The sequence below is a fragment of the Vibrio sp. FF145 genome, assembly GCF_041439075.1.
GTDB classification, from domain to species: Bacteria; Pseudomonadota; Gammaproteobacteria; order Enterobacterales; family Vibrionaceae; genus Vibrio; species Vibrio tasmaniensis_A.
Genome location: NZ_JBGONH010000047.1, coordinates 1 through 40,628, shown reverse-complemented (window position 1 = coordinate 40,628; position 40,628 = coordinate 1). Strand labels below are relative to the sequence as shown.

The 40,628-nt window shown below is 43.4% G+C and carries 38 protein-coding genes and 1 riboswitch; of the genes, 20 read left to right on the top strand and 18 right to left on the bottom strand.

From position 1 onward, the window contains the following. A partial coding sequence (locus ACED42_RS16720) for a hypothetical protein (protein WP_371703425.1) occupies nucleotides 1-196 on the top strand: 196 nt, incomplete at its 5' end. Nucleotides 197-349: 153 nt separating this feature from the next. On the opposite strand, the gene ACED42_RS16715 is transcribed toward ACED42_RS16720, so the two are convergent. Then, entirely contained in the window at nucleotides 350-874 is a 525-nt protein-coding gene (locus ACED42_RS16715) for a DUF3087 family protein (protein WP_017103550.1), read from the bottom strand. A gap of 429 nt (nucleotides 875-1,303) precedes the next feature. Here ACED42_RS16715 and trmY point away from each other — a divergent pair, with 429 nt between their 5' ends. Beyond that, entirely contained in the window at nucleotides 1,304-1,903 is a 600-nt protein-coding gene (trmY, locus tag ACED42_RS16710; RefSeq protein WP_371703423.1) for a tRNA (pseudouridine(54)-N(1))-methyltransferase TrmY, read from the top strand. 139 nt (nucleotides 1,904-2,042) lie between these two features. On the opposite strand, the gene ACED42_RS16705 is transcribed toward trmY, so the two are convergent. The 4 genes from ACED42_RS16705 to ACED42_RS16690 all read right to left on the bottom strand — a co-directional run bounded on the left by ACED42_RS16705 (nucleotide 2,043) and on the right by ACED42_RS16690 (nucleotide 7,254). Then, nucleotides 2,043-3,116, bottom strand: coding sequence for an HlyD family secretion protein (locus ACED42_RS16705; protein ID WP_371703421.1), 1,074 nt, complete (start codon nucleotides 3,114-3,116; stop codon nucleotides 2,043-2,045). After that, nucleotides 3,083-4,399, bottom strand: coding sequence for a glycosyltransferase (locus ACED42_RS16700; protein ID WP_029223012.1), 1,317 nt, complete (start codon nucleotides 4,397-4,399; stop codon nucleotides 3,083-3,085). The genes ACED42_RS16705 and ACED42_RS16700 overlap by 34 nt, the downstream gene beginning before the upstream one ends. Then, complete coding sequence (locus ACED42_RS16695; protein ID WP_012601065.1) at nucleotides 4,386-5,741, bottom strand: hypothetical protein; 1,356 nt, start codon at nucleotides 5,739-5,741, stop codon at nucleotides 4,386-4,388. The genes ACED42_RS16700 and ACED42_RS16695 overlap by 14 nt, the downstream gene beginning before the upstream one ends. A gap of 412 nt (nucleotides 5,742-6,153) precedes the next feature. Then, entirely contained in the window at nucleotides 6,154-7,254 is a 1,101-nt protein-coding gene (locus ACED42_RS16690) for a permease (protein WP_135385436.1), read from the bottom strand. A 233-nt stretch (nucleotides 7,255-7,487) separates the two neighbouring features. Here ACED42_RS16690 and ACED42_RS16685 point away from each other — a divergent pair, with 233 nt between their 5' ends. Both ACED42_RS16685 and sigZ read left to right on the top strand, forming a co-directional pair. Further along, nucleotides 7,488-7,784, top strand: coding sequence for a helix-turn-helix transcriptional regulator (locus ACED42_RS16685; protein WP_004733042.1), 297 nt, complete (start codon nucleotides 7,488-7,490; stop codon nucleotides 7,782-7,784). Then, nucleotides 7,768-8,385 (top strand): RNA polymerase sigma factor SigZ, encoded by a 618-nt coding sequence (gene sigZ, locus ACED42_RS16680; protein ID WP_371703418.1) that lies wholly within the window; start codon nucleotides 7,768-7,770, stop codon nucleotides 8,383-8,385. The genes ACED42_RS16685 and sigZ overlap by 17 nt, the downstream gene beginning before the upstream one ends. 149 nt (nucleotides 8,386-8,534) lie before the next feature. Here sigZ and ACED42_RS16675 read toward each other — a convergent pair whose 3' ends face one another. Further along, entirely contained in the window at nucleotides 8,535-9,149 is a 615-nt protein-coding gene (locus tag ACED42_RS16675; protein WP_017065874.1) for a YitT family protein, read from the bottom strand. Nucleotides 9,150-9,788: 639 nt separating this feature from the next. Between ACED42_RS16675 and ACED42_RS16670 the strand changes: the two genes are divergently transcribed. The 3 genes from ACED42_RS16670 to ACED42_RS16660 all read left to right on the top strand — a co-directional run bounded on the left by ACED42_RS16670 (nucleotide 9,789) and on the right by ACED42_RS16660 (nucleotide 14,249). Beyond that, entirely contained in the window at nucleotides 9,789-10,994 is a 1,206-nt protein-coding gene (locus tag ACED42_RS16670; RefSeq protein ID WP_102250156.1) for an MFS transporter, read from the top strand. Between the two features lie 224 nt (nucleotides 10,995-11,218). Further along, entirely contained in the window at nucleotides 11,219-11,944 is a 726-nt protein-coding gene (locus tag ACED42_RS16665; RefSeq protein ID WP_009846277.1) for a sulfite exporter TauE/SafE family protein, read from the top strand. A 400-nt stretch (nucleotides 11,945-12,344) separates the two neighbouring features. Beyond that, a complete protein-coding gene (locus ACED42_RS16660; RefSeq protein ID WP_371703416.1) occupies nucleotides 12,345-14,249 on the top strand; it encodes a methyl-accepting chemotaxis protein in 1,905 nt (634 codons plus the stop codon). A 178-nt stretch (nucleotides 14,250-14,427) separates the two neighbouring features. On the opposite strand, the gene ACED42_RS16655 is transcribed toward ACED42_RS16660, so the two are convergent. Continuing rightward, on the bottom strand, nucleotides 14,428-15,174 hold the full coding sequence (locus ACED42_RS16655; RefSeq protein WP_371703415.1) for a phosphatase PAP2 family protein: 747 nt from the start codon (nucleotides 15,172-15,174) through the stop codon (nucleotides 14,428-14,430). Nucleotides 15,175-15,557: 383 nt separating this feature from the next. Continuing rightward, a riboswitch (FMN riboswitch) is annotated at nucleotides 15,558-15,708 on the top strand. 348 nt (nucleotides 15,709-16,056) lie between these two features. Here ACED42_RS16655 and ribB point away from each other — a divergent pair. From ribB to ACED42_RS16625, 6 genes are all read left to right on the top strand, one after another. Further along, nucleotides 16,057-16,713 carry a 3,4-dihydroxy-2-butanone-4-phosphate synthase gene (gene ribB, locus ACED42_RS16650; RefSeq protein ID WP_004733029.1) on the top strand — a complete coding sequence of 219 codons (657 nt, stop codon included), beginning with the start codon at nucleotides 16,057-16,059 and terminating at the stop codon, nucleotides 16,711-16,713. A gap of 352 nt (nucleotides 16,714-17,065) precedes the next feature. Beyond that, nucleotides 17,066-18,601, top strand: a complete 1,536-nt coding sequence (locus tag ACED42_RS16645) for an ABC transporter substrate-binding protein (protein ID WP_371703413.1) — start codon at nucleotides 17,066-17,068, stop codon at nucleotides 18,599-18,601. Then, nucleotides 18,594-19,607 carry an ABC transporter permease gene (locus ACED42_RS16640; protein WP_371703411.1) on the top strand — a complete coding sequence of 338 codons (1,014 nt, stop codon included), beginning with the start codon at nucleotides 18,594-18,596 and terminating at the stop codon, nucleotides 19,605-19,607. Before ACED42_RS16645 ends, ACED42_RS16640 begins: the two co-directional genes overlap by 8 nt. Continuing rightward, nucleotides 19,604-20,482 (top strand): ABC transporter permease, encoded by an 879-nt coding sequence (locus ACED42_RS16635; protein WP_371703409.1) that lies wholly within the window; start codon nucleotides 19,604-19,606, stop codon nucleotides 20,480-20,482. Before ACED42_RS16640 ends, ACED42_RS16635 begins: the two co-directional genes overlap by 4 nt. Further along, nucleotides 20,479-21,939 (top strand): ABC transporter ATP-binding protein, encoded by a 1,461-nt coding sequence (locus ACED42_RS16630; protein WP_371703407.1) that lies wholly within the window; start codon nucleotides 20,479-20,481, stop codon nucleotides 21,937-21,939. Before ACED42_RS16635 ends, ACED42_RS16630 begins: the two co-directional genes overlap by 4 nt. Nucleotides 21,940-22,341: 402 nt before the next feature. After that, nucleotides 22,342-23,205 carry a hypothetical protein gene (locus ACED42_RS16625; protein ID WP_371703405.1) on the top strand — a complete coding sequence of 288 codons (864 nt, stop codon included), beginning with the start codon at nucleotides 22,342-22,344 and terminating at the stop codon, nucleotides 23,203-23,205. 144 nt (nucleotides 23,206-23,349) lie between these two features. On the opposite strand, the gene ACED42_RS16620 is transcribed toward ACED42_RS16625, so the two are convergent. Continuing rightward, complete coding sequence (locus ACED42_RS16620; RefSeq protein ID WP_371703403.1) at nucleotides 23,350-24,246, bottom strand: LysR family transcriptional regulator; 897 nt, start codon at nucleotides 24,244-24,246, stop codon at nucleotides 23,350-23,352. Between the two features lie 162 nt (nucleotides 24,247-24,408). Here ACED42_RS16620 and ACED42_RS16615 point away from each other — a divergent pair, with 162 nt between their 5' ends. Then, the gene (locus tag ACED42_RS16615; protein ID WP_371703402.1) at nucleotides 24,409-25,047 is read left to right on the top strand and encodes an NAD(P)-dependent oxidoreductase; all 639 of its coding nucleotides are present in this window, start codon (nucleotides 24,409-24,411) and stop codon (nucleotides 25,045-25,047) included. Nucleotides 25,048-25,124: 77 nt separating this feature from the next. Here the strand turns inward: ACED42_RS16615 and ACED42_RS16610 are convergent, their stop codons facing one another. Next, complete coding sequence (locus ACED42_RS16610; protein WP_371703401.1) at nucleotides 25,125-25,778, bottom strand: cupin domain-containing protein; 654 nt, start codon at nucleotides 25,776-25,778, stop codon at nucleotides 25,125-25,127. Between the two features lie 134 nt (nucleotides 25,779-25,912). Further along, entirely contained in the window at nucleotides 25,913-26,680 is a 768-nt protein-coding gene (locus ACED42_RS16605; protein WP_009846265.1) for an SDR family NAD(P)-dependent oxidoreductase, read from the bottom strand. 105 nt (nucleotides 26,681-26,785) lie between these two features. Here ACED42_RS16605 and ACED42_RS16600 point away from each other — a divergent pair, with 105 nt between their 5' ends. Next, a complete protein-coding gene (locus ACED42_RS16600) occupies nucleotides 26,786-27,124 on the top strand; it encodes a helix-turn-helix domain-containing protein (RefSeq protein WP_004733017.1) in 339 nt (112 codons plus the stop codon). A gap of 47 nt (nucleotides 27,125-27,171) precedes the next feature. On the opposite strand, the gene ACED42_RS16595 is transcribed toward ACED42_RS16600, so the two are convergent. Then, nucleotides 27,172-28,077, bottom strand: a complete 906-nt coding sequence (locus tag ACED42_RS16595; protein WP_009846264.1) for a LysR family transcriptional regulator — start codon at nucleotides 28,075-28,077, stop codon at nucleotides 27,172-27,174. A 227-nt stretch (nucleotides 28,078-28,304) separates the two neighbouring features. Between ACED42_RS16595 and ACED42_RS16590 the strand changes: the two genes are divergently transcribed. Further along, nucleotides 28,305-29,024 carry an SDR family oxidoreductase gene (locus ACED42_RS16590; protein ID WP_009846263.1) on the top strand — a complete coding sequence of 240 codons (720 nt, stop codon included), beginning with the start codon at nucleotides 28,305-28,307 and terminating at the stop codon, nucleotides 29,022-29,024. 112 nt (nucleotides 29,025-29,136) lie between these two features. On the opposite strand, the gene ACED42_RS16585 is transcribed toward ACED42_RS16590, so the two are convergent. From ACED42_RS16585 to ompW, 3 genes are all read right to left on the bottom strand, one after another. After that, nucleotides 29,137-31,050, bottom strand: a complete 1,914-nt coding sequence (locus ACED42_RS16585) for a TRAP transporter permease (protein ID WP_371703398.1) — start codon at nucleotides 31,048-31,050, stop codon at nucleotides 29,137-29,139. A gap of 73 nt (nucleotides 31,051-31,123) precedes the next feature. Continuing rightward, nucleotides 31,124-32,056: a TAXI family TRAP transporter solute-binding subunit gene (locus ACED42_RS16580; RefSeq protein ID WP_017102057.1), complete on the bottom strand. Its 933-nt coding sequence runs from the start codon at nucleotides 32,054-32,056 to the stop codon at nucleotides 31,124-31,126. Nucleotides 32,057-32,268: 212 nt separating this feature from the next. After that, entirely contained in the window at nucleotides 32,269-32,916 is a 648-nt protein-coding gene (ompW, locus tag ACED42_RS16575; protein ID WP_009846262.1) for an outer membrane protein OmpW, read from the bottom strand. Between the two features lie 400 nt (nucleotides 32,917-33,316). Between ompW and glgC the strand changes: the two genes are divergently transcribed. From glgC to ACED42_RS16555, 4 genes are all read left to right on the top strand, one after another. Next, entirely contained in the window at nucleotides 33,317-34,537 is a 1,221-nt protein-coding gene (glgC, locus tag ACED42_RS16570) for a glucose-1-phosphate adenylyltransferase (protein ID WP_371703396.1), read from the top strand. Nucleotides 34,538-34,979: 442 nt separating this feature from the next. Continuing rightward, on the top strand, nucleotides 34,980-35,336 hold the full coding sequence (hpf, locus tag ACED42_RS16565) for a ribosome hibernation-promoting factor, HPF/YfiA family (RefSeq protein ID WP_009846260.1): 357 nt from the start codon (nucleotides 34,980-34,982) through the stop codon (nucleotides 35,334-35,336). Nucleotides 35,337-35,621: 285 nt separating this feature from the next. Further along, nucleotides 35,622-35,777, top strand: a complete 156-nt coding sequence (locus tag ACED42_RS16560) for a DUF3012 domain-containing protein (protein WP_004732998.1) — start codon at nucleotides 35,622-35,624, stop codon at nucleotides 35,775-35,777. Between the two features lie 96 nt (nucleotides 35,778-35,873). Continuing rightward, nucleotides 35,874-36,668 carry an HAD-IIB family hydrolase gene (locus ACED42_RS16555; RefSeq protein ID WP_371703394.1) on the top strand — a complete coding sequence of 265 codons (795 nt, stop codon included), beginning with the start codon at nucleotides 35,874-35,876 and terminating at the stop codon, nucleotides 36,666-36,668. Nucleotides 36,669-36,824: 156 nt separating this feature from the next. On the opposite strand, the gene phnE (ACED42_RS16550) is transcribed toward ACED42_RS16555, so the two are convergent. The 4 genes from phnE (ACED42_RS16550) to phnD form a co-directional block, all read right to left on the bottom strand. Beyond that, the gene (gene phnE / locus ACED42_RS16550; protein WP_371703393.1) at nucleotides 36,825-37,628 is read right to left on the bottom strand and encodes a phosphonate ABC transporter, permease protein PhnE; all 804 of its coding nucleotides are present in this window, start codon (nucleotides 37,626-37,628) and stop codon (nucleotides 36,825-36,827) included. After that, nucleotides 37,628-38,452, bottom strand: a complete 825-nt coding sequence (phnE, locus tag ACED42_RS16545) for a phosphonate ABC transporter, permease protein PhnE (RefSeq protein WP_371703391.1) — start codon at nucleotides 38,450-38,452, stop codon at nucleotides 37,628-37,630. Before phnE (ACED42_RS16545) ends, phnE (ACED42_RS16550) begins: the two co-directional genes overlap by 1 nt. Continuing rightward, entirely contained in the window at nucleotides 38,440-39,210 is a 771-nt protein-coding gene (gene phnC, locus ACED42_RS16540; RefSeq protein ID WP_371703389.1) for a phosphonate ABC transporter ATP-binding protein, read from the bottom strand. The genes phnE (ACED42_RS16545) and phnC overlap by 13 nt, the downstream gene beginning before the upstream one ends. A 128-nt stretch (nucleotides 39,211-39,338) precedes the next feature. Continuing rightward, nucleotides 39,339-40,379 carry a phosphate/phosphite/phosphonate ABC transporter substrate-binding protein gene (gene phnD, locus ACED42_RS16535; RefSeq protein WP_004732989.1) on the bottom strand — a complete coding sequence of 347 codons (1,041 nt, stop codon included), beginning with the start codon at nucleotides 40,377-40,379 and terminating at the stop codon, nucleotides 39,339-39,341. Nucleotides 40,380-40,628: the final 249 nt, after the last annotated feature.

The window sequence follows — 40,628 nt, the reverse complement described above, 5'->3', positions numbered from 1 at the left end:
TATTCATCAACGAGTGCCCACACAGATTGATAGGTTTAAATTGTTAAAGAGCTTTGCTTGTCGAAACTTTCTTTTTACAAAGAAACCCTTGAAAGCGGACGTGAATTTTAGCGATTTAATTTTAAGTGTCAAACACTTTTTAAAATTAATTCCTTTCGAACTTTCCGTCTTACTGATTACCGCTGAAGCCTTGTAGCGACTGCCGTGTCAGTGAGGCGGCATTATAGAGATCATCGAAAACATGGCAACCCCTTTTTTGATAAAAATTCAAAAAAATTGCTTAAGCGTCTACTTTTACGTCAAAACCCTCTTTCATAGGCCAAAGCTCATACAATCAAGAGCATATAACTTAGAATTTCGCGACTAGATCTTTCGAGAATGTCTCTATATCCAGTTCTATACTCCACTTTTCACTCAGCTCCACTATGTTATCTAGAGATTTCTGAACCGTTTTTATCGTCAATGTATTGTTATCTAGGTCGTATACCTGTTTTTGCGTAGTGTAATAGAAGTAAAGAATAGTTAATGCTTCTCGATCGCCTTGCTCAGCTTTTGGTTGAATACGCTTAAGCTTACGATAGATTTGATTGTGAATTTGTTTCAGGTTCCACACATAAAGCGCTTCTTTAAAGTAATCATGCCCTTTCACACGGCTCGCAATAAAGGCATTCAAGGCGACTGATAAAATCACCCCGAGTACATTCAAATGGAAATTACCCGTCGATTCCCCAGTAACGGAGCCAGCTGAACCAAAAAGTTCAATCAGAACGCTACCGAATACAATGGCAAACAAGGCGAGTGACCCAACCAATGAAACCAACAGTAGGTTCATCTTCTTTCTATATTCTTCTTTATTAATCTTCTGTAACTTCATCGACTACTTCCTTATGTAATACCAATCGTAGTAAATAACTGTTCACCCTAGCTGGTTAAAACGCTTAATAACTGCGTTAGAAATTTTGATTGTAGAATAACTACTTATCGAAACTCTTTGTCGAATAGAGCCGCCTTGTTCTCAAGCCTTTTCCCTGCGCTATTTATGATCACTTACTGTGATTGGTATAAGTCACCTAATAATTTGCGCATACTATCTATGTAAACCTTGGTTAGCTTCAACCTTTACCATCTTGTAATGTGGTCACTCTCTATTTAATACGTAGAGTTCTTGTGGTCAGTACTATACATAACTCCATTTGACTTCATTAATAGAAAAGAGTTACATACCGCCATAATTTTTAGTTATTCATCAATTCATGTTGATTAAGCCTATTTCGCTTTATCACATACTGACAAGGTACATCCCATGCGTTCATTTGTATTACGCGCTCGCGCAGCCCCTACAGAGAGCAAACTTATCTTAGAAGGTGTAGGGCAAGACGCTCATACTGAGATTCTGGCTCATACTCTGATGAACACGATCTTCGTTGCTCAATCTCATCGTGAGAATGTCACCGTGCACCTTGTGTTAGAAAGTACTAAAGACTTTTCACGTACCATTACATTCGATTCAAACGAGATCACTAACATTGGTGGCTTCCATGAGTCTGCATTGTTATCTGCGGTAGTAAGAGCGGTTGACGCTTCTCAAGGCATGACAAAAGAACAGGCACGTCAGGTTGAACCGGGCATCACTGTTCGTACTATGAGTTTTGAAAAGTTGGTTAAAGAACTGGCTGAAGACCACCAGCTGTACATGATGGATAAGAAAGGCGACTTTATCCGTGACGCAGAGATTGCGGAAAACCCATGTTTCCTTCTAACTGACCATATCCCTATGCCGAAGAAAAGCTACAACAGCTTGAAGCGTTTAGGGACAGAGAAAATCAGCTTAGGTCCAAACATGTTGTTTGCTTCTCAGTGTGTTGTGTTGATCAACAATGAACTGGATGTGCGTGGTTTTTGATATCCACAGCTCTCTCTACGATAGTTTTCTCTAAAACAGAAAGTCTCTCTAAAACAGCAGTTCGCTATAAAAAATAGCTAGCCCTAAAACCATAAATGGAGCGATACACGCTCCATTTATGGTCAAATTAGCGTGCTAATTAAAAACGCACTTCGACGGTCATCCCTTCAATCCAATATTCTCTAGGCAAATCAGCCGTAAAGTTCAATGCTACTTTGAGATATGCTGGCTGCCCTTCAAAAGGGCTTGCTAATTGAGTCGGCAACTTACTGACGATTTCTACCGAATCTGCAATCTCAGCCTCAAAAGTACTACCATTAGGAAACCTTACCTTGGTATGAGCTCCTATTATCGCATTCTCTAAATATTTAGGGTCTAAATACGCGACCACTTGCGGGATGGTAATCTTCGCTATCGTTACCAGTTCATCACCTTCAAACACTCTCTGTCCTTCAACGACATGGATATCGACAACGCGGCCTGCATAGGGAGACTTAATCGACAGCTCTTGTTCAACAACACGTTTAAGTGCTAGATCTTTCATTAAAGCACGTCGAGCCTGACTAACCGGACCCGCTAATTCTCTTTCTTGTTCAGCTAATTTCGCATTTTGATAATCAAGTTTTTGTCCATTAAGCTGATTATTAAGTGAGTTACTCATTCCCACTATACTTGCATAGTCCACATCGGATACCTGACCTTTTTTCCTATATTCTTCATATCGCGTTTGAATTTGCTGTACCGTGTTTAAATTACTGCGCGTTTCTTCAATGCCTTTCAAGTGCAGTAAGCCAATATCATCAGGAAACCTGATTTCTAAATCTAATAACTCAGCATGAAGAAATTCGATTTGCGCTTCCACTTCCATATTAGTCAACTGAATCGCTGTCTCTGATTTTAGGATTTGACTTCCATCGTCTACTGGAATTGGACCGACTACTCCTGCAACTTTAGAGGTTAAGGTTACAGGATGCGAGGTAATGATTGCCGGAGCAATAACCAGAAAATTTGTCTTTAAGAAAAAATACGCTACGAATAATAGAGGGCTAACCACTAAGCTTAAGATTAAATACCAACGAAAGCGGTAGCCTCCTCTTTTCGCTTGTCCGTAAGCAACTTTGACACCATCATCCGATTGAGGGTTATTCTTTTTATCAAGATGAAATTTCACTTTCATTGTTAAAACCTTTTGCCTTTTTTCAATACCCACCAAGGAGCCATACTGGATTCTTCATGACTTCTTCTAAATAACTCATTCACCATAGAGAACGCCGTAATCAACCGCATAAAGAACTGATAAAACGGATACAAGATTAGCCATTTTGCCATCTTAAGATCTTCTTTCGCTCTTTCGGAAACCAACCCAATATAGACAGTAAAAAACAACAACACTGTCGACAAATAGACGCAGTAGATAAGGATCAGAAGTGCAGCAACAAAATCGAAGGGGTAAGCCCAAAATATGTAAAACATGAATAGCGAAACTAGAATGGGCAGCAATACGTTTTGTAGAACGCCATAAACTAAAGTAAATATAAAGTTTCCCCAACCGAGTAATCTAGGGGTTAGACCTTCATTGTGTTTCCTTAAAAACAGAAATAATAAGTCTCCATCCCATCTTAGCCTTTGTTGTACCAACCCTTTCAGTGTATCGGGTACATCAGTATGGCCCACAGCTTTAGGTGTAAAAGCGAGTTTATTGTTTGGATGTCTTTTCTTGTACTGTTTGAGCCTCATCGTTAAGTCGAGATCTTCAGCAGTATGAGTATCCCACCCTCCAACTTGCTTCAAAGTGTTCTTTCGAAAGGCACCAAATGCTCCTGATATATTATTGAGAACACCCCAGTTGGATAGCCCCGTCTTACCCGCTTGCATTGATAACATATATTCAAGAGACTGCATTCGCGTAAGCAAATTTTCTTGCCAGTTTCTAACGCGTAAAGCACCTCCAGAAGCAATCACATTCTTATCAGTAAATTGCTTCATCATTTGTAACGCCATGTCGTTATCAAAAGAAGTATCACCATCAACATTAATAACAAAGTCACCAGTAGCGTTATCTAAACCAGCATTTAACGTTGATACGCGACCTCCTCTTTGCCACTTAGGAATGACACGAACATCTCTGTTTCTTACCGTTTTATGTCTTTGCTCCCCTCGCATTGCAGCTAAGTAGGTATCTTCATTTTGAGTTGCTCCATCGACTACGGCTAAAATCTCAATCTTTCCGGGATAAAGCTGTTCAACAAGCGTGTCGATCGTTATCTCAATTGCATCTCCTTCTCCATAACAAGTAATTACAAACGAGATGCTTGGGTATTCTTTTATCTCTATATCACTGGCCGAATAAGACCAGCGAAAGATTCCACTTAACACAAGCAGAAAGAGTGGGAGCTCCACCATAATCATCATGGGGAAAAGCATTAGCCAAAGCTCAGAGTTCTCTAAAAGCATCCCCCAGAAGTACTGTTGGAGATCAAGGCTAACTGACAGCATAGATTTCACTGACTTTACTTTCTAACCAATAACCAACATCTTCTTTCATTGTTGGATCGGGTATACCCCATGCAAAGACATTCAGCGTGAAATCGTCATCTTCGATTAAAGAACAAAGTGCTTCTATTTTCCCGCGTAATACTTCTATATGTTCCATCTTAGCTTTAGGCATAAATACAAGAAGAACATCGCTTTTAAACTGACAACAAATATCAGAATCTCTAAACAATCCGTTTAAACGCTCTGTAATTTGCTCGATCAAAGCAAACATTTTTGCGTCTCCATTTTTAGACACATACTGCGCTAAATCAGGCAGGTGTAACCCCAATAATAAGTGCTCTTCTTCGTGGCGAAGTGCAATCCTATTAACCCAGCTAAGAAGATTAGAAAAATACCCGCCGTCTACTTTCCCGCTTAAGGTCAGTTCAGGCGCCGATAGCTTCACTCCATGACGGAATATATACTCTCCCTGAACTCCAAGTTTCAGCGAATAAATCTTCCTAACAACCAACTTTGAAATATCGTTTTTTGTACCACACTCGAAACAAGAAGCTAATGTCTCCGCCTCAGAAAAAGAGTGAGAGCATGAGTTACATGTATGAGTTTCTAAAGGGCGATCATAATCCACTCCAATATGTCGAAGCTGAGTCAAACATTTCGGGCATTCTAATTTTTGATTGCGTTTGAAAAGCCCTTGTTCAGCAACATGGCCACACGTGAAACAATGGAGAGAGGTACGCTCAGTAATATCAATGTCTTTGCAAGAAGGACACGCTTCGATGTAGTTTAAGTGGGCACTGGCACATTCATGACACACTCTTACTCGATCGATTAAATCCTCAATTTCAAAAGTGTCTCGCTTAGTCTCTGATAATACAAAACGATAAGTTGAACTTAACTCCGGATAGTAAAGCTCCACTAACGGATAGGAATATATCGATTTATGAGACAAATATTTGTGAGGTGATAATCGACGTCTTTGATCCAAGCCTAACCACCCAACAAGAGGGTCTAATGTATCCGATGTGTCGATAATACTTTCTAACGTTCTGCGGTGTTGAATCACCTCTTCTTCAACACTTTCTGGATTTAAAGTGCCGTCTGATAAACACTCTGATAATGCACTATCTTCTAAAATATAAATCTTCCAAGACCAAAATTTCCTGCTACGGTGGAGTTGGCTCATCACGTCGTCTTGCGAACTAAGATCGCCATTTAGAACTATGACGCCGCCCAATAATTCAGGGAGTTGATTAATGTCACTGACTGGCACGAGCTCAAATGATTCTCTGGTTTCAAGTGTAGGGGTTCCAAGGCAGTAAATTTTCAACTTATCTTTCATTCATTAACTCCAAGTCTTTTGACGCTGTCATCGTTGAATTAAAGCTAAACAAACGTTAATTTTGAACGATGCTATTTCATTATTCACCCTTACATAAATACTAGATATCGATATGAAAACCGTCCAATAATCAGCCAAAAAGATTAAATAAGCTCACCAATTAATTGACACCTACGAAACATGAATATTGTTAATACTTGGCATCAAAGCGGTTACATTCAAGTCTAAAAGTAGGGGTTGATGAGTGTTATTTTCGATAGCAGCACTTCCGGAATAATAGCGTTCTCAAAAAAATCAAGCCTAATGCCCATGATTTTTTGACCTCCTAAACACAAAAAGAGCTCAACTAAGTGAGCTCTTTTTTATTATCTATATCTTGCTATCAATGGAGTTATCTAGGAATCAGACCCGATTAACCAAAGATGAAGCTGTATAGGAAGCCTGCCCCCATCGCCATGCTTAGGATAACGAATAGGAATGCTGCAATCATTTGGTTCTTGAAGATTGATTTAAGCAGGATAACTTCCGTTAAACTTGCACCTGCACTACCAATAATCAATGCCATTACCGAACCCAACGCCATGCCTTTCTGAACTAGAGCAGCACTTAATGGGATTACCGCTTCAGCACGAATGTACAGTGGAATACCAATCACGGCTGCTACTGGAATCGCATACCACATACCTTCACCAGCGTACTGTGCAATTAGGTCTGTAGGAATGAAGCCGTAGATGAATGAACCAATCGCAATACCCATCATTAGGTAAGGGAAAACTTGTTTGAAGTCTTTCCAAGTTGAGAACCAAATTCTCATCCAACGGCTAGGTTCTTTCTTCTCTACAATCTCAGCAGTCGCGCTTCCATCCGCAGAACAGCATGAAACCGTGACTTGTGGCTCTTCTTTTTTAGAATCGCAGCAAGATGTCTCTTTCGCCATTACTGGCGCAGGTTCACCACATGCACTTGTACCACATGAAGATTCCGCTTTAGCCGTTGCTGCTTTTCTAGGAGCAGAGTCACCACAGCTAGTGCCACAGCTTGAAGCAGAACCTGTTGATTCATACGCTTCAGGTTTTACGTAACGCTCAAAGCCAAGCTTCTCAAGTGCGTAACCAGCCACTACAGACACAGTCATTGCTACAAGGAAGTAGAACACAGCGACTTGCCAGCCGAAGGTAATCACGAACAAACCAATGATCACTGGGTTCAATAGTGGGCTACCGAATAGGAACACCATCATTGGACCGAAACCCGCTCTTGCACGCAGCAATCCTTTTAGGAAAGGAATGGTCGAACATGAACAGAAAGGTGTAATTGCACCCAATAGTGCAGCAACCACATACCCCTTACCATTACGTGAGCTCAGGATAGATTGAATCTTTTCTGGTGTAAGGAACTCTTGAAGAATCCCAACAATGTAGCTGATCGCTAAGAAAAGGATAATTAGCTCTACTGCTAAGAAAGCGAACATATCAAGTGCGTCTTTTAGCATTGTTAACATTTCATTGCTCATAATTAACTCCAAACTGGATTGAAGGTCGGGCTCTATGAGAAAAGTAACCAACCCTTAATTTCGAATATTCTCGAATTATAGAAATAAACAGCTCCAGATCAAGCATTACTTCGATAAAAATCGAAATGATTTTCGAAAACACAGTTTTTCAATGACTTATACAGACACCGTTTTTAAATTTGAATTCGACATACATTTCGACTAACATCGAAATTAAATCTTGAGGAGTTAATATGAACTTAGAAGTCGTTGCGAAAGCACTTAAAGAGTTGGGGCACCCTATTCGCCTAACCATTTATAAGAGTGTCGTTAAAGCTGGCTACCAAGGCATTGCAGTTGGCGGCCTACAAGAAGAGCTAGGCATTCCCGGTTCTACCTTGTCTCACCACATATCCAGCTTGGCGTCTGCGGGCCTAATCAGCCAAAGACGAGAAGGAAGAACTCTATTCTGCGTGGCGGAGTATGAATGCCTAGAAGGTGTGATTGATTTCTTACAAGACGAGTGTTGCGTAAATGAACAGTGCAACTAATGTACCTTTGAACAGGGCACCTTTGGATAAGGCACCTTTGAAGCTCGAGCAAGTCTGGGCCGAGTATCAGCAAGCGTTAAAGTCATTCCTGCATTCAAAGGTCAACAACTCTGCGGATGTAGACGACTTGCTCCAAGATATCTTGATTAAGACTTATCAGAACTTAGACAAGGTACAAGATGCGAGCAGTGTTAAGGCTTGGCTGTTCCAGTTAGCCAACAACACCATTATCGACTTCTACCGTAAACATGCACGCCAACAACGTGATAGCCAAATTGATGCTGAAGATCTGTGGTTTACCGATTTAGACCACGACTCTGAATTTAAGCAGAAGCTCTCATTGTGTATTGAACCTTTTATTCAGGCACTGCCAGAACAAAGTTCATCGCTACTGCTTGCTGTCGATATCAAAGGTCAAAGCCAAAAAGAGATCGCAGAGGCTCAAAACATCAGCTACTCAACCGTTAAGTCTCGTGTTCAGAAAAGCCGCGGGGATCTTAAGAACCTATTCGAACAATGCTGTAACTTGTCACTGGATAAGCAAGGCAATGTGATTGATTGTGAGCTCAAGTCGGACGCTGATTGCGGTAAGTGCCAATAGAAGTACTGATAGTAACTAGCTCAAACCCATTATTTGAATAGAACAAAGCCAGCAATTGATGCTGGCTTTGTTGTTTTCATAATCTGAAAATCACGCTTTGTTTATGCGAATCGAGTGCTTAAGCGAACCTAGTGCTTGATCGTACCGAACTACGCCGCTTCCGCTTTTACGACCGGTTGATAGCGTCCCGGTTTATGGTTCATCGCCAAAATCAAGTTGGTTACTATCGCACCCAGTACAGACAGAAGAACCAGCGACACATCAACGATAAACAGTGAAAGCACAACAATCGTACAATCTAGTGCCATCTGAACCTTACCCGCACGAATCCCAAAACGTTCTTGTAAGAACAGCGCCAGAATGTTGAAGCCACCTAAGCTCATTTTATGACGGAAGATCACCAACATGCCGGTACCAATCAAGCCACCACCAAGTAAAGCTGCATACAATGCATGAATTTCGGCAATTTGAATCACGTGATACAAGTGATCCACGGCGAACGAAACAATCGAAACCGCGATAAACGTATTGATGGTGAAGCGCCAGCCCATACGAGCAACCGACAAAATATAGAAAGGTAAGTTAAGTGCGAAGAACACTTGGCCAAAGCTCAAATCTGTCACTTTGGTAATGAAGATCGCTAGACCAGCCGTGCCTCCGGTGAGCAAACCGACTTGATTGAAAAAGATAACGCCGAGTGACACTAGCGCGCTACCTAAGATCAGTGCCAATAAGTTTTCGCGAAGGTTATGATCTTTATCCATGTGAATGACTCTCCCTGAATCTTTTAACATCGCGTTTCAGTCCCGTTGAAACGATTGAAGTACAAATTTACGATGTTTAACAGATAAGTCGAGTAAATGCGCAGTGTTACTGAGTGATTAATTTGTATACTAGTTTTTACAGGCTTTAAAATACTTCACTAAAGCAAGCAGTTATATCTAAAAAATTAAATATCCATCCTAAATTCTCCGCTTCTACCACATAATCAGCGAGCTTCGTGTTTTCCTATTTATTAGCTACGTTTCATTCCAACTCCAGCGATGCTTAAATCTATGCATAAAACGCATAGACTAAATCACAAAAGGTCATTTGATACATACCCTACTCGTCATTATGATGCGCGACTTCTTACAACATTGAGCGCATGTAAACACCTTATGTTTTCACAATCTCTTTTTGCCCAACTCGCCAGAATGACGCTATTCCTTGTCATTAGTTTGGTAATTGTGCATCACAATCAGCCATTGATCGATCTCTTGGCTCAGCATGCCGTTAGCAGTGGATGCCACCAGCAGTCAGCGCATGAGCATTCCGGGCACGAACACCACCATAAGATGACTGACCAACACATGTCAGCGCAAGACCACTCACATCACCACCATTAATTTAAGAGTATTAGAATGAGCATTTTCCGTTTTCCTTTACTGGTATGGCTTGGGATCGGCACACTTATTATCAGTCTAGGGATCAGACAGTCATTCGGCATTTTCATGATGCCAATTTCAGAGCATTTCGGCACCGGCCGTGAGTTTTTCAGCTTCGCCATTGCTCTACAAAACCTGCTGTTCGGTGTGTTCCAGCCTTTTGTGGGCATGGCCGCTGACAAATGGGGAGCAAGACGCATCATTATTGCAGGTGCATGTGCTTACGGTTTGGGTTTACTTCTTACCTCAATGTCTACCGAATCAAGCATGCTTTACGTTTCACTAGGCGCATTGGTTGGCCTTGGGTTAAGTGCAACAAGCTATGTGATTGTATTAGGCGCTGTAGCAAAAGTTGTACCTGCAGAGCACGCGGCTAAGGCATTTGGTTTAACCACAGCAGCAGGTTCATTTGGTATGTTCGCGGTAATTCCGGGTGCGCAATACATGTTGAACGAGTTTGATTGGCAAAGTGCGATGCAAGTATTTGGCGTGCTTTGTTGTTTGATGATCTCATTTGCACTGTTTATGCGAGCACCGAAGTCAGCAACCAATAAACAAGTAGAAGACACCCAGACACTGAAAGAAGCACTGTCTGAAGCATTTTCGAACAAAAGTTATTGGTTGATTCATGCGGGCTTCTTCGTGTGTGGTTTCCACGTGATGTTCATTGCGACGCACTTACCAAGTTACTTAGCCGACAAAAACCTACCAGCAAGCAGCGCAGCAATGGCACTGGCTTATGTAGGTATCTTCAACATCTTCGGGTCTTACTTCTGGGGTGTGATGGGCGATAAGTTCAGCAAACGTCATGTAATGTCGGCACTGTACTTAGTGCGTACTGTAGTTATTGGTGCGTTTGTGACTTTGCCAGTGACTGAGTCAACCGCAGCTATCTTCGGTGCGGCGATTGGTTTCTGTTGGTTGGGTACGGTTCCGCTAACGTCTGGTTTAGTTCGTCAGATCTTCGGTGCTCGTTACCTGTCGACGTTGTACGGCTTGGTATTCTTTACTCACCAAGTGGGTAGCTTCTTAGGCGCTTGGGTTGGTGGTCGTATTTACGATTACTACGGTTCTTACGAGCCAATCTGGTGGTCAACGGTGGTACTGGCATTTGCAGCAGCACTGATCCATTTGCCTATCAATGACAAGCCGATTGAGCGACTGAAATTGGCAATGGCTTAGCGTTTAACGCTGACTCCCCCAACAGCAAAAATCGATAAGCAATCCAATAAGAGAGTGGATATTGAAAGGAGCACATCCTGAGATATTCGCTCTCTTTTTTATTGGCCGTTGTAATCGAAATTATAACTAGCGAAACTTGCATAAACCTCACTGAATAATAAGACTATTCTTTTCGTTTTAATTTATAGTATTCACTTGCTCCTTTAAAACTAATCCGCAGGCTTATGGAATACCTAGATCAGACCGCCCTTATCGCAATGGCACTCATTTTTGCAGGCTCATTTGTGCAAACCGCAATCGGCTTTGGTTTGGCCATTGTGGCTGCCCCACTGCTGTTTTTGGTTTCACCAGACTATGTACCTGCGCCTATCTGTTTAGTTGGCCTGTTCATCTCTTTATTCAACGCCTTTAAACACCGTGCAAACATTTCTATTGGCGGATTAAAAATCGCATTACTAGGACGCATTCCAGGCTCACTAGCAGGCGGTGCCTTGTTGGTGATGGTTTCAACGAGCGTGTTGTCACTTTGGTTAGGTTTATTAGTGGTATTTGCAGTGATTGTCAGCTTGCTTCCGTTTAGGTTAGAGCCGACGCCTGCCAAAATGGGCATCGCGGGATTTTTCTCAGGATTCTTTGGCACCAGTTCAGGTATTGGTGGCCCGCCGATGGCGCTACTGCTACAGCACCAAGATGCCAATCAACTTCGTGGCAACTTGTCTGCCTTTTTTGTCTTTAGTTCAATCATTTCGTTGATTGTTCAGATCCCAATTGGCTTCTTCACTATGCACCATTTGATCATCACCATACCTTTGCTGCCTGCTGCTTGGTTGGGTTACAAAGTGGCGTTAATGACCACGCAAAGCATTCCTAAAGAGAAGATACGTATTGGTTCTTTACTGTTATGTTCTATCAGTGGCTTTACTGCCATTTGGCAAGGCTTAGCTGGTTAGTATAGAGATAACGTAAGTACTGAAGGTTGCTTACGTTTTGTAACTATTTTGATGACAGCTCACTCATCTCGATAAGCAAGCTCATATGACTGACTAGTGACGTTATCCATTATGCTCAAATACCCTAATGCGGCGCCTTATTTAAGCTTTAAAGTCAGTACCACACTGTCGTAAATATCTCTATCTGGCGGTAACGATTCCCTCTCATTCACCATCAATGAACCATCAATGAACCATTACTGCATAAACCATTTTTTCATGAGCTTTTTGTATACAGAGCTGAGACTGTTCAAATCAGGCTGAATGTTCAATTGGTAGCGTAGTCCTATTCATAATACGTCTATATACTGCATATTCATTAAGCAGGAAAATGAACACATTCAGTATTAAGGACTTTCAAATGAAACAACTTGGGTTTAAGCAAGTTCTTTTAGTCGCCGTATCAGCAATAATTGCAATAAGTGTAGGCTCAGCCAACTATTTTTCATATCAGAGCAATAAGGAAGCACTGACTGAGAATATTTATCAGAGCACACAAGACCGTATTCGCATTGAAGGGAATAAGGTTGAGACTTACCTAGAAGCAAAAACACAAGCAGTAGCAAAAGTAGCTGCTGATTATCGTCAACATAATTATCAAGATAGACACGCCGAGCGAATGCGCGTGGGCTCATTAGGTGCTGATGTCGCGAACTTAATGATAGGTTTTGACAATGGCGATGCTTATGCCTCATTCGATTACCCGGGCTGGGATAATCACAAAAGCCCATCAAGCTACGACCCTCGCAGTAAAGCTTGGTACAAAGAAGGTAAGCGTTCAGGAAGCCTTGTATATACAGACCCATATACAGACTCCACAACAGGTACCTTAATGGTGAGCATTGGTAAAGATGTTGGTAACGGTGTGGTATTGGCAGACATTCCACTCGATGTTCTAAGTGACACTGTCTCTGAAATCGACCTCAACGGTGCTATTTCGATGATGATGACCAATGACATGACGGTGCTGGCTAGCACATCCAGTGTGGTTAAGGTGGGCACTAAATTAACGGATTACGCTTCTTTGAAAGACGTTGCAAAAAAAGCACAAAATTCAGAAAGCACAATCGTTAATTATAGTATCAACGGCGTTGAGAAAGTGATGTTCAGCCATGCGGTTAGCTATGGTGACAAAGAATGGTACCTACTTGTTGGATTAGACAAAAGCGTCGTATTCGCAGCGCTAGAAGTTGCTCAACAGCAAGCGATTATGATCACGATTGTCTACCTATTGATCAGCGTAGTTGTCACGTTATTCATTCTCAATATTCTTTACAAACCCATCCTAGCGTTGAAAGAAACCATTACAGGGCTATCAAATGGTGATGGTGATTTAACTCAGAGACTCGAAGTAAAGAAACACGATGATTTAGGGCAAATCGCATCTGGTGTAAACCAATTCATCGAGCATATACAAGACTTGATGCTAAAGATTGACGCAGCATCGTCTGAACTGAAAGAAAATGTGCAGCAACTTGAACATAAATCAGATGAAAATAACCACATTTTGAATCAGCACGTGCAAGAAACTGAACAAATTGTCACTGCCATTGAAGAAATGAGTTCAACAGCTGACGCCGTTGCCCAAAATGCAGGTGAAACGGCGCAATCAACTAAAGTCGCGTCGGATATCGGGGAGCAATCACTCAATGCTGTCGGTGATGCACAAATGAAGGTTAATGCACTAGTTTCTGAGATAGAGAACACATCATCGAACCTAGAAAGCATGAGCCAAGAAACTAAAGGGATTAGTGATATTTTGACAGTGATTGGTGAAATCGCTGAACAGACCAATCTCCTTGCGTTAAATGCAGCGATTGAAGCCGCACGAGCGGGCGAGCAAGGTCGTGGGTTTGCAGTAGTAGCGGATGAAGTGAGAGCCTTAGCAAGTCGAACACAAGCGAGTACACAACAGATTGAACAAGCGCTGACTCGTTTGCTTTCAGTGAACAAGAATGTTGAAGAGTCTATGAATAAGACGAAAGGGACTTGTGACGAAACATTTAATAACACCGAGAAAGTGGGCAGCAGCTTAAATGAGCTAACGTCACAAGTAACGGGTATCAATGACCTAAGCATTCAAATTGCAACGGCCGCAGAAGAGCAAAGCAGCGTAACTCAGGAAATTAGTCGTAACATGGTGGCTCTGAGTGACATTGTAAATGAACTCAACAAAAATGGAGATCAAGCTTTGGTGCAAACCAACAATATCTCCCAAGTAAACGAACGACTGGCATCAATGGTTGGTATGTTTAAACTACGTTAATTTCTACTAAAACAGTTAGTTAGAATGAAACCCGTAGTGTATGGAGGTTATAGTTTCAAATAGCATCTATAGTTTTTCAATAGCAGTCATCGTTTAAAATAGCCGCCTTCTCCGAAGGCGGTTTTTTATTCCTCTCTTTCAAAAGCCCCACCAGAGCTCTTCTAGGCAAGTTTATTACTCATTTGCGATCTCTTAGAAACATCGGTAACAAAAGTTCTATTCTTTGCGTCGGAATCAGTGGCACCAATAGGTAAATCAAACCGGCAAAGGCGATAGACGCAGCTAAGTCTTCAGGGCGGTGCATACCAAGCCAAACACGACTATAAGCAACGCCACCAGCCCAAACTAGCAAACCGCCGACTAAGTAAAAACGTTTCGCTTCTAGGAACAAGCCGCCAAAGAACGCCAGACACACGCCAACGAAAATCATGTGCCCAGATGGGAAAGAATAGTCAGTCTCACCTAGCCAATGACGTGTTCGCCACTCACTCACCTTGTCTTGCACAGATGCAATCGCTGCGTTCTTTTCTACCAATGGCAGTTCGTAAAACAGCTCTGGCATTTCAACGACTTCTTGCGTCACCAAATACTCAGAATAAGGACGCGGGCTTTCTGTAGAATGCTTTAAGAAAGTTTTTGCTGCAAAGCTGAGAACCAACAACAAGCCGAGCTGCAGACAAAGGCTGACGAGCTTAGCTTTGGAAAATTTCATCGTGAGCAATACCAAAGACAAAACAGCTAGCGTTACCAAGAATCCTTGATTACCCGCCGAGTAAGTCACAAACGTTATGAAGGCGCCTTGGAAAGGCGAAACCCCAGCCCCAAGGTCAAAATTAGATCCAAAGATCAAAAACGGTACGAGAGAAGACAAACTTAAAACGAGCAGTAATAAGCCTTTGGATTTGTTAGAGAACGGAGATGTCATGACTAAGATCTTTTGGATAAAGTGGATGGATGCTAGCGCAGCTTAGCACTGCCAATATCAATTTTATGTCAAAACGGTCATTAAGCCGTCATGGTCTAACAATGTTCGATTGATGAACCTCTTGAGTATTGATTCGGTGAACAGCCACGCCAGCATCAACAATGTTCGACATCCACTGATGTTCATAGAGCAACAAAGACCACTCAAACCAGCTGATTCAAAGGTCTTATCCCACTAAAGACTGCCGGACACGTTCTGCTGATAAAGTGAACACTTACCCGACTATAAGGCCGGAATCTGAAAAACTTTGCTGTCAGTCCTTTAAATCCACTATTGAAAGGATTACCATCTGGTCTGCTTTCAAAGCAAAATAGATTATTAATTTTTATTCTCAGGGCGGGGCGAAATTCCCCACCGGCGGTATGTCCTTAGCAAAATCTAAAGATAAGCCCGCGAGCGCTCGATTCGTCGAGGTCAGCAGATCTGGTGAGATGCCAGAGCCGACGGTCATAGTCCGGATGAGAGAGAATGAAAACACACTCGTTTAAGTTGGAAAGGTGTACCTATTTATTAGGTTCATGCCTCCAACTTAGACGGGTGCATTTCGTTTTGGATAAAACCATAATGAGCTAATACCAATCACAGTAAATAAATGATCAGAGATAGCGCAGGAAAAACGCTTGAGAACAAGGCAAAATTTTTCGATAAGTAGTTATTCTACAGTCAAAAATTTTAACGCCGTTATCAAGGGTTTTAACCAGCTAGAATGACCAGTTGTTTACTACGATTGATACAAGTCGACTTGTAATGAGTCTGCTTTGTTGTGCTCGGTTGAGATCCCTCATACAGCCCTGATTCTGGTGATATTTTAGGAGTTTAACCATGAATCAGTCTTCACTACTTGCCGAATTTGGCGAACCAATCACTCGCGTTGAAAACGCACTGCAAGCTCTACGCGAAGGTCGTGGCGTGCTTTTACTTGACGATGAAGATCGCGAGAACGAAGGCGACATCATCTACTCAGTAGAACACCTAACTAATGCGCAAATGGCGCTTATGATCCGAGAATGCAGCGGTATTGTGTGCTTATGCTTAACAGACGAGCAAGCGAACCAACTTGAACTTCCACCTATGGTTGTTGATAACAACAGCGCAAACCAAACTGCGTTTACCGTCACTATCGAAGCAAAAGTCGGCGTAACAACAGGTGTTTCTGCCGCTGACCGTGTAACAACGATCAAGACAGCTGCAAACCCAACGGCTAAGCCTACTGACCTAGCTCGCCCTGGCCACGTATTCCCATTACGTGCGCGTAAAGGTGGTGTACTGGCTCGCCGCGGTCACACAGAAGGTACTGTGGATCTAATGCAAATGGCAGGTCTTCAATCAGCAGGTGTCCTGTGTGAAGTAACCAACCCAGACGGCACGATGGCAAAAGCTCCAGAGATCGTTGCTTTCGGTAAAATGCACAACATGCCTGTACTGACCATTGAAGATATGGTGATGTACCGCACTGAGTTCGACCTAAAACTGGCTTAATGCTTAATATTTAATGCTTAGTGCTTAGTGCTTAGTGCTTAGTGCTTAGTATCCTGATATTTACTCAAGCGCATTAACCTAAACAGATTTAGGCTCACCAATTGAGTAAAGCTTATTTTAAGCAGGACATAGTGACTGTCACTCAAACAGCTTTTACATCTGATTGATGCCGTCAAGTAAACCCTGTTAGCGTCTGAATAACATCTCAAATTAGAGCCTCACTGATTTCAGTGGGGCTTTTTTCATACTCACGTCCGATAAAAACCAAGCTAATTAGCAACTATTATCATTAACAATACATTTTTGTTATGTTATAACATTGCGAATTATTAATCGTAACTAGGACAAAAGCATGAAAAAGCTTGCCGCACTGGCACTACTTTCCATCAGTGCACTACTCATATGGATATTTGTACCATCGAAAGAAACACAACCAACAACGCTAAACATTTCTGGCCCCTTTGAATTTACCGACCAAGATTTATCTAAAAACGGCTATTTATTTACACGGTTACAAGTCGTTGAAGCGCTTACTGCTATCGATAAGTCAGGCAACGTCACCCCTTTATTAGCGAAAGAATGGACAACTAACGCAAACAATTTACGCTGGGAATTCACATTGCGCCCAGACGTTGTTTTCCACGATGGCTCCCCGCTTACCGCGCAAGCTGTTCAAACTTCTCTTTCTCACGCTTTAAAAAAACCTGGCGTATTAAAGCGTGTACCTATCAAAGAGGTATCAGCTTCAGACAACCTTCTAGTGATAGAACTATCTCAACCTTATCGACCATTGCTGGCAGTGTTAGCGCATTACACAGCAGCGATTGCAGCACCAAGTTCGTTTGATCAACAAGGAAATGTTGCACAACTGAGTGGTACAGGTCCTTATAAAATCCAAGAGTTACAAGCTCCTCATAAAGCGCATGTTGTCAAAAATGCGGACTACTGGGGCACAAAAGCCTCGATTGAACATGTTCACTACCTTGCAGGTCATCGCTCTGAAAGCCGTGCTTTGTTAGCACAAACCGGTCAAGCCGATCTGGTTTACACACTCGATCCAGCCAGTATCGACCTACTTGAGTCTGCAAAAAATGTTGAATTAGTGATGGAGTCAATCCCAAGAACGATCCTAATTAAGTTGAATAATGAACACCCACTTTTGAATCATTCAGATGTGCGTCAAGCTATCAGTTTAGCTTTGGACCGAACGGGTATTTCAAAACAAATCGTCCGCGTTCCAGGCTCTGAAGCCTATCAACTGTTTGCCCCTTCTCTTGGCGCATGGCACATCAATAACCTTGAACAAACTCAGCGCAATATCGACCAAGCGAAAACATTACTCGCAGGGCAAGGTTGGCAGGAAAATGAGGAAGGTCTCCTTTCGCGAGAAGGCAAACCATTCGATATTACTTTAACTACCTACTCAGACAGACCAGAGCTGCCTATCGTAGCAACCGCGATTCAAGCTCAGCTTAAAGAAGTCGGTATTCAAGTGAATGTTTCTATCGATAACTCAAGTGCAATTCCATCAAAGCACAAAGACGGCACATTAGAAATGGCGCTCGTGGCGCGTAATTTTGGCACTACGGCGGATCCCCTAGCCTTACTGATGCGAGATTTTGCTAGCCATAAAGGCAGTGACTGGGGACCAATGAACTGGTCTTCTGATGAGTTCAGCAGCTTACTTCAACGTCTATCGGTTGAACCAAACCAAGAGCAATATAATCTAATGACTCAAGAGGCTTCATCCATATTAGCGGAAGAAATGCCGCTGATTCCTGTGACTTTCTACACTCAATTAGTCGCGGTGAATGAACGTGTTAACCACTTCTCATTTGACCCATTTGAAATCAACTATCGCATCTCAGAGATGACGATTAATGATTAATATCTTAATCCGAAGAGTACTCCAAGCCGGCTTTGTGGCTTGGAGTATCGGAACACTCACTTTCATTTTAATGCGCTTGTTACCCGGCGACTTTGCTTTTCGAATTGCAGCGGGTCGCTATGGGTATGATTATGTGGATGCGGATGCGGCACAAGCGGTTTATCAAGAGCTAGGGCTTGATCGTTCGGGCTTGCAGCTATACCTCGAATGGCTATGGGATCTTCTCCATTTTGATTTGGGAACATCATTGATTAGTGGCACCCCCGTCATTGATGAAATCAGCCACCAGCTCGGGCATTCCATTTTATTGGCAGTCGTCGCGACCGTCATTTCTCTTCTCATTGCCATCCCAATCGGTATTTATTGTGGAAAACGGACCGACTCTTTTGCAGACCATTTCTCGCTATTAGGTTCCATCATCTTAAGAGCTCAGCCTGTATTTTTAATAGGTTTGGCCTTGGTGATTATATTTGCGTTACAGCTGAATTGGCTTCCTGTGGCAGGCTTTGGTCGAGTCGAGTTTATCATTTTGCCCGCCCTCGCCTTGGCACTATCGCTGGCTGCAATGTCTAGTCGTCTTATAAGAAACGCCACTCACGATGCCATCACAGCACCGCACTTTTTATTCGCTCGTTTAAAAGGACTCAGTGAGGCGCAAGCTTTTCAGCATCACGCTCATAAACACATCGCTTTACCTGTTATTACTTTTGTTGGTGTTCAAGCAACCGGGTTAATTGAAGGGATCATTATGATCGAGTCATTATTCTCTTGGCCGGGTATTGGTCACGCGTTAGCGCATGCGATTTTCCGTAGAGATATACCAATGATTCAAGGTTCTGCTCTGCTGATGGGGCTTTTGTTTGTGGTCATCAATACCTTAGTCGATCTGGTCAATTATCAATTAGATCCAAGGCAGCGAGCCAATAAACCCTCTGCTTTATTTTCAAAATTTAGACCTAATAAACGACAAGCAGAATCCGAAAATAAGAAGGTTAAGATCGTATGAATTTAACAAAACCGCAATGGTTAGGTCTGATTATCTTAGCCGCCTTGTTATGCGTGGTCATTCTAGAACGGATTGTCTATCAAGGTGATATTGCCAAGCAAAATTTAGACCTTGCATTCACAACGCCTTCTGTCGAAGAACCTTTAGGCAGAGACCATTTTGGACGCAGTAATCTAGCGAGATTAAGCCACGCCATCAGCACCTCACTTTCCATGGCATTAATCAGTATTACCACGGCTGCGTTGTTAGGGACGTCAATGGGAGTAATAGCCGGCTGGAAACAAGGATGGTGGGATAAAATCTTTTCATTCAACGTGAACATGATACTCGCCATGCCCGGCTTAATTCTTGTTTTACTTTTTGCGGCAATGGTTCCTGGATCATTCCTTATTCTATATATCGCCATATCGCTCATGCTGTGGGTGGATTTTTTCCGCGTGTCACGCAACCGAACGTTGTCACTCATTCAGTCACCTGCAGTAGAAGCGTCTCGGCTTTATGGGTTCAACCACTGGTATATATTCAAGCGTCACTTATGGCCAGATTGCCGAAATGATTTATTCACCCTGTTCTGTTTTGGTACGGGTAATTCAATACTGGCACTCGCGTCTTTAGGCTTTCTGCATGTTGGGCTCAAGCCGCCAGAAGCTGAGCTCGGCTTAATGATGGTTGAACTATTCCGTTACTACCACCAAGCCCCTTGGGTTTTGATTCAACCGGTACTGACCGTTTTTCTTCTGGTATTAAGCTTTCATTTATTAGCTCAAGGAAAACGTCACACGCAATCCTCAAAAAACCATGCGCATAATGAACCAAGATCTAAACAAGAAAAACTGCAACTAGGTAAACAAGCGGATAAGGGAGTAACAGCATGAACGCAATGTTAAAAATTGAAAACCTGTCGATTCATACTGATACTCAAACCTTAGTCCAGAGCTTAAGTTTAGATTTATATCCTCAGCGTCCGCTCACCATTTTGGGAGAAACAGGCGCGGGGAAAAGCCTAATCGCGGCAGCTATCGCCGGCACATTACCTGATGCCTTAAAACCAGAGGGCGACATTACTTTGTTTGATGAGCTTAACCCTTTAAACCGAGAACGATTTTGGGGTAAAGAAATCGCTTTGCTACCTCAAGAACCTTGGTTAGCACTCAACCCGCTTCGGACTATAGGATCGCAGATAAGCGAAGTTCATAAGCTGGTTTTAAACGAAGATCGCTCCCAGAGTGACACACTCACCCATCATGCACTTCAACAAATGGATCTGGGCAAAGATGGAGATAAACACCCATTTGAACTCTCGGGCGGAATGGCGCAACGTGCTGCGTACTTATGTGCGACACAAGCTGGAGGCAAACTGTTAATTGCCGATGAACCCACAAAAGGCTTAGACGAAAGCCGACGTGATCACGTTGGGCAACTTCTCCTTTCTCACTGCCAACAACTTGAAAATGGCAAACCCGGTGGCCTGCTCACCATCACTCACGACATTAAACTGGCTAAAATGCTAGGTGGTGACATCATTGTCATGAAAGAAGGCGAAATTGTTGAAAAGGGAAACGCTAAAGCCATTTTAGATCAGCCACAAGCGACCTATACAAAAGATCTCATCCGAGCGCAACCTGAGTATTGGTCTCTTGATCAGCCAACTTCCTCGCAACCTTCAAATGAATCAAATAGTCACGCTACTCCCTCAGAGGTTGGTATACAAAGCGGGCAGAAGCCATTGCTTGAAGTTGAAAGTTTAGCTATTTACCGCGATCAAAGAACACTCTTTTCAGATCTCACGTTCTCATTATCACAAGGTGAAATACTGGGAGTTTATGGTGACAGCGGATGCGGGAAATCTTCTCTCGCCGATACTTTACTAGGGTTGCATCACGACTTTTCCGGCAATATCGACTGGCTTCAAAAAATCGAAAAAGGACAACGCCTCAAGCTTTACCAAGATCCACCCAGTGCGCACTCCCCTCACACAACACTAAAAACGTTGCTTGATGACTTGTGTGCGCTTCACAAGCTAAATCGCTCCAAGATACCCGTACTTCTAGATAGATTGAGCCTTAACTCTGCTTTGCTTGAACGTCCATCAAGCCAAGTATCCGGAGGAGAATTGCAGAGGTTTGCGATTTTACGAGCGCTACTGATGAGCCCAAAACTGTTAATTGCAGATGAACCCTCATCACGATTAGACCCCATCACTGCAGCACAAACGCTAAGGCTAATTGTTGAAGTATCGAAAGAAGCTAATTGCGGCCTAATTTTGATCAGCCATGATCGACTGGCTCTGAGTAAGCTATGCAATAAAGTGATCGACTTATCGCGCTATTGATTTATCTAGCTATTGATTTCTGGATCGATCGACTTATTGGGCTATCGACCTAAACGAGCTTCGCGGTTATCTGCCTTCTCAGTGGTACATTCGCCGTAAATCTTTAGTCATACCTTCACTATCTACTCACTGAATGTACATCTCTGTGTAACCCAATCTGACTAACCTTGCATAAGAGGTTAGCCAGATTGTAGCTATTTATGCTTCAGCCATAGCAAAGTCTAGAAACTATAAAAACCTCTAACCTCTTCTATCGCACTCACTCGAATGGTGAGGTGATGCACCAGTATTGGTCATCCACAAGCGGGCTTAAAATATAAGTCGTTGAAATATAATGTTTATCAATTTTGGTACAAATCGTGAACTACCACTAAGTAGGTATTCAGATGTTAGGAGTTGAATATGTTGGTCGTTATTTCAGTGGGTTTATCCCTATTAGTACTTGCAGCGCTGTTTCATTTCTCAAAGAAGAGACAAACAGCGCTATCACACCGGTTTGAAACCTTAGTTCTACTCAGACAGTTATTGTTGCTATCACGCAAACATCGCGCGGCAACGCATTATGCTCTGGCGTATCAATTGACGAGCGACTCAATTCGAAAAGTGAATCAGATTTACGACAACATACTTGAGGTATCTGAACTGCTTCAATCTCATGTGTCGTTTGACAGCCGTCCGATGTATCGCATTTATCATCTCAAACTCATCGCTATGCACAATGACTGGCAAAACCGTAGCTTAGTACGTAATCAATCGATTCATGGAAAAACGATTCGCCACAGCATGTTCTTGATGGATGAAGTGATGATCATTTGGTTGATTCAGTCTGAACGAGAAGACATGAGCCGTGAGTATCACATGAATTGGCAACAGATCTTAGATTGTATGGAGATCCTGACCAAGTTGAGAATGGCCATCCCTGGGATAGAAAAGGCGGATATGGAGAAGCCTGAGGAGTACGCGAGATTCAAATTCTACGCATCTCAAACACACCGCAAACTTAACCAATTATCGATTATCTGCCCTATCAGCAGTGGATCACCTATTTGCACACGTGCGATGCATGCACTCGCAGAAATCGCATCGAGCAACGAATTAACCCAACCTACAGATAGCTTATACGAATTAACCAGTGATATTTCTAGCGTCGTATCGCAAGTTTACGACCAAGTATTATCCGACATTACTAGAAACTTGTATCAGCCTTTACCTGACATCAACGATAAGGCGATAAACACCCGATTATCGGTACACAGATACGTGTAAAGACTTCGTGAGAGGAGAGCGTGTGGAACTCTGAATGATTGAGTTCAAATCCGATATCACCTTTGATATCGGATTTTTGTATTTATGTGTTTATGCCTTGTGTACTTGTGTATTTGTGTATTTGTGTACTTAAGATATATGACCTCAAACATCCCCAGACTTAATATCGCTAGACCAAACTTCTGCTGCAAAATCAATGAACTGACGAACAACAGGCAGCTGATAACTGCGAGACAGATACACCGCCCAAAGCACACTGCTGGGTGAAACAAAGTCATCCAATATTCGTTTCAATTTACCATTCGCAATCAGTGGATTGGCTAAATCACAAGGTAAGCGAACAATCCCTTTTCCATGCTGTGCGGCGCGAGTTAATACCCCAACATCGTTAGCCTTGATAGTGCCAGACACCTCAACCGAATAGTGCTGGTTATCCTTAACGAAATCCCACTTAGAAACACTCAAATGGCGAAAGCAGTTATGCTGTCGAAGTGCTTCGACCGTTTCAGGTTCTCCGTACTTGTCTAGGTAGACTTGAGAGGCACACACCACTGAATCAATTTCCATGAGCTTTCGAGCAATCAAACTATCGTCAGGTTGGTCAGTATAGCGAAGGGCAATATCTATTCTCTCATCCACCAGCTGCGCAAAACGGTCTGAGGCAAACAACTCGACCGTGATATTAGGGTGACGCTCTGTGAATTGCTCAACCACATCCAACAGCATGTTTTGAGTTAAACCAATCGGCGCTGCAATTCGAATTACCCCTGAAAGATCGTCGGTTTGATTGAGTGAAGTGACTTCTAGCTCTGCGGTTTCATGGAGTATCTTCTCGCAACGTTGCAGCGCAATCTCTCCTGCCGCTGTCAAACTGACCTTACGAGTCGTTCTGTGCAGTAACCTTTGTTTTAACCACCCTTCGATCTCTTGAACATGCCGTGAAACCTGTAAACGGCTCATGTCCAAATGCTCTGCTGCTTGAGTAAAACTGGCGCAATTTGCGACTTCAACAAAGCTACGCATCGCCGTCAACCTATCCATCACACACTCCTTAAGCTATTTAACAGCTAATCCAATCTTATTAGATCACTATATAGATACAATCTACATCATTTTTCGATATTTATCGCAACCCAGTGAGCTATTAGACTGCAATGGCTGTCGAGAAACAGACTCAATAAATTAGATAATTGGAGAGACATTATGAAAATTGCAGTATTAGGCGCGTCAGGTTGGATTGGTAGTCACATCGCTCAAGAAGCTCAAGCTCGTGGTCACGACGTGGTTGCAGTCGTAAGAGATGCAAGCCGTGTAGAAATAAACAATGTTGAGGTTCGTTCATTTGATTTACAAGATGAAGCAGCAAGCCTTGCAACCGCACTATCCGGCGTTGATGCAGTAATCACTTCGATTGGCGGACGGGCTTTGGGTAATCACGACATCGTAAAAAGCACAGCAACTAAGCTGCTTGAGACACTGCCAAGTATTGGTATCGAGCGCCTACTTTGGGTTGGCGGTGCAGGTTCATTAGAAGTGGCGCCAAACGTACCGTTAGTGACCGTTCCTGACTTCCCAGCAGATTACAAAAACGAAGCACTAGCACAGGGTGAAGCGCTTGAAGTGTTCAAGCAATCGAACAGCGAGGTTAACTGGACGTTTGTTAGCCCTGCAGCAGAAATTTTCCCGGGCGATAAGCTATCAACCTACCGCACAGGTGGTGACCAACTGCTCACCGACGAAGATGGCAACAGCAAAATATCCGTCAGCGACTACGCGATTGCGATGATTGATGAGCTCGAAGCTGGTAAGTTCCCACGTCAACGTATTGGTGTCGCGTACTAGTCAGCTCATATATAAAAACTTAAAAAGCCGCTTGTTCAAAACAATGCGGCTTTCTCATCTTTATATTGAGCATTCCTTTAATCCAATGGCAAGTGACCCGTTTTCACTAGGATAACCGTCTCTTCTTCCACATAAGGGAAATGCTCGCTCATATGAGGGCTACGCATCCAAGTATGTTTTGGATACACGCCATGTTCATCTTTAAAAGTGCCTGACAACACAAAGATCTCTTCACCACCAAAATGACGGTGTGGCTGAAAGCGCTCACCAACGGGCCATTTCACCAAGGCCACATTTTCGTGCTCAAAAACATGTAGCGGCATCACTTGTATGCCACCGATGCCCGGAAGCCATTCCGTTTCTAGGGTATTGATACGAACTTGAGTTAAGTCTCTCGCATCAAACTGATTAAGCTTCACCAAGATCGTGCAGCCATCTTTGCTTGATGGAGAATGCGCACTGCCCGGGGGATTACGGATATAAGTGCCCGCTGGGAAGTCTCCAGTTTCATCTGAGAACACACCCTCTAATACGAATATCTCTTCGCCTTGCGGATGCGGGTGCTCAGAAAACGAAGATTCAGGATCGTACTTCACAACACTGGTCGTGTGGCCCGATTCTTTCTCTTCTCTTTCAAGCGGCTTACGCCAAACCCCTTTGGCAGGGCTTGCAATCCAGTCTAATGATTCGGTTTCAATAACCAGCTTTTTTGAAAAGTCCATGTTGAACATAATGGCGACCTTACTCTTGTTATCGTTTTAATTATTCTTGTTATCTTTCTAGCTTTTATTCTACGCGAATACTCATCCAGGAGGCCATCTCGCTGCATTTTTCCTGCGCGACAGCCACCTTAACAGAAGCCTAATTAATTGCGGCCAGCTATCACACCGCCATCAACATCCCAGATTGCACCCGTTACCCAATCTGCACTGTCTGACAGTAAGAAAGAGATGCTATTGGCGATGTCTTTCGGCAAACCGACTCGGCCAATCGGATGGAATGCGTTGAAACCTTCTAGCGCTTGATCCACTTCTTCAGGTTTAATGAAAGATTCGTAAATCGGTGTTTTAACCACAGCCGGAGAAACCGCATTCACACGAATATTATGTTCAGCCAGTTCCATTGCCATGTGCTGTGTTAATGCGTGCAGGCCAGCTTTAGCCATTGAATAGGCAGAAGATGGCGTCGCTTTGATTGCCTGCTTCCCCCACATAGAGCCAACGTTAACCACACTGCCACCACCGTTCTTGATCATCAATTTACTTATCGCTTGAGTGATGAAGAAGGTTGCTTTATTAAGCTGCATGTATTGCTCGTAATCAGATTCTTGGTGCTCGATAAACGCTTTAGGGTTGAAGTAACCCGCCGCATTCACAAGGTAACCAATGCCTTCTTCGAGCGACTCTAAATGCGCAATAAGGCGAGACACACTTGCATCATCATAAAGGTTAGCTTGCCAGCCTGAAGCGTGACCTAACGATTGCAATTCTGACACCGCTTTATCTAACTTAGTTGGGTTATTGCCGACAACCAACACATGGATGTTTTGAGCGACTAACTGCTTCGCTGTTTCAAAGCCCATACCACTTGTGCCACCGATTACTACTGCAATACCATTTTTAGTGAAGTTCATTTTGTTATCTCCTAAGTCATGTGAACGTGGTAATCTTAGGCTTTGAACTAACACTATGAATAGTAAGTACAAATCGGTTAGGTAGGTACTTATTGGTACATCTTTATGAAAAATCAGGAAAACTTTTTTTCAAGAAAATCAGCACCAGAGCGTTCCGCTCGCATGGTAGAAACCATCTACGGCTGTAAATGGTCGCTAACGGTTTACCAATTACTGGCAAATGGCATTAATCGCCCCGGTGAAATGGTGCGCTCAGTAGAAGGGCTATCTACAAAGGTATTGAATGAATGTTTGAAGCGAAATGTAGAATTCGGGATTTTAGATAAGCAAATGTTCAACGAACTGCCACCAAGAGTGGAGTACCAAGTGACACCGTTCGGTGAGAAGTTCTTGTTGATTCTAGACCAGCTGGAAAACCTTCAAAACGAAATCGACGAGATGTAAGCCCAAGCAAATCCGCTCAATACCAAATAATGGATAACACGCACTATTTAGCTCACTGGCATTTGCTCAAAGCGACCTTTGACAAAATCAATGAAGGTTCGGATTCGGCTTGGTTGATAGCGGTCTCGATGGTAGATCGCTGAAAAGTCGACCTTAGGCACTACCCATTCTTCAAACACTTGCAGTAATTGCCCGTCGTTCAGTTCTTGTAAGCAATAGATGGTTGGTACACGAATAATTCCGTTGCCCGACTTCGCGCCCTGCACCAACACTCGCCCATTTTTACATTGCAGTCTGCCCGTCACATGCACATCGACCGTTTTCTTGGTGTCGTCCAGTGCTTGAAAACTCCACTTACGCACCGATCCCGTTAAGCAGTCATGGTGGATCAGATCCTTAGGATGGCTTGGCTTTCCTTTACGAGCAAAATAATCAGGGCTCGCGAGTGTTCCCATCTCAATGTCTAAAAGCTTTCTTGCGATAAAGCCCGCGTCTTCTAAGCTTCCCATGCGAAAAGCGATATCAAACGCGTCTTCAATCAAGTCGACTCGGTTACTACTGAAATCAAGGCTAATGCTGATGTCTGGGTAGAGTTGCATGAACTCATTGACCAAATCCGCGATGATCACTTCACCAAGATAACCACCGACACAGTTTACTTTTATGTCGCCACGTACTTCTTCGACATCGTCCACAGCAGCAATCAGAGCTTGGTCTATGTTATCGAGGGCTTGCTCACATCTCGCGTACAGATCTTGCCCTGCGTGCGTCAGCCTCAAGGTTCGAGTGGTGCGGATAAACAGTGTTACACCCATCTGTTTTTCTAGACTACTCACTTGGCGTGATACGTGGGAGCGCGACACATCAAGCTCCTCCGCCGCTTTGGTGAAGTTACCTAAACGAGCGATAAGCACGAAAGAACGAATATCAGACAGGTTAATTTGATTGAGCATGGTCGCCAGCTTAGTTGTGAGATTTAAAAAGTGATGAAGTAATAAAGTGCACACATTTATTGTTGCACCACAGCAACAGTGTTTCAAGTAAAGCGCTATATATCAACAATGCTATTTTCCTTAATATACCTCCATCGCAACGAAGCAAGGCAACAAGCACTTGATTCGAATGCACTTAAACAACACGTCGTAGCCAACCGACGCAATTAGAGTACAGAGGAAATAAAATGAAAAAACTAATCGTAATTACAGGTGCAAGCTCTGGTATTGGTGAAGCAATCGCTCGTCGTCTAAGCGATGAAGGTCACCCTCTGCTACTTTTAGCTCGTCGTGTTGACCGCCTTGAAGCGCTTAACTTACCAAACTCTCTATCTGTGAAAGTAGACGTAACAGACAAAGCGTCTTTTGATGCAGCAATCGCACAAGGTGAAGCGAAATTTGGCCCTGTAGACGCGCTTATCAACAACGCTGGTGCAATGCTTCTTGGTCAAATTGATACTCAAGATGCTCAAGAGTGGAAGACAATGTTCGACGTGAACGTGATTGGTCTTCTAAACGGCATGCAATCTGTACTTGCTCCAATGATGGAACGCAACACAGGTACTATCATCAACATCAGCTCAATTGCAGGTAAGAAAACATTCCCAAGCCACGCGGCTTACTGTGGTACTAAGTTCGCGGTACACGCTATCTCTGAGAACGTTCGTGAAGAAGTAGCAGCTTCAAATGTTCGTGTTACCACTATCGCACCGGGTGCTGTAGAAACTGAACTTCTGTCTCACACTACATCTCAAGAAATCAAAGACGGTTACGATTCTTGGAAAGAAGACATGGGCGGCGTACTGGCTGCTGACGATATTGCTCGCGCGGTATCGTACGCTTACCAACAACCACAGAATGTATGTATCCGTGAGATTGCTCTAGCACCAACTAAGCAACAGCCGTAAGTTTCAGTGATTAACTTACGTAACGTCTTTGTTTAATTGACGTATAGAGAAAGGGACTTTTACTATACATAGTAAAGGTCCCTTTTTTTCTTTTGTCCGAACTCGATAAACACTAGGTTTGTTTTGCGACCTCTCGACCACGCCATTGAATCACAATCAGTGCGACAATAATTACAATCCCCAAAGGTCCTAGCCCGAATGGATTGAGTAGCAATAGTGGAATGGCAAGTAATGCTGCTAAGCGCTCAACCATGCTCAGTGAACGAATCAAATACCCTTCAATTGCGATCGCTATCGCGACAATAATAGTCAGCGTCTGGACGATTGACAAAAGCAACGCTGGCATTCCGTCGTCAGGATTCACAAGGCTTGTGTATGCCATCATAATTGGGATGATGAACAGACCACCCGCCAACTTGAACGCTTCTACCGAAGATTTCATTGGGTTAGCATTCGCTACACCAGCCCCAGCAAAAGCAGCCAAGGCTATAGGTGGCGTTACGTTCGAGGTTTGAGACAGCCAAAATACGATAAGGTGAGCAGTTAACAATGGTAAGCCAAAATCGCTTAGCATTGGTACAGCCATAACCGCCAACACAATATACGCCGCTGTTACAGGTAAGCCCATACCCAAAATTAAAGCCACTAAACTGATTAAGCCCAATGCAATAAGCATGTAGCCACCAGAGAAGTCCATCACAAACTGAGTAAACTGCAAACCGATTCCTGTTTGCCCTACCACACCAACAATAATGCCCGCCGCACCACACGCTGCAGAAATCGGCAACGCCATCAGTGCACCATTTTTCATCCCTTCAATGAATTTCTTCAATCCGATTCGACTGTGTTTACGCAGCGCCGCGGTTAGTAGAATTGCACTGCAACCCGCAACACCAACTAGCAACGGTGAGTAAGCCATCATTAAGAGTGCCGTTATCAAGATCAACGGAATCAGGTGGTGAGCGCCATCTTTCATCACCGAAATCACGGCTTCTGTTCTGCTTACAGCTTTGAGGTTCAACTTGCACGCCATTAGATGAACGTAAAGCAAAGTACAGAAAAAGTATAAAATAGCAGGAGCAATCGATGCGATCATGATTTCGCTGTAAGGCACACCAGTAAATTGCGCCATAACGAACGCACCAGCCCCCATAATTGGTGGCATAATTTGCCCACCCGTGGAGGCGGCAGCTTCAATACCTGCGGCTTGCTCTGGTTTATAACCAAGCTTCTTCATCATAGGGATAGTAATTGAGCCTGTGGTCACCGTATTCGCTATCGCAGAACCAGAAATAGATCCCAAACCTGCCGATGCCAATACCGCGGCTTTCGCAGGGCCGCCACGGTATTTACCGGCGATTGAGAATGCGAGATCAATAAAGAATTTACCGGCTCCGGTCACCTCTAGAAATGCACCAAACAACACAAAGATGAATACCGTTGTCGCGGCGATCCCTAACGCAGAACCAAATACACCATTAGCGGAGTAAATCTGGAACTGAATCAGCTCTTGTAGCGTGTAAGCCTTAATAGAAAAACCACTTGGCAGCATGTCACCGAACGCGCTATACGCAAGGAACAACACTGCGATTAACACCATCACCCAACCAACAGTACGTCGACACCCTTCTAGCAGCAGTACCAACAAAGCACTACCAGCAAACATGTCAGCAAATTGAAGACCATAGAATAGATGATTGATGTCGTTGTAATCGAATATCCATAAACGGTAGCAAGCAAACACCACCACTACACACAGGATCACATCGATCAGCTTGCCCACAATAAAGAGCTTATTCTTTCGGTTAGAGATCAATGGAAAGTGAAGGAAGATCAATACCAATACCCAACACAAGTGGATGGGTCTAAAATAGGTTGCCGAGATCGTTGAACTCACGCCTTGCCATATCTGAAAAGCCGACAGTGCTACTGCAACAACTAAAGTCAAATAGCCCATTGTTTTCACGAGTTTTTCATAGGGTAATAGTTGGGGTGACGCATTTTGATTATCAGGGGTAATATCCATATTAATGCCTGCTGGATAAGAACGAATTGATAAAAAGGGCAAGTGAGATTTCACTTACCCTGAGGTAAAGATGTTACTTACTTACTGAATCTAGGTACTTTTGAGCACCAGCATGAATCGGTACGCCTTGCAGTCGAGAAGCATTCTCTGGTGTGGTCATTTCAGCCATTTTCACGACTTTACGAATATCACCGATATTCTCAAAAGCGGCTTTAGTCAGATTGTAAGCCATGTCATCACTCATGTTGGCATTAACCACCAATACGTTCCACACACTAAGTGTCGATACTGGATCAACCTTATTGTAAACACCTGCTGGAATGTCGTAAGCACTGTAGGCTGGATATTGTCTCATGAAGTTAGCACTCTCTTCTTCAGAGATAGAAATCACCTTAACGTCGTGGGTTAACGCAATCTGTGTTACCGCGCCAACACCTTGACCACCAACAATGAAACCCACATCGATTTGACCATTCGCCAAAGCATTAGTGGTTTCTGAGTAATTAAGGTAAACCGCATCAATATCTTTTTTCACATCAATACCCATCGACTCAAGTAGTGCTGCAGATGTTACTGCCGTACCACTAGCAGGGGCCCCAAGGGAAACACGTTTACCTTTGAGTTGCGATAATGAATCAATACCAGAGTTTTTAAGAGTGATGGTATGAACTAGATTTGGATATAGAGCAAACAGCGTTTTCACTGGCATTTTCTTAGGAAATTTACCTTCGCCATTGTAGGCATCCAGAACCACGTTACCCATTGCAATCCCGGCGATCATATCGCCACGTACAACCTTGATGGTGTTCTCGACTGACGCTGCTGTCACTTCTGCTTTTGCATTCACATCCGGTACGTTTTCAGACCAGACTTTAGCTAATGCGCCACCAAATGGGTAATAGATACCACTTTGACCGCCTGTACCGATTGAATAGTTTTCTGCACTTGCCATCGTAGGCAGAATCGCGAGTAAAGCTACTAATAAGTTACGTTTAAGCACAATCATCTCCTTGATTATTAACCGTAATTAGATATACACCTAACTACAGGCTTTATTTTCTGTTCGTTTTTTGAGCCGTTCAAACATTACATGCGATCGAATATTGTGCAATTAAATACTATGCAATTGTGAAGCAAGTGTTAAATTGATCACTTATCAATAAAAAAGCGCCCAAGCTGGCTGGAGCTTGAGCGCTTTTAACAAACTAAAGATGTTGATTAGAAGTTGTAACCACCACCGATCATGAATACCCATGGATCAATATCAACGTCTGTTGAGTACTGTTTCCCACCAGCCTTGTACTTGGCTGTAGTATCGATGTCTGCGTACCAGACGGATGCGTTTAAAAACCAGTCGTCGTTGATCATGTAATCCATGCCAACATTCGCAGCCAGTCCCCACGAATCATCAAGAGACAAGTCACTTAAACCAGCATCTTTAGCCGCACCATTAAGCTCTTCGTCAAAGAATACGGTGTAGTTAATACCAGCACCTACGTAAGGACGGAACTTGCTGTTTGCTTCGCCGAAGTAGTACTGAACCATCAACGTTGGTGGTAAATGTTTTGTCTCGGCGATATCACCTAAACCACCATGGTTTGTAGAAATTGTATGGGAGAACGGCGTCGCTGCAAGAATCTCGAGACTGATGTTATCTGTAAACATGTAGCCAAATGTCAATCCAAGTTGGGTGTTTGAATCCACACCAAATTTTGAACCCGATGTCTCCAAAACATCTCCACTGCTATCGTTAGGAGACACTATTGCGGCACCAGCACGGATGATGAAATCACCCTCTTTATGAGCAAAAGCACTAGTTGACATAAGAGCCGCAATAACCGCAATACCACATACTGTTTTTTTCATTATAATTTCCTTTTGAGGGCTTAATCGTTATTGGTGAATGAGTAATCATTTCTTATTTTGCGTGCAAGGTAGCATATAATAACCCTACTTTATTGATGGAAATCAATTTGTGAAAACTTGTGAGAACTTATGTAAATTTGCATCGACTTGATCACTTTATTGCTTCATTTTATTGACAGTTTTGTAATGCAACTTTCCCGTGCGTCATTTCGTTAATTTAACCCATTCACCTTGCCCGGATCTATTTGGATCAAAATAGAGCAAGCCAACACCTCGTACGCATCAACTTGGTGCAATCTCGCAGAATTCATTCTCATCTCGTTTAATATTCAATGAGTTACATTTGGCTCAGCGCTTGCAAGTCTATGTTCATAATCATAAATACATTGAGGTTCTGACCATGCAAGACACTCTTACAATCGTTCTGGCCGGCGGTGTTGGCTCTCGGCTTTCTCCCCTTACCGATAACCGTGCAAAACCTGCGGTACCTTTTGGCGGTAAATATCGAATCATCGATTTCACGCTCGCGAACTGCTTACACTCTGGGCTGCGCCAAATTTTGGTGCTGACTCAGTACAAGTCTCACTCTTTACAAAAACATTTAAGAGATGGTTGGTCGGTGCTTAACCCCGAGCTCGGCGAATACATCACCAATGTCCCCCCACAAATGCGTACAGGTGATAGTTGGTATAGCGGTACTGCCGATGCGATTTATCAAAACTTGTATCTGCTTTCTCGTAGCGAAGCTAAGCATGTAGTGGTGTTATCAGGCGACCATATCTACCGCATGGATTACGCGCCAATGCTCAAGCAACATAAAAAGAACGAGGCCGATCTAACCGTAGCGTGCATGGAGGTTTCGATTGATGAAGCCAAAGAATTTGGTGTGATGGAGATAGATGAATCTCTAGAGATCAATAGTTTTACCGAAAAGCCACGTTACCCTGCATGTGTCCCCGGTAGGCCGACTCGAAGCATGGCTTCAATGGGTATTTACGTCTTTGATAAAGAGGTGTTAATACAAGCGCTACTGGCGGATGCCGAAGATCCGAACTCAAACCATGATTTCGGTAAAGACATTATTCCTAAATTGGTCGGCAACAACAGTGTTTACGCGTATAAGTTTGGCGACGAAGAAGGCCGAGTGACCCAAGATGCGTACTGGAGAGATGTGGGTACTATCGACTCTTACTACCAGTCCAATATGGATCTGTTAAAGCCAGCCTCACCTATCGATTTATACCAACCAGATTGGGCAATTCGCACCTACGAGCCGCAACTGCCACCTGCACGCACCATTGCTTCTGTAGAAGGAAACCAAGGAATATTCATCAACTCGATGATAGCGAATGGCGTAGTGATCGAAGGTGGCTCTGCGCAAAACTCGATATTCTTCCCGAAAGTGAAAGTCAGTAATGCCGCGATTGTGATTGATAGTATTCTGTTTGAAGATGTTGAGATTGGGAAAAATTGCCATATTCAAAACTGCATCATAGATAAGAACGTCAAAGTGCCAGATGGCACCCAAATCGGTATTGATAACCTTGCCGACGCTAAACGCTTTCACATATCGAAACAAGGCGTCATTGTGGTGCCCTCTTCTTACCAATTTGAAGAATAGCTATCGCTAAAACCAGATGGCGCTATAAAGGCAACCAAGAGTTGCCTTATTCAATAGTCGCATTCACGGAGCTTTGCTTTTTTATATAAACCACACTTTTTATATCAACTGCAGTGATTTAAAAAGAAAGCATTATCGGCATCAAACTAGCAATGATTTATAAAACTTAAACTAGAATAAGTATTTGAGCTGACGTTTGGTTAAGGCGATAAAACCTAGGCTGGCAAGGTAGATTAGAGGAATACTTCGCGAGTGAGGTATTTTTGAACATGTATTGAAAACACGAAACATAATATGCGATCAGTTCTTCGGACTTTCAAGGGAGTAAAGGGAGATTATTTGATAACACTGAAGTGAATCACACATGTGCTATTTCGCAGTTGGTTAAACTAACCGATGTTTGCTACGTTTAAATGACACAGTCATTGGAAAGGTATGATTTATGAAAATAAATGTTCAAACACATCATGTATCAATTAACGACGAGTCACGCAAAGACATCGAAGGTAAATTCGAGAAGATATCTAACCATTTCCCATCACTGATCAGCTGCGACATCATCATCACAAAAGAACATGGTCAACACCAGGTTGAAGTGTTCACCAACTACGAAGGTGTACGTGTAAACGCAAAAGCTACAGATGACGTTATGTATCCAGCTATCGCTTCAGCACTCAAGAAACTTGAAGCAGGCCTAAGTAACCGTAAGGGACAATTGAAATCAGACTTACACGAGAAACCAACGAGCACGAAGCCAGAAATTGCTTCAGACATCATCCAAGAGATGAAATTGGTATAACTCGACTAATAGTTAAAGCGCACTGACGAATAGAAGCGCACAAGAATTCCAAAGCCAGCATGCGTTGCTGGCTTTTTCGATCTACACCTCAATCAATTTATCAATCAACCTATTAATCACTTTAATTTTGTATCGCGACTGTCTAACACGCGTTCGCTTCCAACCTTAAAACACAGCCCAATCCTAGATCGTTTGACCAACTTATGTCACTGACTGCTATAACAATCACTAGTAGTATTTGATACAGTTATAAGCAAGAATTTAAACAACAAAGGAATGTTTATTATGAAAAAAATTGCATTAATTCTATTTCTCGCGACTCAACTTATGGCCTGTACAGAAGTGGGCAGTGAAGCTTGGTGTACTGATATGAAAGAGAAACCGAAAGGCGACTGGACTGCCAATGAAGCCGGTGACTTTGCTAAGCATTGTGTTTTCTAAACACAGCTCAGCATTAATTAGCAACACTGAGTGTAGACGTTTAACGACGAACTGCTCACTCTAAGCAACACAATCATTGGAATAGTGAGTTTTTAGATGGAACACCAACTAGGCAATAACTGGCAACACATCGAATGGGTATTAACCGACGTCGATGACACGCTCACTTGGCAAGGCTCACTCCCTCCTGAAACCTTGATTGCGTTACAAAAGCTAAGAGACAATGGAATCAAAGTGGTCGCGGTGACTGGCGCTTGTGCGGGTTGGTGTGATCATATTGCGCAACTATGGCCTGTCGATGCTGTGCTTGGAGAGAACGGCGCCTTCTTATTAGAGAAACAAGATGGTGCATTACAGCTTTCATCGGAAACACCACTAGAGCAAGTGCGCCAGAGCCAAACCAAGCTAAAACAACAAGTTGAAGCGATCTTGGCGAGTTACCCAGATCTATCCCTAACTCTGGACCAATCTTACCGCTTGTGTGAGGTCGCGATTGATATCGGCCAAAACCGTGAACCTGTTGACCCTGAAACTGTTCAAGCGGTACTCGAAAGAATACACGCTTTAGGCGCACACGCGACGGCAAGTTCGATTCATATCAATGCTTGGTATGGCGAGCACTCAAAGAAAAACGCAGTACATCGTTTTCTGGCTAATAAAGGCCTATCGCTTGAACAAATCCACAAGCAAGCGTGTTATGTCGGCGATTCAATGAATGATCAACAGATGTTCGAATCACTACCACTCACCGTTGGCGTGGCAAACATTAAGCATTATTGGGATAAGTTAGATCATCATCCAAGTCAGGTGATGTCGCAGCCGGGTGGCTATGGGTTTGCAGAATTTGTGGATGCACTTCTGACGCTTAAAAGTGAGACAGCGAAAAGCTAACCATCCTTGTCTAAACAAGCTTTCTGCCCATTCAAACAACATAAAAAAACGACCGCTAGGTAGACCGAAGTACCTAGGGTCGTTTGAGCTTCAAAATGCTAGATAAGCTCTTAACTTTGACACATCACACAAAACACGCTGCATTGCACCATATGTTTATATGAGTTTATTACGGATGTGGATCACCACCGCTTCTGCAACGATAACCACTGCAAAAATACTCACCAACACCATTGATACTTTTTGCCACTCAAAAAGGTTCTGCGCATCGTTGAGCACCACGCCAATACCACCAGCGCCCACCAAACCCAATACCGCAGATTCACGCACATTGATGTCCCAACGAAACAACACAATGGAATAGAACGCGGGCATCACTTGTGGCCAATAACCTTTAAGTAAAACGCTCATCCAAGAAGCGCCGGTTGCGCGCAGAGCTTCGATAGGCCCCATGTTCACTTCGGCAATCGCTTCCGCTAACAGCTTCCCTACAAAGCCGATACTACGAATGGCAATTGCCATAATGCCTGCGAGAACACCGGGGCCAAATAGTGCGATAAACAACAAAGCCCAAACCAATGAGTTCACAGAGCGTGAAGACACCAGAAAGAATTGAGCAATCCAATTCAAAGCTTTATTCGGAGTGATATTTGGCGCGTTCATCAGCGCCAAAGGGATAGCAAATACCAAGGTAAACAAGGTACCTAACGTCGCGATGTGCAGTGTCTCAATCATCGCTGCGTGAATCGACTCAGGATAGAACGCGTAATCCATTGGCACCATACGCTCGAACATGTCGGCAAACTGGGCTGGCGCGTCGTATAGGAACTCAGGAATCACTTCAACGGTTTGCCAAGACCAAACAATCGCACACACTAAGCTAAGGTAAGCGGCAAATCGAGCCACACGTTCGTTTGGTGTAAAGCGCTGCCACTCTTTATCGATAGATGCAGTTGTCATTAGAAGATTCTCCTAACAATATTGGAAAGAAATTCACCCACAAGAATCAATGCGATAATGGTGATCAAAATAGCGGCGACAAAGTCGTAATCAAAACGTTGGAATGCTGAGAAAAGCGTACCGCCAAGACCACCCGCACCCACGATGCCAACCATGGTTGAGTTACGTAAGTTTGAGTCCAATTGGTAGCTTGCAAAGCCTATGAAACGAGTAAATACCTGAGGCATCACCGCGTACAGAATGACGCTGACAAAGCTCGCCCCCGTCGCTTTAATCGCTTCAACCGGTTTAAAAGAGATCTCTTCAATCGCTTCTGCAAACAACTTGGCGATGAAACCAATCGATGCGAATACCAAGGTCAGGATTCCAGCAAGGGCACCGAAGCCCACCGCTTTCACAAATAGGATTGCGATGATCACCGGGTGGAATGAACGACACAGTGCGATGAAGCCACGAATCGGTGTCGATACAATCGAAGGCATCATGTTTCTTGCGGCAAGTAAGCCAAGAAACAATGAGATGATGATGCCGAAGAAACTCGAAATGATCGCTATCTGTAAGCTCTCCGCTAAGCCACTTAGCAGTAGATTAGTACGCGAGAAATCTGGCGGGAACATTCTTGATAGTAACCGCTCACTTTCACCAAAACCGATGACCAAACGATCAAAGGTCAGCCCTAATGTCGAAAAGCTGTAAAACAGGTAGCCAATGATTGCAGCGATAATTGCACGGTTAGTCCATGAGGTTTTGAACGGGTTTTCATGCTTCGCTGGCGACTGGTTTGACGGTACGCTTGGCGACGAGCTTGGGTTTAATCCAACCATGACTCACCCCCATAAATAATTTTCAGATCTTCTTCTGAAATACCTTCAGGGCTACCGTCATAATGCACTCTACCGTTACACATGCCGATGATACGCTTGGCATAACGCTTGGCTAAGTTTACATCGTGGATATTCACCAACACTGGGATGTTTTTCTGTTCTGCGAATGTCTCCATCAACTCCATGATCTCAACCGCGGTTTTTGGGTCGAGTGATGACGTTGGTTCATCTGCCAATAAGATATATGGGTCTTGCATAACGGCGCGAGCGATACCGACACGCTGTCTTTGCCCGCCCGATAAACTGTCGGCACGTTGGTTTGCAAAGTCTTGTAGGCCTACAAATTCAAGTAACTCGAACGCTTTTGCTAAGTCTTGTGGAGAATAGTTGCGACACCATGCATTCCAAGCCGTCATGTAACCTAAACGGCCACTTAACACGTTCTCGATAACCGTTAAACGTTCCACGAGGTTATATTCTTGAAACACCATGCCGATGTGTCGACGCTGTTTACGTAGCGCTTGGCCTTTTAATTGAGTCAGGTCTGCGCCATCAAAAATGATTTCGCCTTGGCTTGGATCGTTGAGGCGGTTGATACAGCGCAGAAGCGTACTTTTACCGGTACCAGATGGACCAATGATCGCGATGATGCCTGGCTCATCGATATCAATATTAATGCCTTTAAGGATTGGCTTGCCTGCCACATATTCGTGGAAAAGGTTGTTTATCTTTATTCCTTCATAGCTTGCTACGGCCATACTGCATTTCCTTGTGCGAATTTTAGAATGATCTATGCCCTACCCGCGAGGGCATAGATTTTTAGTTAAGGTAGGTGTTTTTAAAGAACTAAGTCTTTCGAAAACTTAGTCTTCTAATAGAAAAAGAATTAGCCGTTGTTTGCTTGTTTTGCTAACTCAGCGGCTTTTTTCTTCGCGCGTTTAGCCGCATCTTTTTCAGCTAACTTCTTAAGGCCTGTTTTGGTGTAAGCCGTACCTGTCGCATGAGCAATATCACGAATCACATCCCACTCTTCTTTGTAGCTGATTGGAGAGAAACGATCGGCACCTTTAAACGATGCGCTCATCTCTGGTGTAAAGCGGTAGCTAAAGAAAGCTTCGTTGATCTTCTCAACCAGTTCTGGTTTTAGGTTGTAAGCATAGCCAAACGCAGACGTTGGGAAGCGTGGGCTACGGTAGATAATCTTCAGTTCAGAATCGTCAACACGACCTGCTGCTACCATACGATCGTACACGTCCGATGCCACAGGTGCTGCGTCATAATCTCCATTGAAGACACCTAGAATCGATTGGTCATGCTTACCTGAGTAAAGCACCTTGTAATCTTCATCTGGCACTAGGCCTTTCGCTGGGAATAACGCACGAGGAGCTAGGTTGCCAGAGTTGGAAGATGCAGAAGTGTGTGCAACCTTTTTGCCTTTCAGATCAGACATTTTGTTAATGCCGCTGTCTTTACGCACAATCGTGATTAGGTTGTAGCCTTGGAAGCCAGACTCATCGCCCTTCACCGCAATTGGAACGTAACCTGCTAAATTAACTGCGTAGCCTGTTGGGCCCGTAGAGAAACCCGCAACATGCAGTCGACCAGAACGCATCGCTTCTACTTGTGCAGAGTTCGAGTGAACTGTGTAGTAAATCACTCGCTTACCTGTAATTTTACTTAGGTGAGCTTGGAAGTCGGCGAATGCATCTTTGTATAACGCAGGGTCTTCTACCGGAGTGTAAGTAAACACAAGCGTACTTGGGTCATTCCACTCATCTGGATTCTTTGGTGAATCGGCGACCAAATCTTGGTTTTCATCACAGTATCGATCGTCTAACACACCACGACTAGAGCAGTCGCTTGCCATAGCCATTGAAGGAAGTAGTAATGAGCTAGCGATTAACAGTCCTTTAACACTGATTTTCATATTCAAACCTTACTTTTACTTATTGTTGAAAGTCATCTTCGCTACTGCAGCCTTTGTGCCATCTTTTAATTTATTTAATTTCAATAACTTAAAGAAAAGTCTAAATTGGAAAATTACTTTTGTGTCATTACTGTCCAACCGAGAAGTCTCTATTTGGGTCATTTATGTCCCACCAATTTCGGTGGTAAAAAAAGAGGTTCATCGCGGCTTTCCGGGGAAAGCCGCTTTTATCTTCAAGAAGAAGTAGTC

Bases quoted from the DNA above. Each gene is read 5' to 3' on its own strand.
- ACED42_RS16715 (WP_017103550.1), bottom strand. From the start codon at position 874: ATGAAGTTACAGAAGATTAATAAAGAAGAATATAGAAAGAAGATGAAC.
- trmY (WP_371703423.1), top strand. From the start codon at position 1,304: ATGCGTTCATTTGTATTACGCGCTCGCGCAGCCCCTACAGAGAGCAAA.
- ACED42_RS16700 (WP_029223012.1), bottom strand. From the start codon at position 4,399: ATGCTGTCAGTTAGCCTTGATCTCCAACAGTACTTCTGGGGGATGCTT.
- ACED42_RS16695 (WP_012601065.1), bottom strand. From the start codon at position 5,741: ATGAAAGATAAGTTGAAAATTTACTGCCTTGGAACCCCTACACTTGAA.
- ACED42_RS16690 (WP_135385436.1), bottom strand. From the start codon at position 7,254: ATGAGCAATGAAATGTTAACAATGCTAAAAGACGCACTTGATATGTTC.
- ACED42_RS16685 (WP_004733042.1), top strand. From the start codon at position 7,488: ATGAACTTAGAAGTCGTTGCGAAAGCACTTAAAGAGTTGGGGCACCCT.
- sigZ (WP_371703418.1), top strand. From the start codon at position 7,768: ATGAACAGTGCAACTAATGTACCTTTGAACAGGGCACCTTTGGATAAG.
- ACED42_RS16675 (WP_017065874.1), bottom strand. From the start codon at position 9,149: ATGGATAAAGATCATAACCTTCGCGAAAACTTATTGGCACTGATCTTA.
- ACED42_RS16670 (WP_102250156.1), top strand. From the start codon at position 9,789: ATGAGCATTTTCCGTTTTCCTTTACTGGTATGGCTTGGGATCGGCACA.
- ACED42_RS16665 (WP_009846277.1), top strand. From the start codon at position 11,219: ATGGAATACCTAGATCAGACCGCCCTTATCGCAATGGCACTCATTTTT.
- ACED42_RS16660 (WP_371703416.1), top strand. From the start codon at position 12,345: ATGAAACAACTTGGGTTTAAGCAAGTTCTTTTAGTCGCCGTATCAGCA.
- ACED42_RS16655 (WP_371703415.1), bottom strand. From the start codon at position 15,174: ATGACATCTCCGTTCTCTAACAAATCCAAAGGCTTATTACTGCTCGTT.
- ribB (WP_004733029.1), top strand. From the start codon at position 16,057: ATGAATCAGTCTTCACTACTTGCCGAATTTGGCGAACCAATCACTCGC.
- ACED42_RS16645 (WP_371703413.1), top strand. From the start codon at position 17,066: ATGAAAAAGCTTGCCGCACTGGCACTACTTTCCATCAGTGCACTACTC.
- ACED42_RS16640 (WP_371703411.1), top strand. From the start codon at position 18,594: ATGATTAATATCTTAATCCGAAGAGTACTCCAAGCCGGCTTTGTGGCT.
- ACED42_RS16635 (WP_371703409.1), top strand. From the start codon at position 19,604: ATGAATTTAACAAAACCGCAATGGTTAGGTCTGATTATCTTAGCCGCC.
- ACED42_RS16630 (WP_371703407.1), top strand. From the start codon at position 20,479: ATGAACGCAATGTTAAAAATTGAAAACCTGTCGATTCATACTGATACT.
- ACED42_RS16625 (WP_371703405.1), top strand. From the start codon at position 22,342: ATGTTGGTCGTTATTTCAGTGGGTTTATCCCTATTAGTACTTGCAGCG.
- ACED42_RS16620 (WP_371703403.1), bottom strand. From the start codon at position 24,246: ATGGATAGGTTGACGGCGATGCGTAGCTTTGTTGAAGTCGCAAATTGC.
- ACED42_RS16615 (WP_371703402.1), top strand. From the start codon at position 24,409: ATGAAAATTGCAGTATTAGGCGCGTCAGGTTGGATTGGTAGTCACATC.
- ACED42_RS16610 (WP_371703401.1), bottom strand. From the start codon at position 25,778: ATGTTCAACATGGACTTTTCAAAAAAGCTGGTTATTGAAACCGAATCA.
- ACED42_RS16605 (WP_009846265.1), bottom strand. From the start codon at position 26,680: ATGAACTTCACTAAAAATGGTATTGCAGTAGTAATCGGTGGCACAAGT.
- ACED42_RS16600 (WP_004733017.1), top strand. From the start codon at position 26,786: ATGAAAAATCAGGAAAACTTTTTTTCAAGAAAATCAGCACCAGAGCGT.
- ACED42_RS16595 (WP_009846264.1), bottom strand. From the start codon at position 28,077: ATGCTCAATCAAATTAACCTGTCTGATATTCGTTCTTTCGTGCTTATC.
- ACED42_RS16590 (WP_009846263.1), top strand. From the start codon at position 28,305: ATGAAAAAACTAATCGTAATTACAGGTGCAAGCTCTGGTATTGGTGAA.
- ACED42_RS16585 (WP_371703398.1), bottom strand. From the start codon at position 31,050: ATGGATATTACCCCTGATAATCAAAATGCGTCACCCCAACTATTACCC.
- ACED42_RS16580 (WP_017102057.1), bottom strand. From the start codon at position 32,056: ATGATTGTGCTTAAACGTAACTTATTAGTAGCTTTACTCGCGATTCTG.
- ompW (WP_009846262.1), bottom strand. From the start codon at position 32,916: ATGAAAAAAACAGTATGTGGTATTGCGGTTATTGCGGCTCTTATGTCA.
- glgC (WP_371703396.1), top strand. From the start codon at position 33,317: ATGCAAGACACTCTTACAATCGTTCTGGCCGGCGGTGTTGGCTCTCGG.
- hpf (WP_009846260.1), top strand. From the start codon at position 34,980: ATGAAAATAAATGTTCAAACACATCATGTATCAATTAACGACGAGTCA.
- ACED42_RS16560 (WP_004732998.1), top strand. From the start codon at position 35,622: ATGAAAAAAATTGCATTAATTCTATTTCTCGCGACTCAACTTATGGCC.
- ACED42_RS16555 (WP_371703394.1), top strand. From the start codon at position 35,874: ATGGAACACCAACTAGGCAATAACTGGCAACACATCGAATGGGTATTA.
- phnE (WP_371703393.1), bottom strand. From the start codon at position 37,628: ATGACAACTGCATCTATCGATAAAGAGTGGCAGCGCTTTACACCAAAC.
- phnE (WP_371703391.1), bottom strand. From the start codon at position 38,452: ATGGTTGGATTAAACCCAAGCTCGTCGCCAAGCGTACCGTCAAACCAG.
- phnC (WP_371703389.1), bottom strand. From the start codon at position 39,210: ATGGCCGTAGCAAGCTATGAAGGAATAAAGATAAACAACCTTTTCCAC.
- phnD (WP_004732989.1), bottom strand. From the start codon at position 40,379: ATGAAAATCAGTGTTAAAGGACTGTTAATCGCTAGCTCATTACTACTT.